Annotated in this window: 54 protein-coding genes (1 of these 54 cut by a window edge); 28 read left to right on the top strand and 26 right to left on the bottom strand. The window is 70.9% G+C overall.

The features are described 5' to 3' along the window. The 5 genes in view from AB0P08_RS09815 to AB0P08_RS09795 are tightly spaced (at most 9 nt apart) and all read left to right on the top strand, a layout consistent with a single transcriptional unit that may run on beyond the window. A protein-coding gene (locus AB0P08_RS09815) for an ADP-dependent NAD(P)H-hydrate dehydratase (protein WP_363589645.1) crosses the window boundary here: on the top strand, positions 1–168 show its 3' end. Its footprint begins 663 nt before the window's first position; 168 of the gene's 831 nt are visible here — the last part of the coding sequence; its start codon lies off the left edge, out of view; the stop codon is at positions 166–168. Next, on the top strand, positions 165–1,403 hold the full coding sequence (locus AB0P08_RS09810) for a phosphatidylglycerol lysyltransferase domain-containing protein (protein ID WP_363589643.1): 1,239 nt from the start codon (positions 165–167) through the stop codon (positions 1,401–1,403). Before AB0P08_RS09815 ends, AB0P08_RS09810 begins: the two co-directional genes overlap by 4 nt. Positions 1,404–1,407: 4 nt before the next feature. Beyond that, on the top strand, positions 1,408–1,740 hold the full coding sequence (locus tag AB0P08_RS09805; RefSeq protein ID WP_363589641.1) for a thiamine-binding protein: 333 nt from the start codon (positions 1,408–1,410) through the stop codon (positions 1,738–1,740). A 9-nt stretch (positions 1,741–1,749) separates the two neighbouring features. Beyond that, positions 1,750–2,979, top strand: a complete 1,230-nt coding sequence (locus AB0P08_RS09800; protein ID WP_315637094.1) for an MFS transporter — start codon at positions 1,750–1,752, stop codon at positions 2,977–2,979. 9 nt (positions 2,980–2,988) lie between these two features. Then, positions 2,989–3,594, top strand: coding sequence for an NUDIX hydrolase (locus AB0P08_RS09795; RefSeq protein WP_363589639.1), 606 nt, complete (start codon positions 2,989–2,991; stop codon positions 3,592–3,594). Between the two features lie 6 nt (positions 3,595–3,600). On the opposite strand, the gene metX is transcribed toward AB0P08_RS09795, so the two are convergent. Both metX and AB0P08_RS09785 read right to left on the bottom strand, forming a co-directional pair. Continuing rightward, positions 3,601–4,806, bottom strand: a complete 1,206-nt coding sequence (gene metX, locus AB0P08_RS09790) for a homoserine O-acetyltransferase MetX (protein ID WP_363589637.1) — start codon at positions 4,804–4,806, stop codon at positions 3,601–3,603. A 106-nt stretch (positions 4,807–4,912) separates the two neighbouring features. Further along, a complete protein-coding gene (locus tag AB0P08_RS09785; RefSeq protein ID WP_363589635.1) occupies positions 4,913–6,235 on the bottom strand; it encodes a bifunctional o-acetylhomoserine/o-acetylserine sulfhydrylase in 1,323 nt (440 codons plus the stop codon). A 159-nt stretch (positions 6,236–6,394) separates the two neighbouring features. Here AB0P08_RS09785 and AB0P08_RS09780 point away from each other — a divergent pair, with 159 nt between their 5' ends. From AB0P08_RS09780 to AB0P08_RS09770, 3 genes are read left to right on the top strand one after another with little or no spacing between them, the layout of a single operon-like run. Next, positions 6,395–7,177 (top strand): SDR family oxidoreductase, encoded by a 783-nt coding sequence (locus AB0P08_RS09780; RefSeq protein ID WP_363589633.1) that lies wholly within the window; start codon positions 6,395–6,397, stop codon positions 7,175–7,177. Continuing rightward, positions 7,174–7,893, top strand: a complete 720-nt coding sequence (locus tag AB0P08_RS09775) for a uracil-DNA glycosylase (RefSeq protein WP_363589631.1) — start codon at positions 7,174–7,176, stop codon at positions 7,891–7,893. The genes AB0P08_RS09780 and AB0P08_RS09775 overlap by 4 nt, the downstream gene beginning before the upstream one ends. A 4-nt stretch (positions 7,894–7,897) precedes the next feature. Then, a complete protein-coding gene (locus tag AB0P08_RS09770; protein WP_187663757.1) occupies positions 7,898–8,512 on the top strand; it encodes a GNAT family N-acetyltransferase in 615 nt (204 codons plus the stop codon). 79 nt (positions 8,513–8,591) lie between these two features. Here AB0P08_RS09770 and AB0P08_RS09765 read toward each other — a convergent pair whose 3' ends face one another. The 6 genes from AB0P08_RS09765 to AB0P08_RS09740 form a co-directional block, all read right to left on the bottom strand. Next, complete coding sequence (locus tag AB0P08_RS09765) at positions 8,592–9,380, bottom strand: ABC transporter ATP-binding protein (RefSeq protein WP_259955123.1); 789 nt, start codon at positions 9,378–9,380, stop codon at positions 8,592–8,594. Continuing rightward, complete coding sequence (locus tag AB0P08_RS09760; RefSeq protein ID WP_187663759.1) at positions 9,377–10,168, bottom strand: ATP-binding cassette domain-containing protein; 792 nt, start codon at positions 10,166–10,168, stop codon at positions 9,377–9,379. The genes AB0P08_RS09765 and AB0P08_RS09760 overlap by 4 nt, the downstream gene beginning before the upstream one ends. Then, positions 10,165–11,034: an ABC transporter permease gene (locus AB0P08_RS09755; protein ID WP_363444540.1), complete on the bottom strand. Its 870-nt coding sequence runs from the start codon at positions 11,032–11,034 to the stop codon at positions 10,165–10,167. The genes AB0P08_RS09760 and AB0P08_RS09755 overlap by 4 nt, the downstream gene beginning before the upstream one ends. Next, positions 11,031–11,981 (bottom strand): ABC transporter permease, encoded by a 951-nt coding sequence (locus AB0P08_RS09750; protein ID WP_259955117.1) that lies wholly within the window; start codon positions 11,979–11,981, stop codon positions 11,031–11,033. The genes AB0P08_RS09755 and AB0P08_RS09750 overlap by 4 nt, the downstream gene beginning before the upstream one ends. A 16-nt stretch (positions 11,982–11,997) precedes the next feature. Continuing rightward, a complete protein-coding gene (locus tag AB0P08_RS09745; RefSeq protein ID WP_187663762.1) occupies positions 11,998–13,515 on the bottom strand; it encodes an ABC transporter substrate-binding protein in 1,518 nt (505 codons plus the stop codon). A 92-nt stretch (positions 13,516–13,607) separates the two neighbouring features. After that, positions 13,608–14,525, bottom strand: a complete 918-nt coding sequence (locus AB0P08_RS09740; protein ID WP_363589627.1) for an alpha/beta fold hydrolase — start codon at positions 14,523–14,525, stop codon at positions 13,608–13,610. Positions 14,526–14,702: 177 nt separating this feature from the next. Between AB0P08_RS09740 and AB0P08_RS09735 the strand changes: the two genes are divergently transcribed. The 3 genes from AB0P08_RS09735 to AB0P08_RS09725 are packed head-to-tail and all read left to right on the top strand — an operon-like array spanning position 14,703 to position 16,414. Next, a complete protein-coding gene (locus AB0P08_RS09735) occupies positions 14,703–15,179 on the top strand; it encodes a carboxymuconolactone decarboxylase family protein (protein ID WP_363589625.1) in 477 nt (158 codons plus the stop codon). Continuing rightward, the gene (locus tag AB0P08_RS09730) at positions 15,176–15,910 is read left to right on the top strand and encodes a tyrosine-protein phosphatase (protein ID WP_363589623.1); all 735 of its coding nucleotides are present in this window, start codon (positions 15,176–15,178) and stop codon (positions 15,908–15,910) included. Before AB0P08_RS09735 ends, AB0P08_RS09730 begins: the two co-directional genes overlap by 4 nt. Positions 15,911–15,943: 33 nt before the next feature. Then, the gene (locus AB0P08_RS09725; RefSeq protein WP_259955111.1) at positions 15,944–16,414 is read left to right on the top strand and encodes an SIP domain-containing protein; all 471 of its coding nucleotides are present in this window, start codon (positions 15,944–15,946) and stop codon (positions 16,412–16,414) included. A 1-nt stretch (position 16,415) separates the two neighbouring features. On the opposite strand, the gene AB0P08_RS09720 is transcribed toward AB0P08_RS09725, so the two are convergent. From AB0P08_RS09720 to AB0P08_RS09705, 4 genes are all read right to left on the bottom strand, one after another. Next, positions 16,416–16,859 (bottom strand): Fe-S oxidoreductase, encoded by a 444-nt coding sequence (locus tag AB0P08_RS09720; RefSeq protein ID WP_315637081.1) that lies wholly within the window; start codon positions 16,857–16,859, stop codon positions 16,416–16,418. Continuing rightward, entirely contained in the window at positions 16,856–17,659 is an 804-nt protein-coding gene (locus AB0P08_RS09715; protein WP_363589621.1) for an arginase family protein, read from the bottom strand. Before AB0P08_RS09715 ends, AB0P08_RS09720 begins: the two co-directional genes overlap by 4 nt. 62 nt (positions 17,660–17,721) lie before the next feature. Further along, complete coding sequence (locus tag AB0P08_RS09710; protein WP_187663768.1) at positions 17,722–18,465, bottom strand: PspA/IM30 family protein; 744 nt, start codon at positions 18,463–18,465, stop codon at positions 17,722–17,724. A 59-nt stretch (positions 18,466–18,524) separates the two neighbouring features. Then, complete coding sequence (locus AB0P08_RS09705; protein WP_363589619.1) at positions 18,525–20,555, bottom strand: TPM domain-containing protein; 2,031 nt, start codon at positions 20,553–20,555, stop codon at positions 18,525–18,527. A gap of 122 nt (positions 20,556–20,677) precedes the next feature. Here AB0P08_RS09705 and AB0P08_RS09700 point away from each other — a divergent pair, with 122 nt between their 5' ends. From AB0P08_RS09700 to AB0P08_RS09685, 4 genes are read left to right on the top strand one after another with little or no spacing between them, the layout of a single operon-like run. Beyond that, a complete protein-coding gene (locus AB0P08_RS09700) occupies positions 20,678–21,517 on the top strand; it encodes a DUF3097 domain-containing protein (RefSeq protein ID WP_363589617.1) in 840 nt (279 codons plus the stop codon). A 41-nt stretch (positions 21,518–21,558) separates the two neighbouring features. After that, positions 21,559–22,284, top strand: coding sequence for a tRNA (guanosine(46)-N7)-methyltransferase TrmB (gene trmB, locus AB0P08_RS09695; RefSeq protein WP_187663771.1), 726 nt, complete (start codon positions 21,559–21,561; stop codon positions 22,282–22,284). After that, complete coding sequence (locus AB0P08_RS09690; protein ID WP_363589615.1) at positions 22,281–23,132, top strand: CPBP family intramembrane glutamic endopeptidase; 852 nt, start codon at positions 22,281–22,283, stop codon at positions 23,130–23,132. Before trmB ends, AB0P08_RS09690 begins: the two co-directional genes overlap by 4 nt. 39 nt (positions 23,133–23,171) lie before the next feature. After that, positions 23,172–24,248 carry a DNA polymerase IV gene (locus AB0P08_RS09685; RefSeq protein WP_363589613.1) on the top strand — a complete coding sequence of 359 codons (1,077 nt, stop codon included), beginning with the start codon at positions 23,172–23,174 and terminating at the stop codon, positions 24,246–24,248. A gap of 1 nt (position 24,249) precedes the next feature. Here the strand turns inward: AB0P08_RS09685 and AB0P08_RS09680 are convergent, their stop codons facing one another. Genes AB0P08_RS09680 through AB0P08_RS09665 form a run of 4 tightly spaced genes read right to left on the bottom strand, consistent with a single transcriptional unit; the run spans position 24,250 to position 25,953 of the window. After that, complete coding sequence (locus AB0P08_RS09680; RefSeq protein WP_363589611.1) at positions 24,250–24,651, bottom strand: RidA family protein; 402 nt, start codon at positions 24,649–24,651, stop codon at positions 24,250–24,252. 44 nt (positions 24,652–24,695) lie between these two features. Then, complete coding sequence (locus AB0P08_RS09675; RefSeq protein WP_363589609.1) at positions 24,696–24,872, bottom strand: hypothetical protein; 177 nt, start codon at positions 24,870–24,872, stop codon at positions 24,696–24,698. Further along, on the bottom strand, positions 24,869–25,528 hold the full coding sequence (locus tag AB0P08_RS09670) for a mechanosensitive ion channel domain-containing protein (RefSeq protein ID WP_363589607.1): 660 nt from the start codon (positions 25,526–25,528) through the stop codon (positions 24,869–24,871). The genes AB0P08_RS09675 and AB0P08_RS09670 overlap by 4 nt, the downstream gene beginning before the upstream one ends. 38 nt (positions 25,529–25,566) lie before the next feature. Further along, positions 25,567–25,953: an SHOCT domain-containing protein gene (locus tag AB0P08_RS09665; RefSeq protein WP_025103101.1), complete on the bottom strand. Its 387-nt coding sequence runs from the start codon at positions 25,951–25,953 to the stop codon at positions 25,567–25,569. Between the two features lie 210 nt (positions 25,954–26,163). Between AB0P08_RS09665 and AB0P08_RS09660 the strand changes: the two genes are divergently transcribed. From AB0P08_RS09660 to AB0P08_RS09650, 3 genes are all read left to right on the top strand, one after another. Beyond that, the gene (locus AB0P08_RS09660; RefSeq protein WP_363589605.1) at positions 26,164–27,804 is read left to right on the top strand and encodes a SulP family inorganic anion transporter; all 1,641 of its coding nucleotides are present in this window, start codon (positions 26,164–26,166) and stop codon (positions 27,802–27,804) included. A gap of 104 nt (positions 27,805–27,908) precedes the next feature. Continuing rightward, complete coding sequence (locus tag AB0P08_RS09655) at positions 27,909–28,892, top strand: FUSC family protein (RefSeq protein ID WP_363589603.1); 984 nt, start codon at positions 27,909–27,911, stop codon at positions 28,890–28,892. 90 nt (positions 28,893–28,982) lie between these two features. After that, positions 28,983–31,568 (top strand): winged helix-turn-helix domain-containing protein, encoded by a 2,586-nt coding sequence (locus tag AB0P08_RS09650; protein ID WP_363589601.1) that lies wholly within the window; start codon positions 28,983–28,985, stop codon positions 31,566–31,568. A 24-nt stretch (positions 31,569–31,592) separates the two neighbouring features. On the opposite strand, the gene AB0P08_RS09645 is transcribed toward AB0P08_RS09650, so the two are convergent. The 4 genes from AB0P08_RS09645 to AB0P08_RS09630 all read right to left on the bottom strand — a co-directional run bounded on the left by AB0P08_RS09645 (position 31,593) and on the right by AB0P08_RS09630 (position 37,669). Further along, on the bottom strand, positions 31,593–33,935 hold the full coding sequence (locus tag AB0P08_RS09645; RefSeq protein WP_363589599.1) for an arylsulfatase: 2,343 nt from the start codon (positions 33,933–33,935) through the stop codon (positions 31,593–31,595). 122 nt (positions 33,936–34,057) lie between these two features. Continuing rightward, on the bottom strand, positions 34,058–34,729 hold the full coding sequence (locus AB0P08_RS09640; protein ID WP_363589597.1) for a GAP family protein: 672 nt from the start codon (positions 34,727–34,729) through the stop codon (positions 34,058–34,060). Then, complete coding sequence (locus tag AB0P08_RS09635; protein WP_363589595.1) at positions 34,730–36,409, bottom strand: SulP family inorganic anion transporter; 1,680 nt, start codon at positions 36,407–36,409, stop codon at positions 34,730–34,732. A 123-nt stretch (positions 36,410–36,532) separates the two neighbouring features. Beyond that, positions 36,533–37,669: an AI-2E family transporter gene (locus AB0P08_RS09630; protein WP_363589593.1), complete on the bottom strand. Its 1,137-nt coding sequence runs from the start codon at positions 37,667–37,669 to the stop codon at positions 36,533–36,535. 127 nt (positions 37,670–37,796) lie between these two features. Between AB0P08_RS09630 and AB0P08_RS09625 the strand changes: the two genes are divergently transcribed. Then, on the top strand, positions 37,797–40,304 hold the full coding sequence (locus AB0P08_RS09625) for a winged helix-turn-helix domain-containing protein (RefSeq protein WP_363589591.1): 2,508 nt from the start codon (positions 37,797–37,799) through the stop codon (positions 40,302–40,304). 13 nt (positions 40,305–40,317) lie between these two features. On the opposite strand, the gene AB0P08_RS09620 is transcribed toward AB0P08_RS09625, so the two are convergent. Next, a complete protein-coding gene (locus AB0P08_RS09620) occupies positions 40,318–40,743 on the bottom strand; it encodes a DUF6325 family protein (protein WP_187663785.1) in 426 nt (141 codons plus the stop codon). Between the two features lie 144 nt (positions 40,744–40,887). On the opposite strand from AB0P08_RS09620, the gene AB0P08_RS09615 reads away from it, so the two are divergent. From AB0P08_RS09615 to AB0P08_RS09595, 5 genes are all read left to right on the top strand, one after another. Further along, positions 40,888–41,322: a DUF6325 family protein gene (locus tag AB0P08_RS09615; protein ID WP_363589589.1), complete on the top strand. Its 435-nt coding sequence runs from the start codon at positions 40,888–40,890 to the stop codon at positions 41,320–41,322. 1 nt (position 41,323) lies between these two features. Further along, positions 41,324–41,674, top strand: a complete 351-nt coding sequence (locus tag AB0P08_RS09610) for an SHOCT domain-containing protein (protein WP_363589587.1) — start codon at positions 41,324–41,326, stop codon at positions 41,672–41,674. 29 nt (positions 41,675–41,703) lie between these two features. Then, the gene (locus AB0P08_RS09605) at positions 41,704–43,038 is read left to right on the top strand and encodes a hypothetical protein (RefSeq protein ID WP_363589585.1); all 1,335 of its coding nucleotides are present in this window, start codon (positions 41,704–41,706) and stop codon (positions 43,036–43,038) included. 78 nt (positions 43,039–43,116) lie between these two features. Beyond that, on the top strand, positions 43,117–45,450 hold the full coding sequence (locus tag AB0P08_RS09600) for an arylsulfatase (protein WP_363589583.1): 2,334 nt from the start codon (positions 43,117–43,119) through the stop codon (positions 45,448–45,450). Positions 45,451–45,484: 34 nt separating this feature from the next. Then, positions 45,485–46,378, top strand: coding sequence for a formylglycine-generating enzyme family protein (locus AB0P08_RS09595; RefSeq protein WP_363444473.1), 894 nt, complete (start codon positions 45,485–45,487; stop codon positions 46,376–46,378). A gap of 19 nt (positions 46,379–46,397) precedes the next feature. Here the strand turns inward: AB0P08_RS09595 and AB0P08_RS09590 are convergent, their stop codons facing one another. Beyond that, entirely contained in the window at positions 46,398–47,330 is a 933-nt protein-coding gene (locus AB0P08_RS09590; protein ID WP_363589581.1) for an HAD family hydrolase, read from the bottom strand. A gap of 159 nt (positions 47,331–47,489) precedes the next feature. Between AB0P08_RS09590 and AB0P08_RS09585 the strand changes: the two genes are divergently transcribed. The 4 genes from AB0P08_RS09585 to AB0P08_RS09570 all read left to right on the top strand — a co-directional run bounded on the left by AB0P08_RS09585 (position 47,490) and on the right by AB0P08_RS09570 (position 52,477). Continuing rightward, positions 47,490–47,699: a heavy-metal-associated domain-containing protein gene (locus AB0P08_RS09585; RefSeq protein ID WP_025103117.1), complete on the top strand. Its 210-nt coding sequence runs from the start codon at positions 47,490–47,492 to the stop codon at positions 47,697–47,699. Then, positions 47,699–49,954: a heavy metal translocating P-type ATPase gene (locus AB0P08_RS09580; RefSeq protein WP_363589579.1), complete on the top strand. Its 2,256-nt coding sequence runs from the start codon at positions 47,699–47,701 to the stop codon at positions 49,952–49,954. The genes AB0P08_RS09585 and AB0P08_RS09580 overlap by 1 nt, the downstream gene beginning before the upstream one ends. A gap of 23 nt (positions 49,955–49,977) precedes the next feature. Next, positions 49,978–50,238, top strand: coding sequence for a YHS domain-containing protein (locus AB0P08_RS09575; protein WP_363589577.1), 261 nt, complete (start codon positions 49,978–49,980; stop codon positions 50,236–50,238). A gap of 67 nt (positions 50,239–50,305) precedes the next feature. Continuing rightward, positions 50,306–52,477, top strand: coding sequence for a heavy metal translocating P-type ATPase (locus AB0P08_RS09570; protein ID WP_363589575.1), 2,172 nt, complete (start codon positions 50,306–50,308; stop codon positions 52,475–52,477). 29 nt (positions 52,478–52,506) lie between these two features. Here AB0P08_RS09570 and AB0P08_RS09565 read toward each other — a convergent pair whose 3' ends face one another. From AB0P08_RS09565 to AB0P08_RS09550, 4 genes are all read right to left on the bottom strand, one after another. Beyond that, entirely contained in the window at positions 52,507–53,073 is a 567-nt protein-coding gene (locus tag AB0P08_RS09565) for a hypothetical protein (protein ID WP_363589573.1), read from the bottom strand. Positions 53,074–53,075: 2 nt separating this feature from the next. Beyond that, positions 53,076–54,224, bottom strand: a complete 1,149-nt coding sequence (locus AB0P08_RS09560) for a zinc-dependent alcohol dehydrogenase (RefSeq protein WP_363589571.1) — start codon at positions 54,222–54,224, stop codon at positions 53,076–53,078. A 100-nt stretch (positions 54,225–54,324) separates the two neighbouring features. Next, positions 54,325–55,611, bottom strand: a complete 1,287-nt coding sequence (gene nhaA, locus AB0P08_RS09555; protein WP_363589569.1) for a Na+/H+ antiporter NhaA — start codon at positions 55,609–55,611, stop codon at positions 54,325–54,327. Positions 55,612–55,672: 61 nt separating this feature from the next. Continuing rightward, positions 55,673–55,846 carry a hypothetical protein gene (locus tag AB0P08_RS09550; protein ID WP_164498170.1) on the bottom strand — a complete coding sequence of 58 codons (174 nt, stop codon included), beginning with the start codon at positions 55,844–55,846 and terminating at the stop codon, positions 55,673–55,675. Positions 55,847–55,872 lie beyond the last annotated feature (26 nt).

The raw sequence follows: 55,872 nt of genomic DNA, 5'->3' as shown, positions 1-55,872 counted from the left end.
GCGAATCCGGACAGCCCGCTCGTCGAGTCCGCTGCGGCGGCCGTCTGGCTGCACCGGCACGCCGCCCGCATCGCCGCCGCGGCGACCGGGGGTGCGAGCGGCCATCCGATCGTCGCGCTCGACGTCGCGGAGGCGCTGCCCCGCGCGGTCGCGGACCTCCTGTCGTGAGGACCACGGCCCGGGGGAGCGCGCTCGCCCTGTGGATCGCCTTCCTCCTCGTCCACCTCGTGACCGCGTCGCTGGGCTGGGTCTACCCGAGCCAGCCCATGGGGGACGTCGTGCTCGTGTACGAGCCCTGGGCCACCGCGGCGTGGAGCGGCGGGGAGGTCGTGGGCGTCACGGAGTCCTGGGTGTATCCGCAGCTCGCGCTCCTGCCGATGATGCTCGCGGCCGGGCTCGCCGCACCGTTCCTCCCGCTGCTCGGCGTCTCCGGCGCCTACCTCATCGGCTGGGCACTGCTGGTGACGGCGCTCGACGCCCTGGCGTTCGCCGTCCTCGTCGGGCGCGGACGCGTACGGGCGCGTCGGACAGCCGCGTGGTTCTGGTGTGCGGCGCTGCTGCTCCTCGGACCCATCGCGCTGTACCGGATCGATGCCGTGACCGTGCCCCTCGCCGTCGTCGCCGGTCTGTGGCTGGTCACCCGCCCCACCATCGCCGCGGCGCTGCTGACCGCCGGGGCCTGGATCAAGATCTGGCCAGGCGCCCTCCTGCTCGCAGCGGTCGTGGCCGGCAGGGCGCGGCTGCGGATGCTGCTGACCGCGGCGGCGGTCACCGCCGGTGTGGTGGTGGCGCTCCTGCTGCTCGGCGCCGACACCGAGATCCTCGGCTTCCTCACCGCACAGACCGGCCGGGGGCTCCAGATCGAGGCGGTCGCCGCGACGCCGTTCCTCTGGATGGCCGTGACGGGGGCCGCCCGCATCGAGTACAGCTACGACATCCTCACATTCCAGTTCGTCGCTCCGGGCGCGGAGGTCGTCTCCACGGTCCTCACCCCGCTCCTCGCGCTCGCCGTGGTCGTCATCGCGCTCGTCGGCGGGGTCAGGGCCGCCCGTGGCGCGTCATTCGCGCGACTCTTCCCGCCGCTGGCCCTGCTCCTGGTGACGGTGCTCATCGCTCTGAACAAGGTCGGCTCGCCGCAGTTCCAGACCTGGCTGCTGGCGCCCGTGATCCTGTGGCTCGTCCTCGACCGCCGCCGCGCGCAGACCGCCGCGGCGCTCGTGCTCGCGCTGTGCCTGCTCACTTGTCTCGTGTATCCCCTGAGCTACGACGGGCTGCTGCGGGCCGAAGCCGCCCCCGTCCTGCTGCTCACGATGCGCAACGCGCTGCTCGTCGTCCTCGCCGTCGTGAGCGCCGTCGCGCTCGCGCGGGTCCCCGTCGTCCGCCGTCCCCGAACCCAGGAGTGAACCCATGTTGATCGCCTTCTCCGTCGCCCCCAGCGGCGCGCCCGTCGATGGCGCCGACCGCCCCGATGCCTCCGTGCACGATGCGGTGGCCGCCGCGGTGCGCGTCGTCCGCGCTTCGGGGCTCCCGCACCGCACGACGAGCATGTTCACCGAGATCGAGGGGCCCGACTGGGACACCGTGATGGACGTGGTCAAGCGGGCGACCGAGGCGGTCATGCCGTACGGATCGCGGGTGTCCCTCGTCCTCAAGGCGGACATCCGTCCCGGCTACACGGGGGAGCTCGACGCCAAGGTCGAGCGCCTGGAGGCGGCGATCGAGGAGTCCGACGACCGGTAAGCTGAACCGGTGAATCCCTCGACACCTTCGAGGGGTGCGGCGAAGTGGGCGCTCCTCTCCCTCGCCATCGGCAGTTTCGGCATCGGCATGACCGAGTTCGTCGTCATGGGCCTGCTGCCGAACATCGCCGCCGACCTCCTCCCGTCCGTCTGGGCGTCGAGCCAGGAGGAGGCGCTGAGCCAGGCCGGCTGGCTGATCTCGCTGTACGCGCTCGGCGTGGTCATCGGCGCCCCGACCATCGCCGGCTTCGTCGCCCGCTATCCGCGGCACCGGGTGATGATCGTTCTCGCCCTGGCGTTGACGGTGTTCAATGCGCTCACCGTGGTGCTGCCGACGTTCGAGCTCGTCGGGGTGTCGCGCTTCCTCGCCGGGCTCCCGCACGGTGCGTATTTCGGCATCGGCGCGCTCGTCGCCGCCGACGTGATGGGACCGGGCAACCGTGCCAAGGGCGTTGCGTTCATCCTCACCGGACTCACGGTCGCCAACGTCATCGGGGTGCCGCTGGGCACCTTCCTCGGTCAGGAATGGGGCTGGCGCGCGGCCTTCGCCGTCGTCGCGCTCGTCTTCGCGCTCGCCACCGTCTTCATCGCGCTGTTCGTGCCCGCGCACCCGGGGAACCCCGGACGCACGATGCGGGCCGAGCTCGGGGTGTTCCGCATCGGTCAGGTGTGGTTCACGCTCGGCGTCGGGGCGATCGGCTTCGGCGGGTTCTTCGCCGTCTACAGCTACATCGCCCCGCTCGTGACGGAAGTCGCCGGATCGCCGGACTGGGTCGTGCCGATCGTGCTCGTGCTCATGGGGCTCGGCATGACCGGCGGGAACCTCGTCGGCGGTCACCTCGCCGACATCGACCTCCGCCGCACGCTGCTGCTCGGTCTCGCCGCGATGGCGGTCGTGTTCGCTCTGCTCGCCGTGCTCTCGTTCTGGATCGTGAGCCTGAGCCTCGTCGTCGTGCTCGTCGGGTTCGTCTCGTCCGTGCTGAGCCCGACGATCCAGACCCGGCTGATGGACGTGGCCGGCGACAACCAGTCCATCGCGGCGGCCATGAACCACTCCGCCCTGAACATCGGCAACAGCCTCGGCGCCTTTCTCGGCGGCATCGTGATCGCGGTCGGCTGGGGCTTCACGGCGCCGGCGTGGACCGGCGCCGTGCTCGCAGTGGCCGGTCTCCTCATCGCACTGGTGTCCTACCGCGTGGAGGCGCGGCGGGTCGCGCAGACGCCGGTCCTCGCATCGTAGAGTGACGGGGTGACCACCCCCGACGAGGACCTCCCGCTCGCCGGCACCGTCGTGCTGCTGCGGCCCGCCGCCGACGGCTTCCAGGTGCTGCTGCTGCGCCGTCCGTCGCGAGGCTCGTTCGCAGACGCCTGGGTCTTCCCCGGCGGGAAGGTCGAGCCGGGGGACCGTCAGCCGGGCGCTGCAGAGGTCGACGACGCGCGTCGCGCCGCCGCCAGGGAGACCGCGGAGGAGGTCGGACTGACGGCGCGCGACCTGGTGCCGCTGTCGGAGTGGCGTCCGCCGGCGGAGGCGCCGGTCCGGATCCGCACCTGGTTCTTCCTCGCCCTCGCGCCGGACGCCGAACCGTCGCCGTCCGCCGACGAGGTCGTCGAGCTCGCCTGGGTGTCACCCGCCGAGGCTCTCGCCCGTCACGCGTCAGGAGAGTGGCGACTCTTCCCGCCGACTTGGCTCACACTGCACCGACTCTCCGCCTTCGCCGATGTCGATGCGGCGCTGGCCTCCGGCGGGGCTGTCGAGCTGTTCCAGACACAGGTGCGCGATGAGGGCCGGGCGTTCGGCTGGGCACAGGGGATCCTCCACGCCCACACCCTGCCGTGGCGGTTCGATCCGGTGTGACGCGGCTCAGGTGTCGAGCAGACGCCGCAGGTGCGCGCCGACGGCCTCGGTCTCGATGAGGAAGCCGTCGTGGCCGAAGTCGCTCGTGAGCACCACCGCTTCGCCGTCGAGCACGTTCGTGATGCTCCGCGCGATCCGCTGCTGCCCGTCGACGGGGAAGAGGCGGTCGCTGTCGATGCCGAGGACGAGGGTCTTCGCGGTCACCGCCTTCAGGGCCTCCTCGACGCCGCCGCGGCCGCGACCGACGTCATGCGAGTTCATCGCCTCGACGAGGGTGACGTAGCTGTTCGCGTCGAAGCGCCGCGTGAACTTGTTGCCATGGAAGTCGAGGTACGACTCCACCGCGAAGCGCCCGCCGTGGCCGAGCGGCGACACGTCGGACTGCCAGGAGCGCTGGAACCGCTGGTTGAGCTCGATCGGGCTGCGGTAGTTCAGCAGAGCCATGCGGCGGGCGAGGGCGAGGCCGCGATGCGGACCGTCGCCGTCCGCGAGGTCGTAGTACTCGCCGCCCTGGTAGCGCGGGTCCATGCGGATGGTCTCCAGCTGCACGGTGTTGAGCGCGATCTGGTCGGCGGTGGTGACCGGGGGAGAGGAGAGCACCGCGAGCCGCTGCACCCGGTCGGGCTGCGACACGGCCCACTCGAGCGCATGCATGCCGCCCATCGAGCCGCCGATCACCGCCGCCCAGCTGTCGATGCCGAGCGCGTCGGCCAGACGCACCTGCGCGGCGACCTGGTCGCGGATGGTGAGGTAGGGGAAGCGCGACGCCCACTCGTAGCCGTCCGGGGCGATGCTCGCCGGCCCCGTCGATCCCTGGCAGCCGCCGAGCATGTTCGGCGCGATCACGAACCACTCGTCGGTGTCGAGCGGCGCACCGGGCCCGACGACGTCCTCCCACCAGCCGGCGGTCGGGTGGCCGGCGCCGGCCTCGCCGCGCACATGGCTGTCGCCGGTGAGGGCGTGCAGGACGAGCACCGCGTTGTCGCGGGCGGCGTTCAACTCGCCCCAGCTCTCGTAGGCGAGGCGGATGCCGGGAAGCTGTGCTCCGCTCTCCGCGGTGAAGGCGCCGAACGCGGCGAAGCGGCGGCCGCCGACGGGATCGCCGTCCCGCCAGGCGCCGGTGGCCGGCGGGCGGGCACGGAGCAGCCGGACGTCGGCCTCCGTCACCGGTGCCGACGGCACCGTGTCCTCGGAGGTCGTCTGCCAGTCCATGTCTCCATTCTCGCCTGGCCGGTGGGTCTCGGCCCGCAGGTTACGACACGGGCACGACGAAGGCCCCGAGCCGTGCGGTCCGGGGCCTTCGTGGAGGGCGTGCGGGTCAGGCGCGCGCGGCCTCCGAGACGGCACGCGCGGCGGCGAGCGCCTGGTCCAGATCCGCCTTGAGGTCCTCGATGTTCTCGAGGCCCACGGACAGGCGCACGAGGCCGGGGGTCACACCCGCGGTGAGCTGCTGCTCAGGCGTGAGCTGGGCGTGCGTCGTGGAGGCCGGGTGGATGACGAGCGAGCGCACGTCGCCGATGTTGGCGAGGTGGCTGAACAGGGAGAGGCTGTTGACGAACTCCCGTCCGGCCTCGACACCGCCCTTGAGCTCGAACGACAGCACGGCGCCGACACCCTTCGGTGCGTACTCGTTCGCCTTGGCGTACCAGGGCGAGGAGGGCAGGCCGGAGTAGTTGACCCCGGCCACGTCGTCGCGGCTGTCCAGCCACTCGGCGATCTCCTGGGCGTTCTGCACGTGGCGCTCGATGCGCAGCGACAGCGTCTCGACACCCTGGATGAGGTTCCACGCGCTCTGCGGGGCGATGGCCGAGCCGAGGTCGCGGAGCAGCTGCACGCGGGCCTTGATGATGTAGGCGAGCGGGTCGCCGACCGCGGCGGTGTAGCTGGCGCCGTGGTACGACGGGTCCGGCTCGGTGAGCCCGGGGAACTTCTCGACGTTCTCCGACCACGCGAACGAGCCGCCGTCGATCACGACGCCGCCGATGGTGGTGCCGTGGCCGCCGAGGAACTTCGTGATCGAGTGGACGACGATGTCGGCGCCGTGCTCGAACGGACGGATCAGGTACGGCGTCGCGATGGTGTTGTCGACGATCAGCGGGACGCCGTTCTCGTGGGCGATGTCGGCGACCGTGCGGATGTCGAGCACGTTGATCTGCGGGTTGCCGATCGTCTCCGCGAAGAAGAGCTTCGTGTTCGGACGGACGGCGCGGCGCCACTCCTCCGGGTCGTCCTGGTTCTCGACGAAGGTGACCTCGATGCCGAGCTTGGCCAGGGTGTACTTGAACAGGTTGTAGGTGCCGCCGTAGATCGAGCTCGACGCGACGAAGTGGTCGCCGGCCTGCGCGATGTTGAGGATCGCGAAGGTCGAGGCGGCCTGGCCGCTGGAGAGGACGAGGGCGCCGGTGCCCCCTTCGAGCGCGGCGAGGCGCTGCTCCAGGACGTCCTGGGTCGGGTTCTGGATGCGGGTGTAGATGTTGCCGAACTCGGCGAGCGCGAAGAGGTTCGCGGCGTGGTCGGCGCTGTCGAACACGTAGGACGTGGTCTGGTAGATCGGCGTCGCCCTGGCCTTGGTGACGGGGTCGGGGGCGGCGCCCGAGTGGATCTGCTTGGTCTCGAAACGCCAGGTCTCGGGTGCGGACATGTGTTCCCCCTGGAACGGTCGGAAGGTCGGATGGGCTGGTGCCCTTGCAGCGAGAGTACGGAATATCGCGCCGTGTCAACAGTGACCGGGAAATGTGACGTAACACGGCGTGCGGCGCGGAACGGGCGGAACCCGCGCGGACATCGTACGGTGGAGGACATGGCCAACAGACGTGCAGTGGTGACAGGTGCGAGTTCCGGGATCGGTCAGGCGACGGTACGGGTGCTGCGGGCGCGGGGGTGGGACGTCGTCGGCGTCGCCCGCCGTGCGGACCGCCTCGCCGCGCTCTCCGCCGAGACGGGGGCATCGACCATCGCCTGCGACCTGACCGACGATGCGGCGGTGGCGGCGCTCGTCGGAGAGCTGGAGCGCACGGGCCCGGTCCACGCCCTCGTCCAGGTCGCCGGCGGCGCGCGGGGGACCGACCGCGTCGAGGACGCCGCGCTCGCCGACTGGCAGTGGATGTACGACGCGAACGTGCTCGCCACGCAGCGCCTCGTGGCGGGGCTGCTGCCGCTGCTGCGTCGCACCGCGGACGCGGACGGTCACGCCGACCTCCTCTTCGTGACCTCGACGGCTGCGCAGACCGCCTACCCGGGTGGTGCAGGGTACAACGCGGCGAAGGCCGCCGAGGCGATGCTCGTCCGAGCGCTGCGCCAGGAGCTGAACGGCGAGCCCCTCCGGGTGGCCGAGGTCGCTCCGGGCATGGTACACACGGAGGAATTCACGCTGAACAGGCTCGGGGGCGACGCCGTCGCCGCAGAGGCCGTGTACTCCGGGGTCGAGGCGCCGCTCCTGGCCGAGGATGTGGCGGACGTGATCGCCTATGCTCTGGACGCTCCGGCCCACGTGAACCTCGACCTCGTCACGATGCGGCCGGTCGCCCAGTCGGCGCAGCACCTGCTCGCGCGGGGTCCGCTGCGGGTCCGGCCCGTCGAGTGAGCGGAGGACGCACCCTCGCGGAGCTCGCCGACGAGGGACTGATCGATGCGGGGTGGGCGGAGGCGCTGGCGCCCGTGCAGGACACCATCACGGCGCTCGGGGAGCGGCTCCGTGCCGAGCAGGCCGCGGGTCACGGGTACCTTCCCGCGGGGCCGAACGTGCTGCGCGCCTTCCAGCAACCGCTCGCCGACGTGCGTGTGCTCATCACGGGTCAGGACCCCTATCCGACCCCCGGGCACCCGATCGGACTGTCGTTCGCCGTCGACCGCGACGTGCGCCCCTTGCCGCGGAGCCTGATGAACATCTACAAGGAGCGCGAAGCGGACCTCGGGCTTTCGCCCGCGCCGCACGGCGACCTCACGGCGTGGAGCGATCAGGGCGTGCTGCTGCTGAACCGCGTCCTGACGGTGCGCCCCGGAGCCGCGGCCTCCCACCGCGGCTGGGGGTGGGAGCAGGTGACGGAGCTCGCGATCCGCACCCTCGTCGCCCGGGAGCAGCCGCTCGTGGCGATCCTCTGGGGACGTGACGCGGCGAATCTCCAGCCCCTTCTCGGTGACACCCCCGTGATCGCCTCCGCGCATCCGTCCCCTCTCTCCGCGAGCCGCGGCTTCTTCGGCTCCCGGCCCTTCTCCCGTGCGAACGCGCTCCTGGAGGGCCTCGGCGCGGAACCGGTGGACTGGAGGGTGGAGGGTGAGGGGCCCGGCTCCCTAAGCTGAGCCCATGCAGTTCGAGCCCGGGGACCGTCGTCGCGTTCTCCCGCGTCATCTGCGACCGGCCTCCGCACCGGACACGTTCTCGTACGCGATCCGCCCCGCCAGGGCCGCAGACCTCCCGCACGTGCGCGAGATCTACAACCACTTCGTCAGCAACTCGGCCGTCACTCTGGACGAGCGCCGCAGCAGCATCCCATACTGGAGAGACAAGTTCGCGCTCCTGGAGCGGCTCGGGCTGCCTTTCCTCGTGGCGGTGTCGCCCTCCGGCGCGATCCTCGGCTATGCCCTCGCGCAGCCATGGGCCGGGAAGAACGCCTACCGGTACACGGTGGAGGACTCCATCTACCTCGGGCCGGGCGCGGCGGGGAAGGGACTCGGCTCCGCTCTCCTGCAGGCCCTGATCGACGCCTGCGAACAGCGCGGGCTCCGCGAGATGGTCGCCGTCGTCAGCGATCAAGGGGCGGACGCCTCGATCCGGCTGCACGAGAAGCTCGGCTTCGTGGAGGCCGGGCGCATGGGGCGGGTCGGCCGGAAGTTCGGTCGTGACCTGGGCACCGTCTACCTGCGCCGAGCCCTGCGCCCGTCCCGCCCCCGCCGTCGCCTCTCGCTCTTCCCGCGCTGACCCACCCCTGTGTGTGCGCCCCGGCCCCTTGCGGACGCGCGCAACGGGGTGGGAGGCACGCAAGGGGGTGGGTCGACGATCAGGCGTCGGGGATGACGGGGATCGCGGAGAGCAGCGTGCGGGTGTAGTCCGCCGACGGGTGGAGAAGGACGTCACGGGTCGGACCGCGCTCGACGATGCGGCCGTCCTTCATGACGACGACCGTGTCGCAGAGGTTCTGCACCACGCCGATGTCATGGGACACGAGCAGCAGCGTGAACTCGTCCGCGACCCGCAGCTCCGCGAGGAGCTCGAGGATCTGCGCGCGCACCGTGACGTCCAGCGCCGACAGCGGTTCGTCGCCGACGAGGATCCGCGGACGATGGACGAGCGCGCGGGCGAGGGCGATCCGCTGCCGCTGCCCGCCGGAGAACTCGTGCGGGTAGCGGTCGCCCATCTCGGGGTCGAGGCCGACCTGGGCGATGACCTCTCGTACCCTGGCGCGATGATCTCCGTCGATGCCGAGTGCCCACAGCGGCTCCCGCACGATCTGCCCCGCCGTCATCCGGGGGTCGAGCGAGGCGTACGGGTCCTGGAAGACGAGTCCGGTCTGCCGACGCAGCCAGTGCAGCGACCGCGCGGAGGCAGTGGCATCGACGGTCCGGCCGTCCACCGACACGCTCCCCGCGGTCGGACGGTCGAGCCCGAGCAGGAGCCGCACGAGGGTCGACTTCCCGGATCCGGACTCGCCGATGATCCCGACGGAGGCGCCCTCGGGGACGTCGAGGTCGGTCGGCTCCAGCGCCGTCTGCCGCCGCGTGCGCTCGAACGCCGTCCGCTTCGGCAGGACGAAGTCCCGCCGCAGCCCTCGTGCTTCGATCAGGCTCATGCCGTGCCTCCGTCGGGACGCCAGAGAGTCGCGGTCGCGTCCCGCAGCAGGCCCTGCGTGACCGGTGAGGAGGGCGCGGTCAGCAGCCGCGACACCGGGGCGCTCTCGACGACGCGACCGTGCTCCAGCACCACGCCCGCGGTCGCCACCTGGGACAGCACCGCGAGGTCGTGCGTGATGAACAGCAGCGACATGCCCTCGTCGGCCACGAGCCGGAGCAGCAGCGACAGGATCTCCGCCTGGATCGTCACGTCCAGGGCGGTCGTGGGTTCGTCCGCGATCAGCAGCCGCGGACGGCAGGCGAGGGCCATCGCGATCGCCACGCGCTGCCGCTGACCCCCGGAGAGCTGGTGCGGGTACCGGTCGACGATGGTCTCCGGGTCGGGAAGCCGCACGCGGGCGGCTTCGGCGATCGCCCGGTCGCGCGCCTCGCGCCGCCCGAGGCCCTCGTGGATGCGGATGGATTCCGCGATCTGGCGGCCGACGGTGCGGATCGGGTTGAGCGCGGTCCGCGGCTCCTGGAAGACGATGCCGATGTCGTCGCCGCGCAGCCGGGCGAGATCGCGGTCCGGCATCCCGATCAGCTCGGTGTCGTCCCAGCGGATGCTGCCGTGCGCTGTCGCCCCGTCCGGCAGGAGCCCGAGGACGGCGAGCGCGGTGAGGGACTTGCCGGAGCCCGACTCGCCGATCACGCCGAGGCGCGCGCCGTCGGGCACCTGGAACGACACGCCGTCGACGACGCGCCGTCCGTCGATCTCGATGACGAGATCCTCGACCGTCAGACTCATGCGACCACCGCCGGTGTGTGCGTCTCGGCGGCGCGGTGCCGCAGTGTGGGATCCGTGGCCTCGCGGAGCCCGTCGCCGAGCAGGTTGAGGGCGAGCACGGTGAGGGTGATGGTGAGTCCGGGCCAGATCACCGTGAGGGGGTGCACACCGATGTAACGCTGCAGATCGGCGAGCAGCAGCCCCCAGCTGGGCTCCACGACCGAAGCGCCGAACCCGAGGTAGGACAGGCCGGCCTCCGCGAGGACGGCCACGGCCATCGACCACGACAGCTGCACGATGAACACCGGCGCCACGTTCGGGAGGAGGTGACGGACGAGGTTCTGCGCCGGGGTGAGGCCGGACGCGCGCGCCGCGAGCACGAAGTCGCTCTGCTGTACGCGGCGCAGCTCCGGACGCGTGACCCGCGCGATGTTCACGCCGAACCCGATCCCCACCGCCCAGATCACGACCCAGAGCGAACCGCCCCACACCGACGAGATCATCATCGCGATCAGCAGCACGGGGAAGGCGATGAGGATGTCGACGAGCACGGCCACCGTCTCCCGGACGAGGCGGGTGGTCAGGGCGCCGAGGGCGGCGAGGGCGATGCCCACGAGCGTCGCGACGAGTCCGGCACCCACGCTGACGAACACAGTCGTCCGCGCCCCGGCCATGAGCAGGCTCAGGATGTCGCGACCGGTGTCGTCCGTGCCGAGCAGGTGCGGCCAGCTCGGCGGCAGCCAGCGGTCGCCGATGTTCGAGGCCCGCGGGTCGAACGGCGTCCAGAAGAGCGACACGACGGCCGCCAGCGCGACGACGGCGATGACGATCAGCCCGAAGCGACCGGTCGAGGTCCGCCACAGCCGGGGGAACCAGCGCGCGCTCATGCGGCCTCCCGCTGTCGAGGATCGATCGCCCGGTGCAGCAGATCCACGAGGAAGCCGACCACCAGCACGAAGCCGGTCAGCACGAGCAGCTCGCTCTGCACCTTGACGAGATCCCGGGTGCCGACGTCGGTCACGAGCATGCGGCCGATGCCCGGAAGCGTGAACAGCTGCTCGATCACGACCGAGCCGACGATGATCCCGGCGACCTGGAGGCCGAGGACCGTGATGATGGAGAGCCCGACCGCGGGGATGCCGTGCTGGATGAGGGCGCGGGTCTTGGTCAGTCCCTTGGCGGCCGCGGTGCGGACGAAGTCCTGCCCGGCCGCCTGCAGGGTCGCGCTGCGCACGAAGCGCATGAGCATGGCCCCCTCGACGATGCCGATGGTGAGGGCGGGCAGCAGCAGCGCCTCGATCGCCCTGCCCGGCGTGGACCATCCGGTGCGGGGGAAGCCCTGGGGCGGCAGCCAGCCGAGCCACACGGAGAACACCACGATCAGCATCATGCCCGCCCAGACGACGGGCACCGCCGCGAGCGCCTGCGCGCCGACGCTGAGCGCGGTACCGTCGCGATGGCCGCGCCGCAGGGCGGCGAGGATCCCGAAGGGGACGGCGATCAGCACGGCGATCGCCAGCGACATGATCCCGAGCGGGACGGTCACCTGCGCCTTCAGCAGGAGCTCCTCGCCGACGGATGCGCCGGACAGCAACGACGTGCCGAGGTCGCCGCGGAGGATGCCGGCGATCCAGTCGGTGTACTGCACGAGCAGGGGCTGGTTCAGGCCCAGTGACTCCCGCAGGGCCTCGACCTCGGCGGGCGAGGCCTGCGTGCCGGCGATCAGCTGCGCGACGTCGCCGGGGAAGACGCGCAGCGTGAGGAAGATGAGCGCGCTCGACACGAGGAGCCCCGCGATCAGCAGGGCCCCTCGGACGAGCGCGTAACGCAGCACGGGGAGTCGGCCGTCGTCAGCTCGCCGCGGAGACGGTCACACCCGCGAGGTCGATGCGCGAGTTGATCGAGTCCTCAGGGAATCCGCTGACGAGCGGGCTCACGGCGGTGATCGTCTGGCCGTTGTAGAGCCAGTCGGCCGCGTGGTCCTCGGAGACGATGCGGGCCGCCTCGGCGAGGAGCTTCGCGGAGGCGTCCGCGTCGACCTCCGCCATCGCCTGCGCGTAGAGGTCCTGCACCTCGGCGTTGTCGTAGCCGAAGTAGTAGTCCGGATTGGCGAAGTTGCCGAAGTCCCGCGGCTCGACGTGCAGGACGAAGCTGAGGTCGTAGTCCTTGTTGGTGTAGACGTCCTCGAGCCAGGTCGGGAACTCCACGGAGTCGACCTCGAGGTTCACACCGACCTTGTCGAAGTCCGAGATGAGGACCTTCGGCACGGTGGTGCCGTAGAACGACGGGATCGTCAGGGTGAGGTCGAGATCCTCCTGGCCGGCCTCGGCGAGCAGCTCCTTCGCCCGGTCGGGGTCGTAGGAGATGACGTCGGAGAGGTCCTCGTAGCCGGGGTCGAGCTCGGGGATCGGACCGTACAGCGGAGTGCCGGCGCCGACGGCCTCGATGAGCGCGTCGTGGTCGATCGCCAGGCGCAGAGCCTCTCGCACCCGGACGTCGTCCAGCGGGGCCTTCTTGTTGTTGAAGGCGAGCGTGGCCTTGTCGGTCGTGCGGCCCGTCGTGAGTGTGAAGTCGCCCGAGTCCTCGAGCTGGGGAGCAAGGTTGGGGTCCACCGCGGTGAGCACGTCGACGTCGCCGGCGAGAGCGGCGTTCACTCCGGCCGTGAAGTCGGGGATGTACTGGAACTCGACCTCGGCGACGCCGGCCGGCTCGCCCCAGTACTCGTCGTTGCGGGCGAAGGTGATCGTGCTGCCCTTGTTCCAGCGCGTGAGCGTGAAGGGCCCGGTGCCGTTCTCCGCGGTCTTGAGGTCGGTGGTGTCGCCCTTCTTGAAGACGAGGCCGGCCGGGCCGGTGAGCGAGAAGAGGAAGTTCTGGTTCGGCTCCGACAGCACGATCTGGACGGTCGTGGCGTCCGGGGCCGAGATCGAGGCGACGGACGCGAACTCCGCGTTGCCCTGCACCGTCGTGTCGGTGCGGACGGTCTCGTACGACGCCACGACGTCGGCGGAGGTGAGGGGCGAGCCGTCGTGGAAGGTGATGCCGTCGTTGAGGGTGAACGTGTAGGTGAGGCCGTCGTCGGACACCTCGTAGTCCGAGGCGAGCCGCTCGACGATCTCGTTCTCCTGCGTGCGGCTGACCAGTCCTTCGTAGATGTTGTCGATGAGGACCTGCTCGAGAGCGGCGCCGCTGGTGTGCCGGATGTCGAGGTTCGTGGGTTCGAGCACGAGACCGACGTGCAGGGTGGCGTCGGGGTCGGGCTCGCCGCCCGCGGACGGGGCGGGCTCGGCGGAGCCGGAGCAGGCGCTGAGGATCACGGCGGTGGCCGCGAGCGCGGAGATCAGCGCGAGGCGTCGATGACGTCGGAACATGGGTGTTTCCTCTCGGTGCGGCAGGTGCTGTGTGCCGGTGGGACGAGCCTAGGGTCGGGCAGAGGGATGCGGCGCGGGTGCGGAACGGAACGTCATATTCCGGCCGTGACCGCGGAGGCGACGAGTGCCGCGAGGTCACGAGGTGCCGTCTCCTGCACGTTGTGCGTGGCGTCCAGTGCCACGACGCGGGCGTCGGGGAGCCGCTGCTGGAACTGCTCCGCATCGGCAGCGCTGACGAAGCCGCGCTCGGCGCGGACGAGCGTGACGGGCGCTGCCACGGCCGCCAGATCATCCCAGCCGGTCTCGTGCAGCACCGAGGGGGCCGCCGCGGTGCCGGGGTCGTGAGCGGCCAGCGCGGCCGCCGCGAGGTGCGCGAAATGGTGCTTCCACTCCACGCGCCCGTCTGCACGCACGCGCGTGTTGAGGAAGACGCCGCGCTCCGTCTCGGGGCGGGTGCCGCCGAATCCGAGGGCCATCGCCTTGTCGACGAGCTCCGCACGGCTGGCGAAGTCCGTCGGGCCGGCGTAGAACTCGCGCAGGGCGGCGGGGCCGGCGGAGACGTCGATGCCGGGGGTGATGTCCACGACGACCAGCGCGGCCACCAGGTCGGGTCGGGCCGCGGCGACAGCGGCGCCGGTGAGACCGCCGAGAGACTGTCCGACGAGCACCTGCGGCCGGGACGTCCATGCGTCCAGCGCGGCGACCACGTCCGCGGCGAGTGTGCGGGGGGAGTAGTCCGCATCGTCACGCCAGGCGGAGTCGCCGTGGCCGGCGAGGTCGATCGCGAGGAGCGGCTGTCCGAGCGCCAGCGCCGTCGTGTCCCACGTGTGGGCGTTCAGCCCCGCGCCGTGCAGGAGCGTGATGCGCGGGGCCTCGGTGCCGAAGCGCAGCGCGCTCACGGACCGGCCGTCGGGAAGGGGGAGGGTCAGTCGCTCCACCGTCGGGAGCGGGACGCCGAGAGCATCGGCCTGTGCGGGAAGATAGGAGAACTCGCTGCTGTCGATCGCCACGCGGCTATTCTGCGCCCCGAATCGCCACCACGGGAAATGCGAGAGCACATCGACAATCCAGAACCGGCATTTGGCGTGCGTTCAGATTAGATTTTGCGCAACATGCTTGTCGATCTGCATTTCGACCTCCCCTCGGGGTGCCGCTCTCCCGCGCACTCGCCGGAATATCATGGAGGTATGACCGAACAGCGCGTGCACCTGTCCAAGACGGAGCCTGCGGCCTATCAGGCCCTCGACGCCTTCTCGAAGACGGTCGGCACGATCTGTGCCGAGAACGGGATCGACGATCGGCTGAAGGAGATCGTCATGATCCACTGCTCGCAGCTGAACGGGTGCAGCTACTGCACGCGGATCCACGTGGACCGCGCGGTCGCCGCCGGGCTGGATGTCGACACGATCAGCCAGATCGCCGTGTGGCGTGAGAGCGGTGTGTTCAGCGATCGCGAGCGTGCCGCGCTCGAGCTGGCCGAGGCCTTCACCTTCATCGCGGAGGATGGCATCTCGGACGAGGTCTACGACCTGGTGGGGAGCGTCTTCACCGAGAAGGAGTACGCCGCGCTGAGCTGGGCGTGCGTGTCGATCAACGCCTTCAACCGCATCGTCATCGCCGGGCGCTACCCGGTGCCCCCGCGCGGCTCTCAGGCGGGCGCGTGACGGTCCTCGACGTCGAGGGCGTGACCAACGTCCGGGACGTCGGCGGGATCCCCGCGGCGGGTGGACGCATCCGCCACGGCGTTCTGCTGCGGTCCGGTCAGCTCTCCACGGCGACGACGAAGGGCGCCGCGCGCCTGCGGTCGGCGGTGCGCCACATCGTCGACCTCCGCGACGGCGAGGAGGTCGCCGCGGAACCGAGCGAGATCGAGGGCCCGGAGACGACCCACCTTCCGCTGTTCCTCGGGTCGGTGCGCTCCTTCTTCGAGTCCGACACGAGTCTCGACGACCTGTACCTGCATCTTCTGGAGCAGAGCGGCGAGCGGCTGGTCGCCGCCGTCCGGGTGATCGCCGCGGGGGAGCCGACGCTGGTCCACTGCACCGTGGGCAAGGACCGCACGGGGGTGACTGTCGCGCTGGCGCTCTCGGCGGTCGGCGCCGACAGGGAAGGCGTCATCGCCGATTACGCTCTCACCGAGTCGCAGCTGCCGGCCGAACGGTCACGGCGCATCGCCGCGTACCTGCGGTCGCAGCATCCCGAGGCGGTGCACGCCGTGGATCTCGCCACCCGCTCACCGGCCGAGGTGATGCGTCGGCTGCTCGCGGAAGTGGACGAACGGTGGGGGTCGGCCGCCGGCTATCTGCACGCGAACGGCATGTCGGATGACGAGCTCGCCGCTCTGCGCGATGCGCTCGTCGAGCCCGTGTCGGAGGATGCCGCCGCCGAAGGTTAGGCAAGCCTTCGCTTGGTGTACGATGGGATCACCATGGACACCACGCTCGACACCCGGGGCACGCGTGCGGCACGCCGCGCGGCGCGCCGTCGCGCACACCACCTGGTCACCGCCGACGAGCATTCGCTGCTCGACCTCGAGGCGTTCCTCGCGACTCTCCCGCTCTGTGCGTCCGGTCGCATCTTCATCGAGGTTCCCGATGCCTCCGACATCGGCGTGATCCATGCGCCGGGCCGCATGACGGTCACCTGGCTCGCGCGTTCGGCGCGCTCCGGAGCCCCGGGCAGTGGGCGCGGCTGCACCCCGGGTCAGGCGCTGGCCCGAGCCACGTGCGCATGGGCTGACGAGATGCTGCTGGATGACGAGGTCGAGACGCACGTCACACTGCTCGGCGGCTACCTCGGCACGGCCGACATCGTCGAGCACCTCACCGACCGCCTCGGCGTCGCCGCGCACCGCATCCGCGTGCCGGAGCGCTTCGGTCTGCTTCCTGTCGAGAACTGAGTCAGCGGGTGGGGCGCACGTAGTTGCCGTCTTCCAGTCCTGCTTCGATCTCGAAGCGGTTGCGCAGCGGGTCCCGTCCCGCGAACAGGTAGAGCACCGGCATCAGGAAGCCGTAGCGCAACCACTGCTGCTTGTGGACGGCCTCGTGGCGCAGCACCGCGTCCGTCGGCCGCGCGTCGCCGGTGAGGAAGCACCCGCCGACGCAGACGCCGCCGCGGTGGAAGGTCCACCGCGGCATGCCGCGGAAGACCCAGAGTCCGCCGCGCCGTTCGATCGGACCGGTGCTCCACAGCGTGCCCCAGATCCAGCCGACGGCCGTTCCCCAGAGGTAGCCCAGTCGGCTGATCGGCGAGCGCAGCAGGAACGAGGGGATGCGACGATCCGCCCGGCGCCCGCGGGCGAGGCGTTCCGCCGCGATCGTCTCCCAGCCCGCCCTGGGACTCATGCGACGGCTCCGACGAGGCGCAGGATCGCGCCGAGATCGTCGACCGCGTCGGCGGGCGTACGGGGCGCGAAGCCCGCGATGGTCGCCCCCGCCAAGGGGACGCGGGCCCGCAGTTCTCTGATCGCCGTGCTCAGAGACGTCGGGGTGACGCCGAAGGGGACGGCAGCGGAGACCCCGGTGAAGGTCGCGGGATCGAGGACGTCGACGTCGATGTGCACCCAGACGCGCTGGGCGCCCGTGTCCTGCACGGCATCGGCGAGCGCGCCCGGATCGTCCATATCGGTCACCGCGAGGTTCCGGAGGCGGCCCCAGTCGTCGGTCTCGGCATCGTCCACGTTCCGGACGCCCACGGTGACGACACGGTCTCGGGGGATGCCGGGGGAGAGGGCGAGCTGCGGTTCTCCCTCACCGACGACGGCGCGCAGCGCCATGCCGGAGAACGCGCCGGAGGGCGATGTGTCCGGAGTGTGCAGGTCGGCGTGCGCATCGCACCAGACCACCGCGAGGTCGTCGGTGCCTCCGGGGAGCGTGTCGAGTGCGGCGACGGTGATGCTGCAGTCGCCGCCGATCAGCACGGTCCCGGCTTCGAGATGCCCGGCCACGAGCTCTCGGGTCCGCGCGAGCGCGCTGAGTCGTCGGACGCCCGTGCCCAGCGATTCCCCCGCCTCGACGGGGACGTCGAGGACGGTCGTCGCCGCACGCGGCAGATCGCCCGCGATGGCCGACGCGCCGTCGACGAGGAGCATCGCGCGGGCGGCGGGTGAACCCTGCCACTGCGGCACGACGAGGAAACGCACCATGGAGACCTCCCGGAGACGGAACGGCGGATGCCCGGGCGTGCGCCCGGGCATCCGCGACGGTGTCAGTTGCCTTCGAGCGCCTGCCGCGGCGCGCTGCCGCCGGCCTTCAGCTCGGCGAGGCGCGCCTCGACCTCGGTGAGCTCCCCGAGGTCCTCGAGGCTCTCGAACTGGGCGTCGAGGCTCGAGGCGGCCAGCTCCGCCTTGCCCTGGGCGAGAGCCTCCTGGCGGCGGACCTTGTCCTCGAACCGTCCCAGCTCGCTGGTGGGGTCGAGCACGTTGATCGAGCTGACCGCGTCCTGCACCTTGGTCTGCGCCTCGGCGACCTTGGCGCGGGCGAGGAGCTCGCTGCGCTTGTTCTTCAGCTCGTTGAGCTTGTCCTTCATGCCGTTCAGGCCGCTCTTGAGCTTGTCGACGATCTCGGTCTGAGCCGCGATCTGCGGCTCGGCGCTCGTCGCCTCCCGCTCGGCGCTGATCTGGCGCTGCAGGGCGATCTTCGCGAGGTTGTCGAACTTGTCGGCGTCAGCGCTGTTGCCCGAGCCGCGCATCTCGTCGGCCTTGCGGCTGGCGGCGAGGGCCTTGTTGCCCCACTCGGTGGCCGCCTGCACGTCTTCCTCGTGGTCGCGCTCCAGCAGCCGCAGGTTGCCGATGGTCTCCGCGATGGCGGACTCGGCGTCGGCGATGCTGTTGGTGTAGTCGCGGACGAGCTGGTCGAGCATCTTCTGCGGGTCTTCCGCAGAGTCCAGGAGGGCGTTGATGTTCGCGCGGACGAGGGTGGAGATCCGTCCGAAGATGGACTGCTTGGTCATGCGTGGTTCCTTTCAGAGGGGCGTCTTCGAGAGCTTGGCGTATGTGTCTGTGCGAGGGATCAGAAGCGTCGACCTCCGGACCGTCCTCGTCCGCCACCGCGGGATCCGCCGCCGCCGAACCCGGAGCTGCGGAAGCCGCCCGAGGAGCGCCAGCCGCTGCTGCGCCGCGAGGAGCCGCCGCCCCCGCCGCCGGCGAGCAGTCCGCCGATGATCCCGCCGAGGATGTCCCCGCCGATGCCGGAGCCGGTGGAGCGGGACGCGGAGCCGCCGAAGACTCCGCCCCAGCCGTCGTCCGCGTAGGCGCCGGGGGAGTACGCGCGCAGGTCGGCCTCCGCCGCGGATGTGGCCTCGCGCGCGAGACCGAGGGCGCGCTGCGCCTCGGAGAGGGCGCGCTCCACCTCGGTCGTGCGCAGGGTGAGCGCCTGGGTGAGGGCGGCGTCCGCCGCAGCGAGCCGGGTGCGGGCGGTGGAACCCACCGTCCCCCGACGCGTCTCGATGAAGTCGCGCGCAGCGCGGATCTCCGACCCGGCCTGGGCGAGCGTCTGCTCGAGAAGCTGCTGTGCGCGGCGCGCGCGGTCCACGGCTTCCCGCCCCTGGGCGATCGCGCCGTCGATCTGGGCGTTCGCAGCAGTAAGGGCGTCCAGTGCCCGCTGCGGGTTCCGCGGCGTGCCGAGGAGATCCTGGTGCGCCGCCCGCAACTGCGCGGTGACAGCGCCGGACGCGGCGGCCAGAGCGCCGGCCGGATCGGGGAGCTGCGATGCTGCGGTGACACCGGCCTCCAGCTCCGCCACGAGGGCCTGCGCCTGCGCTTCGATGGCGGACAGCTCGGCGCCGAGGGCGGTGATCGCCTGGACGAGCTGCGCGGCCTGTGCGACCGCCTGTTCGGCGGTGCGGATCGCGAAGGCGGCCTCTCCGCTGCGGCCGGCGGCCAGGGCCTGAGCCGCCGCATCGATCGAGCGATCCGCCAGTGCCGCACGTTCCTGAGCCTGCGCGGGGTTGTCCGCCACAGTGGCCAGCGCGCTCTGGTCGTACGTTCCGGAGAGAGCAGCGAGCGCGGGTGCGGCGGAGGCGAGGAGCGGCATCAGCTGGTCGCGCTCCCGACGCACGCGCTCCAGCTCCTGCGGCGCGTTCTCTTGCAGCTTGCGCAGTTCATCGAAGGCCTCGGTGTTGTCGTCGAGGATGTCGTCGATCTCGTCCGCCAGCCGGATGATGCGGATGTGCCACGCGCGCCGGTCGTGGATGGAGTCCTCGATCTCGTCGTCGAGCTTCTGCCGGAGGTCGAACGCCTCGGCGATCTTCGCCTTCGCCTCGTCGACGGCGCGGGAGAACTCCGCGGTCGCGCCCTCGCCGTACTGCGCCACGGCGAATCCCAGCTCCTCCCGGCTCGAGGTGATGGCGTCGTCGGCGCGGACGAGCGCGGCGCCGGCCTGCTGCTCCACCTGCGCATCGGTGAGCGTGGAGAACGGATCGGCGGGGTCCGGGGTCTCCGGCATGGCGCCCCGCTCGCGGATGGCCGCGTTGCGGCGCGAGCGACGGACCAGGGCCACGACGAGCCAGATCAGCAGGGCGGCCGCGACCACCCCGACGATGATCAGCGTGACGCGGAGCGCTCCGGCGCCGCCGTCCCCCTGGAACTCGTCCGCGGCCAGTGTGATGGCGCCCACCCAGTCGCCGCTGCCGGCGAGCGGGGCGATGGCGTCCTCGATGGCGGCGAGCTGCCCGTCGCTCAACGGTCCGGAGGAGTCCGCGGAGATGTAGAGGCTGCGGCCCTCGACGGCGATCGCGAGCAGGTACTGATCGGGGCCGAGCCGGTTGTCGTTCGCGACCTGGTCGGCCCAGGCGACGCTGTCGCTCGGGCTGGTGAAGTCGTCGACGAGGACGACGAACAGGTCGGCGGAGGAGTTGTCGGTGAGCTCCTGCAGGCGCGACTCGACCTGTTCCTCCTCGGCGGGGGAGAGGACGTCGGCCTGGTCGGTGACGTACCCGGAGTCGAGCGTGAGCGGATCGGTCGCGGACGCCGCCGAGGCGGACAGCGCCCCCGTCGCGACCGCGAGGGCCAGAGCACCCAGCGTCAGCCACCGTTTCGTCATCGTGTTCCCTCCGACCGGCAGCCGAGCCCCATGTGTCGAGTCTATGCACTGGGTACGACACGCGACAGCACTCGCGCGCGTCTCGGCGTTCGCCCTCAGCGGAGGCACATACGCTGGAAGGCATGGACGACAGGTACGGATCGGACGTGCTGGCGGCGGGCTGGCGCGAGCGCGGCGCGAAGCCGGTGCCGCAGGTGCCCGCGGAGGTCGATCTCGTGGTCGAGGTCGCGGCGGACGGGTTCTGCGGCGCCGTGACGAAGGTGCAGGGCGGCACCGTGGAGCTCGAGGACCGGCTCGGGCGGCGGCGCCTGTTCCCCCTCGGCGGCGGCTTCCTCATCGACGGAGCTCCGGTCCGCCTCGCCGCCCCGGCGGCGTCCGCACAGGGACCCCGTCGCACGGCCTCCGGATCTTTCGCGGTGGCGGATCAGCGGGCGCGGACGGCGCTGCCCAGCCGCATCCTCGTCGAGGGGCTGCACGACGCCGAGCTCGTCGAGAAGGTGTGGGGCGCCGACCTGCGCGTCGAGGGCGTCGTCGTCGAGTACCTGCAGGGCGTGGATCTGCTCGACGAGCTCCTCGCCGCTGAGCCCCCGAGTGCGCGACGGCGGTACGGAGTCCTCGTCGACCACCTCGTGCCGGGGTCGAAGGAGTCCCGCATCGCCGAGGCGGTCGCCCGCGGCCCGCACGGCCGGCACGTCCGCATCGTGGGCCACCCGTTCGTGGACGTCTGGCAGTGCGTCACCCCTCGGGCACTCGGCATCGCGGCATGGCCAGAGATCCCGCGCGGCGTCGACTGGAAGACCGGCATCTGCCGAGCGTTCGGCTGGCCGCACGAGACCCAGGCCGACACGGCGAGGGCCTGGCAGCACATCCTGTCGAAGGTCACGACCTACCGCGACCTCGAGCCCGCGCTCCTCGGGCGGGTGGAGGAGTTGATCGACTTCGTCACCGCGCCCGCGGGGTGACCGCGTCCGGCCGCGGGACCGCCGGCGACTACCCTGGATCCATGCCCGAACCGCGTACCTTCCGCGACGAACCGGTGTCCTTCGTGCGTCGGAGCGGCCGGATGTCCGAGGCGCAGGAGCGCGCCTTCACCGATCTCGCCCCGCACTATCTGCTGGATGTCCCGCGCGCGGTGGCATGGACCTCCGTGCACCCCGAGGCGCGGCTGGACGTCGCCGCCGAGTACGGCCGGGAGGCCGATCTCTTCGTCGAGATCGGGTCAGGCCAGGGGCATGCCATCGTCGCCGCCGCGTCGAGCCGTCCGCACGACGACTTCCTCGCGGTGGAGGTCTTCCGTGCGGGGCTCGCCCGGACCATGCTCGACGCCGACCGCGCGGGTGCACAGAACCTCCGCGTCGTGGAGGCCAATGCGCCGGAGGTGCTCTCCTCGTACCTGCCGGAGGCAGCGGCGGCCGAGGTGTGGATCTTCTTCCCCGATCCCTGGCACAAGAAGCGCCACACCAAGCGTCGCCTGGTGCGCCCGGGATTCGGGGACACGGCCGCCAGGGCGCTGCGCGACGGCGGCCTCCTCCGGCTCGCGACCGACTGGGAGGACTACGCACTGCAGATGCGGGAGGTGCTCGACGCCGAGCCTCTGTTCGAGCGGGCTTTCGAGGGCGACTGGGCCGAGCGGTTCGACGGCCGCGTCATGACCGCGTTCGAGCGGAAGGGCCGTGCGAAGGGCCGCGACATCCGCGATCTCGTGTACCGCCGACGGGATCGTGCATGACGGAGGCCTCTCCGAGTGCGCCCATGGGGGTGCGCCTCGTCCCCGCGGCGCTGGTGTGCGCGGCCGCCCCGGCCTTCTTCGTCGTGGCGCTGCCCTGGCTCGGCTGGCTGCTGCTGGCGCTGGGCGTCGGTGCCGCCCTGCTCGTGGAGCGCCACGGCGAGCCGCTGACCGGGGCCGACGGATCCCGGCGGCCCTCGCTCACCCGTGACCTCTCGCTGATCGCGCTCGGCATGCTCATCGTGAGCGTCATCCCGCTCGCGGCAGAGCTCGACAACCTGGCCATGCTGCGCTTCACCCTCGCGCTCGGCGGTGCGGTGCTCGCGCCGTATCTGCTCTCGCGGTTCGTCTTCCGCGACCGGGCGATCCGGTTCCCCTGGCGGACCGGGCAGCGCTGGGGACTGCTCCACTGGGGCTGGCTCGTCGCGGTGCTGGTGCTCGGCTGGCTGATCCTGCCCTTCTACTTCATCACCAGCGGCGTCTATCAGAACTGGCCCGTGGTGGACACGCCCGACCTCATCGCGCGGCTGTTCGTCGGCGTCGGCGCCGTCGGCATCTGGGATGAGCTGTTCTTCATCTGCACCGTCTTCGCGCTGCTGCGGCGCCATTTCCCCGATGCGCTGGCGAACGTGCTGCAGGCCGTCGTCTTCGTCTCCTTCCTCTGGGAGCTCGGCTACCGGGAGTGGGGCCCGCTGTTGACCATCCCGTTCGCGCTGCTGCAGGGGTTCATCTTCCTCCGCACCCATTCGCTGGCCTACGTCGTCACGGTGCACCTCCTCTTCGATGCGGTGGTCTTCGCCGTCCTCGTCCACGCCCATAACCCCGGGCTCCTGCCGATCTTCCTGGTGTGACGGGGTGACTTCGCGGTCGTCAGCGGTCACACTCGATGCATGACCGAGTGGGTGCTGCACGTCGACATGGATCAGTTCATCGCGGCAGTCGAGGTGCGGCGCCGTCCGGAACTGGCCGGCCGTCCGGTCATCGTCGGGGGACGCGGTGATCCGACCGAGCGGGCCGTCGTCTCGACGGCGTCGTACGAGGCCCGCGCGTTCGGCATCGGGTCAGGCATGCCCCTGAAGATCGCGGCGCGGAAGGCGCCGGAGGACGCGGTGTTCCTGCCCGTCGATCACGCGGAGTACGAGCGGGCATCGGACGAGGTGATGGCCGCGCTGCGGGCACTGCCGGACGTGGTGCTCGAGGTGGTGGGGTGGGACGAGTGCTTCCTCGGAGTCGCGACCGATGATCCGGAGGGCGTCGCGCGGGCCGCTCAGCGGGCGGTGGAGGAGGCCACCGGCCTGCACTGCTCGGTGGGCATCGGCGACAACAGGGTGCGGGCGAAGATCGCGACCGAGTTCGGCAAACCGCAGGGTGTCTTCCGGCTGACCGCCGACAACTGGTTCGCGGTGATGGGCGACCGGCCGACGCGTGACCTGTGGGGCGTGGGACCGAAGGTGCAGAAGCGGCTGGCGACCCACGGTATCGCGACGGTGCGCGAGCTCGCGGCGGCGGACGAGGAGACGCTGGTCGCGGAGTTCGGTCCGAAGATGGGGCGGTGGTATCTGGGTCTGGGCTCGGGGCTGGGGCCACGGATCGTCGACGACACCCCGTGGGTGGCCCGGAGCCACAGTCGAGAGACCACGTATCAGCAGAACCTCACGACACGCGACGCGGTACAGGATGCGCTGCGCGAACTCGCGGGGCACGCCTTCGACGACTGCGCCGTCGAAGGGCGTCCGGTCACCCGGGTGCACCTCAAGGTGCGGTATGCGCCGTTCGAGACGAAGACCTTCGGCCGGAAGCTCCCGGACCCCACGACGGAACGAGAGGACGTGGTCGCGATGGCACTCGCTCTCGGCGAGACCCTCGACGCCGACCGGGAAGTGCGGCTGCTCGGTGTCCGTGCCGAGATGACCATGCCCGACGAGCCGGACGGCGCGGAACGCACCCCCGTGCGCGGTCGCATCTGACTCAGTCGCGGACCATCGCGGCGATCGCGCTCACCTCGATGAACGCTCCGGGCACGCCGAGGCCCGCCACCCGGGCGGCGGTCACCAGGGGCGGGGCGCCCTCTCTGGCGAGCGTGGCGGCCACGGCGCCATACGCTGCTCGCAGATCTGCCTCCTGATCGATGAGGATGGTCCAGCTCACGACGTCGTCGAGCGTCGCCCCCGCGGACTCCAGTGCGACTCGGGCGTTGTCGAGAGCGCGAAGGGACTGCGCGGCCACGTCGGGGGAGACGACGGCACCGGAGGCATCGACGCCGTTCTGCCCTCCGATGTAGACGGTGGTCGCCCCGGGCGGGACGACAGCGGCGTGACTGAAGGCAGGGCTGCGGACGAGGCCGTCCGGTTGCAGGAAGGTGATGTCCATGCGCAGATCATGCCCGAGGGCACCGACATCGCGCACCCCTGGTCTCACACGGGGTCGGACGGGACGAGCGGTGGTGGGGCCGGGACGCTGGTCACCGTGCCGGTCGTGCGAAGGCCGCCGAGGGCATCGAAGACCGCGATCACGACCGCGGCACTCACCACGGCACCGTGCAGCGGGTGGTGCCAGAACTGCAGCCGCGCGGTCAGCCGGTCTGCGCTCACGCTGACACGAGTGCCCGCACACCCTCGTGCCGGTGCACGCCCTCCGCCGTCCTGGCCGCGTCGACGAGCGGCGCGAGCAGATCGTCGATCCTGGTCGTCCCGTCCCGCCGGACCCGCACCTCCACCTCGCTGCGCCGGGCGCCATGGGTGGAGTCGTTGACGACGGGATCCGAGAGCAGGCGTGCATTGGGGATGTGGAGGGTGCGCCCGTCGACGGTGCGCAGGATCACCGCGCGGGCGTTGAGCTCGGTCACGGTCCCGGCGATGACCGAATCCAGGGCCTCCACGACGATCTCGTCGCCGATGCGGACCGTCTGCCGTGCCTGCAGCAGCACACCGGCCGCGAAGTTGTCGGCGACGCCGCGGAGGACGAGGATCGCCACGATGCCGAGGATGACGACGATCGCGAGCAGAGGCTGGACGTTGGCGCCGAGCATCGCGAGCGCGATGCCGAAGCCCAGCAGGAGGATGGCGTAGGCGACGAACTGCGTGATCGCCGTCCCGACGGCGGCGGAGATCCCGGGGGCACGCCGGAGCAGGGCTGTGGTGCCCCGGCGTGCGAACCGCGAGATGATCCAGGTCGCGAGGGCGACGAGCAGGGCGAGCAGCAGCTGCCACCAGTCGATGTCGGTGGGCAGCAGATCCTGCAGGTCCATGCCGCGGGCTCCTCGCGATGGTGGGGGCCGGCCGCGGCCTACTGCAGCGCCTTCGCCTTGATGAGGGAGTACTCGTCCGGCGTGATGGTGCCCGCGTCGAGGAGTGCCTTGGCCTTCGCGATCTCCTCGCTCGGACTGCTGCCGGCGACCTGCTGGATGTAGGCGTTCGCGGCCTCCTGCGCCCGACGCGCCTCGGCGCTGCTGCGTTCGGCCATGCCGTTGCCGCGGGCGATGAGGTAGACGAGGGCGGTGAGGAACGGCACGAAGATCAGGAAGAAGATCCACACGGCCTTCCACCAGCCGCTCAGCTTGTGATCGCGGAACAGGTCTCCGATGATCGCGAACAGAGCGAAGAGGTACGCGGTGAAGGCGAAGATCCACAGGAACCACCAGATGATGTCCCAGAACGATGCCCAAAATCCCATGACTGCTCCTTTCTCGGTGCCGCCGTCGCCGGGGCACGCTCGGAACATACCGGCGGCCGTGATCCTCCGCACCGGTTCCGTGGGGAGTTCACCCGGGTGACTCGGGTCCGCGACGCGTCCTCGGCCGGACGCCGCCGGAGCGTCGGCAGTACGCTTCCCTCGACGGCGGAGGGAGCCCAGATGAGCGCAGTGCGCAGACCGTCCTGGCTGATGAGCACTCTGGACGGCTACCAGCGCCGGTGGATCGTGCGGGACGTCCTCGCCGGCCTCTCCGCGGGTGCGGTGGTGGTGCCGCAGGCCATGGCCTACGCGACGATCGCCGACCTCCCGGTGCAGGTCGGCCTCTACACGTGCATCGTGCCGATGCTCGTCTACGCTCTTCTGGGCGGCAGCAGGGCGATGAGCGTCTCGACGACCTCGACCATCGCCACCCTCACCGCGACGACGCTGGTCTCGGCGGGCGTCGCTGCGGGGTCGGACGACGCTCTCGGCGCGCTCATGATGCTCACCCTCCTGGTGGGGGCGGTGCTGCTGCTGGCGCGGGCGTGCCGCCTGGGCTCGCTCGTCGAGAACATCAGCGGAGCCACCGTGCTCGGACTGAAGATCGGGGTCGGGGCGACGGTGGCCGTGGGCCAGCTGCCGAAACTCCTCGGGGAGTCGTTCGACTTCTCCGGCCACGGCTTCCTCCGGTCCCTGGTCGCCGTGGGAGGGGCGTTCGACAGCGTCAACGTCCCCACGCTGCTCCTCTCGACCGGATCCATCGCCACCCTCCTGCTCCTCAAGCGCTTCGCTCCGCGGGTGCCGGGCACCCTCGTCGTCGTCGCGGCAGGCATGCTGCTCGTCGGGGTCGGCGGGATCGATGAACTCGGGGTCGATCTCATCGCCCCTGTGGCCGGTGGTCTGCCCGTTCCGGGCATCCCTGACCTGTCCGAGGCCGCGGCCCTCGTGCCGGGAGCGCTCGCCATCGCCGTCATGGCCTTCCTCGAGTCCGCTGCCGTCGCGCGCAGCCTGCGCCAGGCGACGGAGCCGCAGATCGACAGCGACCAGGAGCTCTTCGCGACCGGGGCGGCGAACACCGTCGGCGCATTCTTCGCGGCCATGCCCGCAGCAGGCGGATTCTCGCAGAGCGCGGTCAACCAGGGAGCCGGCGCCCGCTCCCAGCTGGCGACGCTGACCACGGTCGCGCTGGCCGTCCTGGTCGCGCTCTTCCTCGCTCCTGTGCTCAGCCTGCTGCCGGAGGCGACGCTGGCCGCCATGGTCTTCACGGCGGTGGCCGGACTCATCAACATCCCCGAGCTCGTGCGGTGGGCGCGCATCAGCGGAGTGGACTTCTGGGTCGCGACCGCGGTCGCGGCGATCGGCCTCACGGCGGGACTCTTTCCTGCGGTGGCCGTCGGGGTCGTGGTGACCCTCGTCCTCGTCTTGCGGGAGCTCAACATCCCCCGGGTCCGGGTCGTGGGGCGGAGGGGGAGTGCTCTCGGTCTGGAACCGGAACGGGGGCTGTACACCGCGAACGCGCTCGCCAACCAGCGGCTCATCGTCCAGACGGTCGCGGCTCAGGCCGAGCCGGTGCGGACGCTCGTGCTCGGGCTGCCGCAGCAGGTGGTGATGTCCATCACCGTGCTCGACACCCTGGAGGCGCTCGACCGGGAGCTGGCTCAACTCGGTGTGCAGCTCCACCTCGCGGCTCTGCCGGAGGAGGCGGCCGTCGTCGCGGCGCGGACCCCTTGGTACGCCGGGCTGGTGGAGGCGGGCCGCGTGCACCCTGCCGTCGATGTCGGGCTCCGGGCCGCGGCGGATCGGGAGGAGCGCGGGGGCGTTCACCCGGGTGAAGTGCCCGACGAGCGGTGACGCGCGGCCACCGCCTGCCTAGGCTGACGGCACGAGGGATCCGTGGGGCGATCGATACCGGGGGATAGCATGCCCGACCGCAGGCGGAACCGGAGAGCGAGACGATGATGGCGGCGCGCGGGGGACTGACGTGGCGGTGGTCGCGGTTCGGTCTCGGCGTCCTGTACGCCGTGCCTCCGATCGCGGTCGCACCGTTCGACCCCGCTCTCGCGCTGGCGCTGAGCATCGGGGTCCTGCCCGCGGCCGTCATCGGACTGCCCCCGCGGCGGCGGGCCCGCTCGGCGATCCCGGTGCTGGGGGCGCTGGTGGCGCTGGGGCTCCTGCTCGGCGCCACCCTCTCCCTCGTACCGATCTTCGCCGTGCTCGCCCTGGCCGTGCTGGCGGTGCTGGCCAGCATGCTCGCCGCGCGGGAGCGCGCCGGACAGCTCGCTCTGACCCTTGTCCTGCCCATGGTCGGGATCGGTCTGAGCTTCCCCCCGTCTTCGACGACGCTCCTTCTGGCGGGCGCGATCGTCACGGGTTCGATCTACGCGTGGCTCATCGCGCTGCTGTGGCCGGAGCACGGGGCGGGTGCGCGGGCCCCGGCGGCCATGCCCAAGGGGCGAGCCCTGCTGATCTACGGGATTCTCCTGGGCGCCGCCGCGGGGACGGCGGCCGCCATCGGCTTCGCGACCGGGGCCGAGCACGTGGGCTGGGCGACGGGCGCCGTGCTGCTCGTGATGCGTCCCGTGCGCGGGCAGCTCGTCCTCCGCAGCGTCGGTCGGGCGGCGTCGGTGCTCATCGGAGCGCTGGCGGCCGCCGGTTTCTCGTTGCTGTCTCCGAGTGGTGCGGTGATCGGCCTCGCGATCGGCGTCGTGCTGGGGTGTCTCGGCGCGGTCCAGGAGAGCCGGTGGTATGTCGCCCCCGCCTTCACGACCTTCCTCGTCCTCACCCTGCTGCTGTCGACATCGGCCGAATCGCCGACCGCGCGCTTCCTGGAGCGGACCCTCGAGACGTTCCTGGGCGTGGCCCTCGCGCTGTTCTTCGGGGCGTTGGTGCCGGCGTTGTTGGCGATCCGACGGCCGGTGCGCGCCGGCGTCACCGAGTGAGCCCGGTCCGCGATACCTCTTGCGGGACCGCTCCCACCATGCAATAGACTGCCCGCGAGGGGGAGCAAGATCGAAATCGGGGGGTTTCGAGTGCTGCACAGTGTACGGAGGGCGGGAACGGACGAGAGTCCCCGACCCGCTGCGGTGAAGGGCGAGGTCCGTCGAGAGCGCCTGCTCTCGCGATTGACGGCCGCGATGGACGGGCCGTGGACGCTCACGCTCGTGAGCGCGCCGGCAGGATCAGGGAAGACCAGGCTGCTGTTGCAGTGGGCGCAGGATCTCCGCGCCGATGCGGAGATCGCGCTCGTGTGGGTGGCGCTGGAGCGCGGGGAGGCGGACCTGCCGCTCGTGCGTGCGGCCCTCGAGCGGATCGACGATCCCGGCTTGCAGGACGCGCTGTCCCAGGTGTCCTCCCTGCGGTCCGCGGCCACGGCGCGGGCGCTCGCCCGGGCCCTCAGCGAGGCGAGGGGGCGCATCGTCATCGTCGTCGACGACGTGCACCGTGTGGAGGACGAGGAGACCGCGCAGCTGATCTCGACGTTCGTGCAGAACGCCCCGGGCAACGTGCACGTGGTGCTCTCCGGCAGAGGGACGAGAGCCATCCCTCTGGCGCGTCGACGCATCGCGGGGGTGGCACTCGAACTGGACGCCCGCGCGCTCGCGTTCGACCCGACCGAGGTCAGGGCGTTCTTCCGCACGCGGGGTATCCGGCTCTCCCAGGGGGAGATCAGCTCCGTGCTCTCCCGAACCGAGGGATGGGCGACCGGCCTGCAGCTCATGATGCTCGACGCCGCGGGGGCGCAGACCGTGCTCTCCCGTCCGCTCCGCGGAGACGCCCCCGAAGTCGCGGACTACTTCGTCGAGGAGGTCCTCGGCGACCTGGACGGCGAGCTCCGGTCATTCCTGGAGGCGACGGCGGTCGTGGAGACCTTCACCGCCGAACTCGCCGCAGTGCTCTCGGAAGCCGGGGCCGTGACGGCCCTGATCGACCGGTTGCTCCGCCTCACCGTTCTCGCGGGACCCGACGCCGCGGACCCGCCCCGCTACCACTATCCGCCACTGCTGCGGGAGTTCCTCCTCGGCCGGCTGCGGGAAGGCGGCCCCGACCGAGAGGAGCAGCTCCACCGTCGGGCGGCGGACTGGTTCGCCGCGCGACAGGAGCCTCTCCTCGCGTTGCGGCACGCGGTCCGCGGTGGGGAGACGGCCTGCACGACCGGCGTCCTGCGGCGCTGTGGGATGCAGCTCGTGCTGGACGGCCGCGCGGACGCGGTGCGGCAGGTGATGGCGGAGCTGCCGGCTGCCCTGCGATCGGTGCCGACGGTGCGGATGCTGATCGCCGCGGCGGAGTTGTCCTGCGGGGACCCGTCGGCCGCCGTGATCGTTCCGTCCGTCGACGCGGGGGAGTCCGACGTCGACCGTCGGTGGCGGCACGGGATCGAACTCCACACTGCGCTGCGACGGGGCGGGATCGCCGAGGCGCTCGACGGGGCGGGCGCCGCCCTCCGCGGCCTCAGCGGAGAGGAGCAGCTCGACACCTACGCCCTCCTGGAGGCCGCGACGGCGGAGCTCTACATCGGACGGCTGGATCAGGCGGAGGCGACCGCGCGACTCGCGGGAGATCTCGCGCGAGCGATCGGGGCGCGCGCGGCGGAGCTGCAGGCCGAAGCTGTCCTCGCCACCAGCGTGCTGTTCCGCGGGAGGCTCCGCGACGCCATCGTCGCGGGAGCCGCTCTCGAGCACCGCTGGCACGAGTTCGACGAGCCGGACAATCCCTTCTTCGAGGTGACGCGGGTCTGGCGCTTCTGGGCACCCTACGAGGGCATGCAGACCATCGACGAGGCGCAGACCCTGCACACGGCGGCGCGGGTGATCGCCGACGGCGGAGAGACCGCGATCGCGCGGGGCCTGCAGGGGATGCGCGGGCTGCTCGAGGCGGACCGGTCCGCGGATCCCTGCGAGGCGGCCGTGCGGCTCCTGGACACCCTGACCCCCCGTGATGATCTGCCGCTTCCGCCGCACTGGTACGCCATGATGGGGCCCTTCGCCGTCCATGCCTTCGACCGGCTGGGGGAGCCGACGCTCCGCGACCGTTTCATTGCGGACATGGAGGACGCGCTCGGGGATACGGGGGATGTGCTCGTGCTCCGCGCTATCGCCGCCGCGCACGACCGCCGGGACGGCATCGCCCGGGGTGCGCTGGCGTCGGTGCTGGAGGGGGCGACCCCGTGTCTGCTTCCTGCTTCGATGATCGACGCGTGGCTGGTGGAAGCCGAGCTCGACGTGCACGACGGGGAGCCGGATCGGGCGCAGTTGGCGCTCGCGACTGCCCTCGCCCTCGCGGAGCCGGAGGACCACGTGCGCCGCATCGCAGAAGCAGGACCCGTCGTGTCGCGGCTGCTCGCGGCCCGGGCGACGGCCGGGGCGCGCACGCACTTCGCGCATCGGGTGCGGGAGCGGCTCGCCGCCGCCGGTGTCCTCGTCGAGGAGGAGCTGACGCAGCGGGAGCGCATCGTGCTGAGCGCGCTGAGCCGGAACGCCACGCTGCGGCAGATCGCCCAGCAGGAGTACATCTCCCCGAACACGGTGAAGACGCACGTGCGGAACATCTACCGCAAGCTCGGTGTCTCGGATCGCGATGGCGTGACAGCGGCCGCCCAGGCCCTCGGATTGCTCTGAGGGCGAGGGCGGCCGCCGGGGTCCTCAGTCGCGGGCCATGGCCGCCGCCAGGTGCGCCTCCAGGTCGAGGTAGGCGTCGTCGGCGATGTCGAACACGACCTGGGCGATGCTCCCGCCGCGGAAGTCGAACCCGTACCCGTACAGGGACGACACGGGGTCGGCGCTGTCCCGCCCGATCGTCAGACCCTCGCCGCAGAGCGAGAAGTGGCCGAGGACGGTGCGGATCTGCTTCTCGTCGACCTTCTCCTCGTCGATGTAGAGGCGCGCGGGTCCGACGCCTTCGCGGTACTCGCCCATGCGCTCCTTGACGAACTCGACCCCGACGATGTGCTTCCCGGAGGTCGGGGCGGGTCCCGAGATGCGGTCCTCCGGCGGGATCCCGAGGAAGTTGTAGACGTAGTGCACCTGGCCGTCCTTGACCACCAGAGCGTGGCCGCCGAACCGGGAGCCGTGCGCGAAGATGACGCCCTCGGTGTCGGGCGTGAACTCGACCTCCGCCGCGATCTTGAAGGAGACGCCGTGGGTGTTCGCCGCCGACCGCTCCGGCACCTCGCTGGTCCCCGGATAGTAGACGAACCGGCCGGAGGGCGGCGCGGGCTGATGGAACTCCATCGCCACGAAGGTCTCGAAGTCCTTCGGGTTTCCGATGATCTGGAGGTCGTTCAGCGGGAGCACCGCGTTGGCCTTCGCCTCTTCCATCCAGAGCGCCTTGAGCTCCTCGAGCTTGTCCGGGTGCTCCGCGGCGAGGTTGACGGCCTCGGCGCGGTCGACGTCGCTGTGATACAGCTCCCACTCGTCCTCGTCGAAGTGCCCCGTGCCGCTGACCGGACCGTGCACCGTGACGGCCTTCCAGCCCTCGTGCCAGATGCCGCGCTGCCCGAACATCTCGTAGTACTGCGTCTCCTTCTCCGTCGGCGCCTCCGGGGTCGTGTCGAAGGAGTAGGCCATCGAGACACCGGAGAGCGGCGTCTGCTCGATGCCGTTGTAGACCTCCGGGAACTCGACGCCGCAGGCCTCGAGGATCGTGGGCACGATGTCGGTGGAGTGGTGGTACTGATGGCGGACCTCGCCGCGCGCCCTGATGCCGGCCGGCCAGTGGATCACCAGTGGGTCGCAGACGCCGCCCTGGTAGGTGTAGCGCTTGAACATCTTGTACGGCGTCGAGAAGGCCGCGGCCCACCCCGTCGGGTAGTGGTTGTAGGTGTCGGGGGAGCCGAGCTTGTCGACCAGGCGGAGGTTCTCGGCCTCGTCGTCCGGGTACCCGCCGAAGACCTTGCCCTCGTTGACGGAGCCGTTCGGGCTGCCCTCGCCGGACGCGCCGTTGTCGGCGCAGTAGATGATGAGGGTGTTGTCGAGCTGCCCCGACTCCTCCAGGTAGTCGACGATGCGGCCGACCTGGGCGTCGGTGTACTCGCTGAAACCGGCGTAGACCTCCGCCATGCGCGAGAACATGGCCTTCTCGTCGTCATTCAGGGTGTCCCAGGGGCGCACCTCGTCGGTCTGGGTGAAGGTGCCCTCGGGCATCGGGTTCAGCGCGGTGAGCTCGGTGCCCTCCGGGAGGATGCCCTTCTCGATCATCCGGGCGAGGACCCACTCGCGGTACGCCTCGTAGCCGTCGTCGAACACGCCCTTGTACTTGTCGATGTACTCCTGCGGCGCGTGGTGCGGGGCGTGGTTCGCGCCCGGGCAGAACCAGAGGTACCAGGGCTTGTCCGGCTCGGTCTGCTTGACGTCGCGGATCATCGACAGCGCCTGGTCGGCGAGGTCCTTCGAGAGGTGGTAGCCGTCTTCGGGGAGATAGGGCTGATCGATGTAGTGGTTGTCCTCGGCCAGGGAGGGGTACCAGTTGTTGGTCTCCCCGCCGATGAAGCCGTAGAAGCGGTCGTAGCCCTGCGCCAGCGGCCAGTGCTTCTTCGAGGCGCCGGCCGTCCATTCGTCGATCGGGACGTTGTGGTTCTTGCCCACCCAGAACGTCGACCAGCCGGCGTCGCGGAGGACGTGGGCCATGGTCGTGTTCGAGTCGGGGATGTGGGAGTTGTAGCCGGGGAATCCCGTCGACGACTCCGAGATCGTCGCGAACCCGTTGAGGTGGTGGTTGCGTCCGGTGAGGAACGTCGAGCGGGTGGGCGAGCACAGCGCCGTCGTGTGCCACTGGGAGTACGTCAGACCGTTCTGCGCCAGGCGGTCCATGGTCGGCATGTTGATCCGTCCGCCGTAGGGGGACCAGGCCGCCATGCCGGTGTCGTCGTAGAGGACGACGAGCACGTTGGGTGCTCCCTCACGGGGCTTCGCCGGGAGGAAGGCCTCCCAGTCCGCCTCCGAATCGCGGACGTCGAGTTCGATCCTGCCCTGGAAGTCACGGGCCATGTCCATCTCCTTCATCTCTGCCGAACCGCCTTTCCCCGCACAGTACTGCCGCGCGGGCGCCGTGGTCACGGATGCGAGCGGCGTTCATCCGGGTGATCTCCTCGGCCAGCCGGACGCTGTGCTCAGAAGCTGCCGATGCCCTTGCCGATCATGGACACGCCGATGACGAGCAGCAGCACGGCCATGATGACCGCGTTCTCGGCGGCGAGCCAACCGCGCAGGGCGTCGAGCGGCGCGCGAAGTCGTGCGGCGGCGACGAGATAGCCGATGACGGGAACGAGGACCGTCGATGCCCCGATCAGGGTGAAGACGGAGATCACGAGGATCGTGGAGCCCGCGTCCAGCGACGCGCTGCCGATGTCGACGCCGGCGCCGGCCGCCAGGAGGAGGTTCTTCGGGTTCACCGCCGACAGCAGGAGCCCGAGACCGAGGGCGGTGCCGAACGACATCGTGTCGATCGCCTTCATCCATGACGGCAGGACCGCGGGCTGCCCCGCTTTCGGGCGTTTGCGCCACTGACCGACGGCCAGGACCAGCAGCAGGAGGCCGAGGATGAGCTGGATGACGCCGCGGATCGGCCGGGAGGCGTCGGGATCCTCCTCCGGAAGCACGGCGGAGAGCAGGGTGAAGACGGTGACCGCGGCGACGATGCCCACGATCCATCCCAGGAGGAACCCGATGCTCGTGACCCGCGCCTTCGGGGACAGGAGCATGAGGATCGCGGCGATGATCGGCACGGGGCTGATCGCGACACCCACGGCGAGGGGGAGGATCTCCCCGATGACGGCACCCATTCAGCTGCCCTTCCTGTTCGGAGCCGGCGAGGCGGCATCGGTCGGCGAGAGGTCGGTGATCGCCGCGCGGTTGGTCGCGTAGACGGTCTCCCGGTCGAGGAGGCCCAGGGTGCGGAGGCGGCGGAGAGTGTTCGGACGGACGCGGCTGAAGGCCAGCGAGATCGACTGGGTGTCGAGCCACTCCCGGAGCGCCTGGAAGGCCTCGGCTCCGGTGACGTCGACGTCCGTGACGGCTTCCATGTCGATCACGACATGCTGGACGGCGGAGGGGCCCGCGGTGCGGACCGCGTCCTTCACGGCCGCGGAGAACACAGCGCCGTTCGCGAAGAACAGCGGGGCCGCGAGCCGGACGACGATGACCCCCGGTGCGGTGGTCGTGCCGGCGCGAGCATCCTCCAACAGGGATTCCCCGGGGTCGCCCGAGGTCTCCAGCACGTCGATCGCCGGATGGGAGGCGCGTTGCGCGAGATTGATGAGGGCGAGCACGAAGGCCACGACGATTCCCGCGATCGACCCGACGAACAGTGTCACGAGGAAGCAGACGGCACCGATGACGAACTCGAACCGATCCAGCCGCCACAGCCGGATGAAGTCGCGGATGCCGAGGAGCGGGATGATCGCCACGCCGACGATGGCGCCGATCGCCGGGGAGGGGATGTCGGCGAGGAGCGCGGTGCCGAAGAGCAGCAGCAGGAGCGTCCCGACCGCGAGCACGAGCGCGGGGAGCTGCGTGCGCGAGCCCGCCTGGTCCATCGCGGCGGTGCGCGAGGTCGAGGACCCGACCGCGAAGCCGCCCTGAGCGCCGGCCGCGACGTTCGCGACGCCGAACGCCAGCAGATCGCGGTTGGCGTGGAACGGGTAGCGGTGCTTCTCGGAGTACGAGCGCGACACGAGCAGGCCCTCCGCCGTGGTCACGAGGGTCAGGGCGATCGCGGAGGGGGTGAGGGCGAGCCACAGCGACCAGTCGATGACCGGCCAGGTGAGCGCGGGAGGGCCGGCGGGGACCTCGCCGAGCACATCCACGCCCCGTCCGTCGAGGCCGGTGAGGACGACCACGACGGTCGTCGCGACGAGCACGATCAGCGCCCAGGGGACGGCGCGGAGGTAGCGCTGTCCGACGAGCAGCACCGCGACGGAGACGGCGGCGAGGAGCACGGACCAGCCGTTGAGCGAGGGGAGACCGGTGACCAGCGCGACGACCTTGTCCACGAACTCCGCACCGGAGTCGATCTTCACGCCGAGCATCTTCGCGATCTGGCTGACCATGATGTCCAGCGCCAGGCCTCCGACGAAGCCGACGAGGATCGGTTTGGACAGGAAATTCGCGAGGAACCCGAGCTTGAAGACGGCGAGCAGCAGGAACATCCCGCCGCAGAGGATCGCCTGGGCGAGGGCGAGGGTGGCGTAGTCGGCGCTCCCGGCGACCGCGAGCCCGCCGATGGAGGAGGCCACCAGCGCGGCGGCGGCGGCATCGGGGGAAGCGACCAGCTGACGCGACGACACCACGAGCGTATAGACGACGGTCGGGATGATCAGCGCGTACAGTCCGGCGGTGGCGGGGAGCCCCGCGATCTGCGCGTATCCGATGTTGAGGGGGATGGCGATCGCCAGAAGGGTGACTCCCGCGGTGAGCTCGGTCGCGAGGTTGCGTCGGGTCAGCCCCGCGAGCGGACGCGGCATCCGGTCTCCCTTCCCGCCCGATGGATGGTTCCGGCTTCAATATGGCATCGACGGCAGCCGACGACCAGAGGGTCGAAGAGCCTCGCCCTGGTGATTTCGGATGAACGTGTCGCCCGCGCCGCGTCAGCGTCGTCGGAATCGGCGTCGGGTGGGCACCGCGGAGGGCTCAGGGGTCGGAGCCGGCGCCGGGAGGGCGGTGCGGTCGCCGCTCACCCAGCGCACCCACGTGGAGCCCGGGTCGCCCTCCAGGACGAGGGCGCGCACGAGCAGGGTGAGCGGGATGGAGAGGATGGCGCCGAGCGGCCCGATCACGAAGGTCCAGAAGATCACGGAGAAGAAGCTCAGCGTGAGGCTCAGGTCGACGGCGTCGCTGACGAACTTGGGCTGGACGAGCACCTGGAGCACGACGTTGACCACGCAGTACACGGCGATGACGCCGAGCAGCAGCGGCCAGCCGCCCACCACGAAGGCGAGGATCGCGGGCGGGATGAGTCCCAGCACGAAGCCGATGTTCGGGATGAAGTTCGTCACGAAAGCGAGGATCGCCCAGACGACCGGGGCGGGAACGCCCATCCACCAGAGCGCGAGGCCGTCGACGATCGCCACCACGGCGCCGAACGCGGCATTGACGACGTAGTACCGGCGGACCCCCGTCTGCAGGCGGGCGATGCGCTGCAGCGCCGGGCCGTGCGTGGCGCCGAAGAGTGCAGGTGCCGTCCGGTAGCGAGCGGCATCCGCCGCGAGGAAGATGATGTAGGCGCAGACGAAGAACAGGGCGGTGGTGACTCCGAGCACCGCGCTGCCCAGGCTCCCCGCCACACCGAGCAGGGTCTCGGGGTCGAGGACCGAGGCTGCGGCATCCGCCGCCTCCTGATCGAGTCCGAGGGACTGCAGCCAGGCGACGATCTGATCGGCGGCGCGCACCAGCCCGTCCTGAGACGCGAGGTCGCCGACCAGACGGGCGAACTGGGTGCCGGCGAGCCACAGCAGCGCCGCCATCGCCAGAAGGATCACGTAGGCGAGCACGATCACGGCGGTCGTCCCCACCCAGGCGGGCCGACCGGGGCGCTGGAAGGGACGGCGGATCGGTTCGCAGATCACCACGATGACGATCGCGAGGGCCAAGGGACCGAAGACCTCACGCGCCAGCGAGACGCCGGCGAGGACGATCGCGCTCGCCGCCAGGATCAGCAGGGTCCGCAAGGCGGGCGAGGACGCGCGGTCTGCCGCGGGGCCGGAAGGAGTCGGGAGCGAGGTCACGCGGCCAGCGTAGTCCCCGGCACTTTCATCCGGGTGATTGCGGGCCCACCCCCTGGAAGGGCGCTCGGGCCCGTGGTTTCGTGTTGCCATGCCGCCTCCCGTACGTTCCACGAGGCCGGGACCGGCGATGCGTTTCCGGCCGCCCGCCCCGCCCGTCGGCGTCCTGCCGCGGGAGCGCGTGACCGCAGCGATCACGGCGGCCGTGGAGGCCGACGGGGTGACGGTTCTCAGCGCGCCCAGCGGCTACGGCAAGACGACGGCGGTCATGGCCTGGGCGGTGGCGCGCGACGACGTCGCCTGGCTCACGCTGAGCGCCTCGGACGACGATCCCGCGCTGCTGACGTCCGGGGTGGTGAATGCGCTGGCGCTCGCCGCCGAGCGCATGGGGCGCGCGTTCGCCGTCCGCCGCGATATCGAGGATCCGGTGCGCGCCTACCGGCAGATCTGCGCGGCGCTTCAGGACGCCGAGCATCCGATGCACCTCATCGTGGACGACGCACACCGTGCCGGCGAGTCCTGGCGGGAGGGACTTCTCGGCCTCCTCGCCGATCAGCCTCCGGACGGACTGCACCTCGTCCTCGTCGGGACCACGTTGATCGAGGTCACCCTGTCCCGCCATCGACTCATGCATCCCGGATCGTTCGTCGGCGTGGAGACGCTCCGGTTCTCGACGGACGAGATCCGTCGTCTGCTGCGGTCGGTGCCCCGAGGTCTCGATGCGACCGCCGTGCGAGAGGAGACCGGCGGGTGGCCCATTGCGGTCCGGCTCGTCCTCGTGGGAGGTGCGCTGCCGTCGACGGCCGCGTCCACGGCCGCGTCGTTCCTCGGCGAGTACGTCCGCGAGCACGTGCTGGACGCGTTGCCGCCCGCGCTCGCCGACTTCGTGCTCGACGGCACCGCCTGCGCGGAGCTCACCCCGGAGACCGCCGCACTCGTGACGGCGAGGGAGGACGCCGCCGACCTCCTGGAGAGCTGCGTCCGACTCGGCCTCTTCCTGGACCGGTTCGACGGCCCGAACGGCCCGACGTACCGGTGGCACCCCGCGTTCGCGCGTCGGTGCGCCGACCTCGCGCGGACGGATGCCGCCCGTTTCGCCACCGTGCACCGCCGGGCCGCCCGTGCTCTGGAGCACACGGATCCGATCGCCGCCGTGACGCACGCGCGGCGCGCCGGGGATCGCGCCGGTGCCAGGGCCATCCTCCTCCGGCACTGGTTGGGCCTCGTGGTCGGCTCCTCGGCCGGCGACGTGGAGCGGACGGCGACGACTCTCCTGCGCGACAACCCGGACGATCCGCACCTGCTGCTCGTGCGAGCCGGGGCCAGCGATGTCCTCGGGGACCATCGCGTCGCCCGGGAGCTGTGCCGACGGGCCGAGGCCATCCTCGACCGCACGCCGGGGGAGGCCGCCCCTGCCGTCCTCCTCATCGTCCGCCTGCTGCTCGCAGAGTCGTCCGTCGAGGTGGCGGTGTCCGGTCCCGAGATCCGCGCGCTGCTCGATGCCGAGGACGACAGGATGTACGGCGGTCGGGTGGCGCTCAACCACCTGCTGGGGTGGACCGCGCTGCGCAGTCGCGAATCGCCGGACCTCGCGATCGAGTACTTCTCTGCGGCGGCGCGCGAGGCGCAGGAAGCGGGCGACCGGGAGCTCACGTCCCGCGCTGTCGGACATCTCGCCTATGGCCTCGCCACCTCCGGCCGGCTCACGGAGGCCGCGACCGTGCTCGCCGAGACTGAGAGCACCCGCGAGACTCTTCTTCCGCGGAACACCTTCGCGCGCGGCAGCGCCATGGCCGCCGCGGGGTGGGTCGCGTACTGGTCCGGCGAGGCGGAGGAGGCGGTCCGGATCTTCGACGCGGCACGGGAGGAAGCCGCATCCGGCCGCGACCTCGCCGGGCATGCACGCATGATGGGCGCCTATTCGGCCGCGCTCACAGGAGACCCCGCGATATGTCGCCGGGCGGCCATCGGCGTGCAGGAACTCCCCATCGACGTCGTGCAGGGGGTGGCGTGGCCGGCGTTCCGAGAGTCGTCGGTGGCCCTGCTCGAAGAGGCGGTGGGGCGGAGGGAGCGCGCACTGCGCATCGCGAAGAAGTACGCGAGCGGTACCGACCTCCCGCTCGTGGGCGTCGCCCTGTCCGGAATCCTGCGTCGCGCCGAGGATCACGCTGCGGCGCTGGAGATGCTGCGATCGTTGCGGGGCGCCTCCGAGCTGTCGTACGTCAAGGCCGCCACCTTGATCACCGCGGCTGCGCTCCGGAGGGCGACCGGCCACCAGGAGGACGCGCATGACCTGTGCGAGGCCGCACTCGCCGTCGCGTCCGCGGAGAACCTCGTCGTGCTCTTCGGTCCGCGGGAGGCCGCGGTGCGCCGGCTGCTGCAGGCGCATGTGCATCACGGCACGCAGTTCGAGGAATTCATCGAGACATGCCTCGCCGTCGACGCGGTCGGATCCGTGACCGATCGGCTGTCGGAGCGGGAACGCGACGTCTTCCACCAGATGCAGACGGCGCGCACGCTGCCGGAGATCGCGCAGGAACTCTCCGTGTCGGTCAACACGGTGAAGACGCATCAACGCGCGATCTACCGCAAGCTCGGGGTGTCGTCCCGGCGGGAGGCCGTCCACGCCATGGTGTGAGCGGTGAGCCGTCTCACGACGCTGCGCCCAGGGTCGCCGCCAGGGCGGCGTTCGCGACCGCGGAGGGTATCGCCTGCGTCGCCAGGATCCGGTCGCCGCCGTCCTCGACCTCGCGGACGAACCGGACGTCCCAGCACTGTTCGACGAGGATCACGGCGGCGACCGAGCCGACGGGGACCCAGGGGAGGAAGTGTCCGACGTCTTCGACGCAGATGAGTCCGGGCGCATACAGGCGGAGACCGGCGAGCGCGAAGTCGTCGCCGTCGATCTCCGTGATGCGGTGTGCGTCGGCGTCCCGCCGCACCACGAGGAAGTCCAGCACGCGCAGGGTGCCTGCTTCGACCTGCCGCAGGAGTGGCTCGAGAACCGGTGGTCCCGGGTGCTCGCGGCGGAGTTCGATCACGACGAACGCGACGTCGCCCAGCACCCGGCTTCTCATGACCGCCCTCGATCCTCCATCGCTCCGTCCTTGATGGTGACAGCCGCGCGAGAGCCCGAGTACCGCCTCTCACCCGGATCGGGTGAGAGGGGTTACGCGCCGCACGCCGCGGTGCCATCCTGTTGCCGGACGAAGGGTGGCGACATGAAGGAGTTCCGATTCGGGCCCGTCGAGTTCTACCTCGTGGGCTTCGACGGCGACCGGCCGGACCCGGCGACGTTCGGGGCGCTGACCGACCTCGTGTCGAGCGGCGTCGTGCGCGTGCTGGACTTCGTGCTGGTGACGAGGACGGCGGACGGGGAGCTCGACATCCTCGAACTGGACGAGGGCGACGGGTCCCTGGCGCTCGGCGGGCTCGAGCCGATCGTCGCCGGACTCGCGAGTGAGGACGACGTCCTCGCTCTGGCGGAGGTCGTGCCACCGGGACGATCCGCGGCCGTCGTGGCCCTGGAGCTCCTGTTCGCCCGGACCCTGGCCCAGGATGTCGCCGCCGCGGGAGGCCAGGTGCTGCGCACCGAGCGCATTCCGGCTCCCGTCGTGAACGCGGTGATGGACATCCTCGAACAGGAAGGTGAATGACATGCCCTTGCGGAGATTCGGCCGGCCGGGGCTCATCGGTCTCGCCGCGCGGACCGCGGTGGTCGCCGGAACGGCGACCGCGGTGCAGGGAGCCGCCATGCGGCACCAGGAGCGCCGCGCACAGAGCGAGTACGAGCAGCAGCAGTATGAGGCCGCCCAGCAACAGGCCCAGATGGACGATGCGGCCCGCACCGCGGCTGCGCAGTATGCGCCGCCGACGAGCCCGCCGGCCGCGCCGCCCGCAGCGGCGGACGACCTGATCGCCAAGCTGCAGGAGCTCGGATCGCTGAAGGCCTCCGGCGTGCTGACGGATGAGGAGTTCGCCGCCGCGAAGCAGAAGCTGCTGGGCTGAGCGCCCGCGACGATCGAGACGAGGCGCCCATGAGCGAGATCGACGATCTGCGGGAACGACTGCGCGCGCTGGAGCAGGAGAACGAGGAGCTGCGTCGCCCTCGACGCCGGGTCTCGGCCCGGAGCATCATCGCCGGGATCGTGCTCGTCGTCGCAGTGCTCCTCGCACCGATCGCGGCGATGGGGACGTGGGCGCGGCTGCAGCTCGTCGATGCGGATCGGTTCGTCGCGACGTTCGCTCCACTGGCCCAGGACCCGGACGTCCAGGACTTCGTCGCCGATCAGGTGACGACCGCCATCGATGAGCAGGTCGACCTGGATGCGGTGGTCGGAGAGCTCTTCGATGGGCTGCGCGCCCTCGATCTGCCGCCCCGTGCCACAGCCGCCCTCGGGCTCCTGGAAGCACCGGCCGCGTCCGGGCTGTCGTCGCTGATCGACGGTGTCGTGCACGAGGTGGTGTCGTCGCAGCAGTTCGCCGACATCTGGGCGGAGTCGCTGCGCTTCACGCATGAGCGTGCCGTCGCGATCCTCCAGGACGACCCGGGCACCGCACTGCAGCTGAGCGACGACGGCGTGCTCTCGGTGGACGTGGGGGCGGTCGTGGAACGCGTCAAGGAAGCTCTCGCCGAGCGTGGGGCCGGCGTGGCCGACCTCATCCCCGTGATCGATCGCACCATCCCGGTGGTGCAGGCGGACGCCCTCGCGTTGGTGCGCACGGTCTACCAGATCGCGGTGGCCGCAGGGTTCTGGTTGCCCTGGGTCGTGCTCGGCCTCGTCGTGCTCGGCGTGCTGCTGGCGGTGGACCGGCCGAGGGCGCTGTTCTGGACGAGCGCGGGCTTCGCCGTCGTCTTCCTGCTCCTCGCCGCGGGGATGGGGATCGGACGCGGGTTCTTCGTCAGCGCCGTCAGTCCGTCCATCATGACGGCGGCTGCGGCCGAATCCCTCTTCGATCAGCTCACGGCGCTCCTCGGGTCCACCATCGTCGCCCTCGCTCTCGTCGGCGTGCTCATCGCGCTCTGGGCCTGGCTGGCCGGATCGAGCCGCAGCGCCTCGACGGTGCGCGGTGCGACCGAGAGCGGCGTCGGGGCGCTGCGCGAGGCGGCGGAGGCTCGGGGGATATCCACGGGACGATTCGGGCGGGCGGTCGACCGCTATCGGGGCGCGATCCTCATCGCGGGGATGGCGATCGGTGTGCTCATCCTCGTGGCGATGCGCCCTGTGACCTTCGGTGCCGTCGTCGGCGTGGCGATCGGCGTCCTCGTGCTGACGGTCCTCGTGGAACTGCTGCGCCGCCCGGACTCCGCGGCGGATGAGACGGAGGAGCCGGTCGAGGACGACCCCGCTGAGATCACCCTTCCCGGGTGAGGACCGTTGTCCACACGGACGCCGGCTCGGAAGACTCGTGCCGAGGAGCGCGGACGCGCCCTGAACGAAGGAGAGACGATGTCGGAATTCAACGCAGACTTCTCGGGCGAGATCACGCTGGACGTCCGCGACTCCCGTCCCGACTGGTCGCCGTATGAGCTGCGGAAGGCGCCGGACGGAGCACCGAACGTCCTCGTCGTGCTCTACGACGACACCGGGCTCGCCTCCTGGTCGCCGTACGGCGGTCGCATCGCGATGCCGACCATGGATCGTCTGGCCGCCGGGGGCCTCACCTACACGCAGTGGCACACCACGGCGCTGTGCTCGCCGACGCGGTCCACCATGCTCACGGGGCGCAACCACCACGTCAATCGCGCCGGCGTGATCATGGAGGGAACCAACGGCTTCCCGGGCTTCGCGGGACGGCTCCCGGCGGAGTGCGCGACGATCGGGCAGGTGCTGCAGGAGAACGGCTACAGCACGTTCTGGCTCGGCAAAGACCACAACGTCCCGGAGGAGGACATCGCGCCGGGAGGCAGCCGCTCGATGTGGCCGCTGCAGCTCGGGTTCGACCGGTTCTACGGCTTCCTCGGTGGCGAGACGAACAACTGGTACCCCGATCTCGTCGAGGACAACCACTTCATCGAGCAGCCGTACAGTCCGGAGGACGGGTATCACCTGTCGAAGGATCTCGCCGACAAGGCGCTCGCGATGATCCGCAATCAGCAGGCCTCGAACCCCTCGAAGCCCTGGTACATGTGGTTCTGTCCCGGCGCGAACCACGCTCCGCACCACGCGCCGCAGGAGTACATCGACAAGTACAAGGGTGCTTTCGACGACGGCTACGACGCCTATCGCGAGTGGGTGCTCGCCCGCATGATCGAGAAGGGCGTGCTGCCGGAAGGCACGCGGCTGACGCCGTTCAACCCGCTGCCGGAGGACGCGGCGAACCCGGCCGACCACGTGCGCCCGTGGGCGGAGCTGAACGACGACGAGCGGAGGCTGTTCGCCCGCATGGCGGAGGTGTTCGCGGGCTTCTCCGAGTACACGGATGCCCAGGTCGGTCGGATCGTGGACTACCTGGAGGAGACGGGGCAGCTGGACAACACGATCATCTTCTACTGCGCCGACAACGGCGCCTCGGGGGAGGGATCACCGGACGGCTCCGTGAACGAGAACAAGTTCTTCAACGGCTACCCCGACGATCTCGCCGAGAACCTCGCGATGATCGACACCCTCGGCTCCGCGGACACCTACAACCACTATCCGACCGGGTGGGCGGCCGCGTTCTCCACGCCGTTCCAGATGTTCAAGCGCTATTCCCAGTACTCCGGCGGCACCTGCGACCCGATGGTCGTGCACTGGCCGAAGGGGATCGCGGCGAAGGGGGAGCTGCGCCACCAGTACCACCACTCGGTGGACGTCGTGGCGACAGTGCTCGACGTCATCGGCATCGAGATGCCGGAGTCCTACCGTGGGGTGCCGCAGAGACCGCTCGACGGCGTCTCGATGAAGTCGTCCTTCGACGCGGCGCCGGACGGTCCGACGCAGAAGACGGTGCAGTACTACTCGATGCTCGGCACGAGGGGCATCTGGAAGGACGGCTGGAAGGCCGCCGCCGTACATGCGCCGCTGAGCGGCAAGGGCCACTTCGACGACGACGTGTGGGAGCTGTACCACGTGGACGAGGACCGCTCCGAGTCGAACGACCTCGCCGCGACCCACCCGGAGAAGCTGCAGGAGCTCATCACCGCATGGTTCGCCGAGGCGGAGGCGAACTTCGCCCTTCCGCTCGACGACCGCTCCGCCCGCGAGATCCTGACGGTCCCGCGGCCCCAGGCCGAGGCGCCCCGGGATCGGTATGTGTACTTCCCCGGCACCGCGGCGGTACCGGAGAGCGTCGCGGTGAACGTCCGAGGGCGCTCCTACAAGATCATCGCCGACGTCGTGCTCGACGAGGGTGCCGAGGGCGTGCTCTTCGCGCACGGCTCGCGCTTCGGCGGGCACTCGCTGTTCCTCAAGGACGACAGGCTCGTCTACGTGTACAACTTCCTCGGCATCCCGCCGGAGCAGTCGTTCACCTCGGACGAGCTCACCCCCGGCCCGTATACCCTCGGCGTGGAGTTCGTCCGCGAGGGGGCGGGGGAGCACGGCGAGTCCGTCGGCACGACCACGCTGTACGTCGACGATCGCGCGGTGGCGTCAGGTCCGATGCGGGCGCAGGTCGGGAAGTTCACGCTCTGCGGCGACGGACTCTGCGTCGGGTGGGACAGCGCCGACCCGGTGAGCGCGCAGTACCGCAACCCGTTCCCGTTCACCGGCGGCAAGCTCCTGGGCGTGGCGGTGGACGTGAGCACGGAGCAGTATCTCGATATGGAACTCGAGGCAGCGGCGATGCTGTCGCGCGAGTGATCGACCGGAGCGGGCCGAGGCCTAGCATGAGGGCATGACGGCGATGATCGAGGTCCCCGGCGGCACGCTCCTCATGGGGTCGGACGAGTTCTACCCGGAGGAGGGGCCCGTCCACGAGCGGCGCGTGGAGCCGTTCACGCTGGACGAGCATCCCGTGACCAATCGCCAATACGCGGCCTTCATCGAGGACACCGGCTACGTCACGATCGCCGAGCGGCCGATGGACCCTGCCGACTACCCAGGCGTGCACCCGGACGACCTCGTCCCCGGGGCCATGGTCTTCACGCCGACACGCGGTCCCGTCGACCTTCGCGACTGGCGTCAGTGGTGGCGGTGGGAGCCCGGGGCGTCCTGGCGGCACCCCTTCGGGCCGACCTCGTCGATCGATGACCGTCTCGATCATCCGGTCGTGCAGGTCGCGTACCCCGATGCCGTCGCCTACGCCGCGTGGGCCGGCAGGCGCCTGCCCACCGAGGCGGAGTGGGAATGGGCGGCGCGCGGTGGCCTCGTCGGTGCCCGCTTCGCCTGGGGGGAGGACACGAAGCCGGACGGCACCCTCATGGCGGATACCTGGCAGGGTGCCTTCCCGTACCGGAACGATGGCGCCGACGGGTGGATCGGCACCGCTCCGGTGGCCTCGTTCCCCGCCAACGGCTACGGCCTGCACGACATGATCGGCAACGTGTGGGAATGGACGGCGGACTACTGGACGCACCGACATGTACCGCCGGGAGCCGTGGGCGTCGAGGCGGGACATCGCGCGAGCCTGCTGTCCTCCGAGCCCGGGTCGCCCATCCCGCGCCGCGTGCTCAAGGGCGGTTCGCACCTCTGCGCTCCGGAGTACTGCCTCCGCTACCGCCCTGCCGCGCGATCTGCGCAGGCAGAGGACACCGCCATGACCCACATCGGCTTCCGCTGCGCCCTCTGACCGCCCGGCACCGCCCGACTCAGGCGCGGTCGGGGAACACGGACGCCCAGTCGTCCTTGACGCTGACCACGGTGTAGCCGCGGTCGTCGGCTGCGCGCAGGGCCTTCTCGGCTCCCGTGTCGTAGGGGGCGTCGTCGCGGCCCGCGTCGTCGTGATGGATCAGCAGCGCGAGTCCGCGGCGAGGGCCGCCGTGCGCGAAGTCGAGCATGGGCATGTCCCCGTTGGAGTTGCCGGCGGCGAGCAGCGGACGCCGACCGATCCGGCTCCAGATCCGCACCGGTTTCTCCGGACCGTCGTCGAAGAACGCCAGGGCGGACGAGTAGCGGACGCTGGCATCCTTCTCGTCGTAGGTGAGCCCGAGCGCCGAGCCGATCACGCGCTCAGGAGGGACGCCGTAGTTCGCCTGGGTCATCGGCCGCATGAAGTCGCGCTCGCCGCCGGAGACGATGTAGCAGGTGAAGCCATGGGCTTCGAGGTAGCGCAGCAGCTCCACCATCGGCCTGTACACGGAATCCGCGTACGGGCGACCGAGGATCGGGTGCTGCGCGGAGCGGTAGAACTCCGTGACCGAACGGGCGTAGTCCTCCACGCTGACACCGTCGGTCAGCCCCAGGAGCGCCTGGATGATGACGCCGAGGTCGGAGTCGTCGCCGGCGTAGTGCTTGTCGATCGCGGTGCCGAGCCAGGCGAGGTCACCGGTCACCGCCGCGCGGTACGGCTGGTTCTCGGCGAGGGACGGGTCGCGGGTGGCCGCCTCGCGCCAGCGCTCGACCACGTAGTGCAGCTGGGTGGGCATGGGCTTCTCCGACCACAGTGTGCCGTCGTTGTCGAACACGGCGATCCGTTCTTCGACGGGGACGGCCTCCGGGCCGGTGGTCGCGGCGGCGACGAACGCCTCGATGACGCGGCGCGTGGTGGTGTCCCGCCAGGATGACAGGGGAGTGGAGTCCATGACCGCGATCCTCCCAGGCGCGGCGTCGGATGCCGAGCGTCCCCTCACCCGGAGCGGACGAGTCCCGCTGCCGCCCGGGCGTGCGGGAATACCCGCGGAGGGTATAAGGTTGTGCCGAAGAAGTACCCCAGGGGGGTATACCGAGGAAAGGAAAGCACGATGAGCACGAGCGAGTACCAGGTCACCGGAATGACGTGCGGCCACTGCGAGATGGCGATCCGCGACGAGGTGTCGCGCATCCCCGGTGTCGAGGGTATCGATGTCAGCGCGCAGAGCGGGAGACTCGTGGTGCGCAGCTCCGCCCCCGTCGACGACACGGCCGTGCTGGCCGCCGTGGACGAGGCGGGCTACCAGGCGGTCCGGTCCTGATGGACACCCCATCCGCGACCAGCGTGGAGCTGGAGATCGGCGGCATGACCTGCGCGTCGTGCGCGATGCGGATCGAGAAGAAGCTCAATCGTCTCGACGGCGTCACCGCCACCGTCAACTACGCGACCGAGAAGGCGAGCGTCACGGTGCCGGCGGGCGTCGACACCGCCCTGCTCATCGCCGAGGTCGAGAAGACCGGCTACACCGCCGTCGTCCCCGCGCCTCCCGCGCCGGAGGGTGCGCAGCCCGACGGAGAGCAGCCGGATCCGGAGCTCACCGCGCTGCGGCAGCGGCTGATCGCCGCCGTCGTGCTCACCGTCCCGGTCATCGCGATGGCGATGATCCCGGCGCTCCAGTTCACGTACTGGCAGTGGCTGTCGCTCGCGCTCGCGGGACCCGTGATCGTGTGGGCGGCCTGGCCGTTCCACAAGGCGGCCTGGATCAACCTCCGGCACGGTGCGGCCACGATGGACACGCTCATCTCGATGGGCACGCTCGCCGCGCTGCTGTGGTCGCTGTACGCGCTCTTCTTCGGCACCGCCGGGATGCCCGGTATGACGCACCCGTTCGAGTTGACCGTGGCGCCCAGCGACGGTGCTGCCAACATCTACCTCGAGGTCGGAGCCGGGGTGACCACGTTCATCCTCGCCGGGCGCTACTTCGAGAAGCGCTCGAAGCGGCAGGCCGGTGCGGCGCTCCGCGCGCTGCTGGAACTCGGCGCGAAGGAGGTCGCCGTGCTCCGCGACGGCGTCGAGACGCGGATCCCGACGAGCGAGCTGCGGGTCGGGGACCAGTTCGTCGTGCGTCCAGGGGAGAAGATCGCCACCGACGGTGTGGTGGTCGGCGGCACGTCCGCGGTCGACGCCTCCATGCTCACCGGTGAGTCGGTGCCCGTGGAGGTCGGCGCGGGCGATGCCGTGACCGGAGCCACGGTGAACGCCGGCGGACGGCTGGTCGTCCGCGCGACCCGGGTCGGCTCCGACACGCAGCTCGCGCAGATGGCGCGGCTCGTGGAGGACGCGCAGACCGGGAAGGCCGAGGTCCAGCGGCTCGCGGACAAGGTCTCCGGGATCTTCGTGCCGATCGTGATCGTCATCGCCCTCGGCACGCTGGTGGCCTGGCTGGCGGCCGGATTCCCTGCGTCCGCCGCCTTCACCGCCGCGGTCGCGGTGCTCATCATCGCCTGCCCCTGCGCGCTGGGTCTGGCCACGCCGACCGCCCTTCTCGTCGGCACCGGTCGCGGCGCCCAGATGGGCATCCTCATCAAGGGCCCCGAGGTGCTGGAGTCGACCAGGAAGGTCGACACGATCGTGCTCGACAAGACGGGGACGGTCACCTCCGGTCGCATGACGCTGACCGCGGTGCACACCGACGACGGGGTGGATCGCGAGGAGCTGCTGCGGCTGGCCGGCGCCCTCGAAGACGCCTCCGAGCACCCGATCGCTCAGGCTGTGGCGGCCGCGGCCACCCGCGAACTCGGCGCCCTGCCGGCCGTCGAGGAGTTCGGGAACATCGAGGGCAAGGGTGTCCAGGGCATCGTGGACGGTCACGCCGTCGTCGTGGGACGCACCTCGCTGCTCGCCGACTGGTCGCAGCATCTGTCCGCAGGGCTGAGCGCGGCCACGGCCGAGGCGGAGGCTCAGGGCACGACCGCGATCGCGGTGGGCTGGGATGGCCGGGCCCGCGGAGTGCTCGTCGTCGCCGATACGGTCAAGGCCACGAGTGCGGAGGCGGTGGCGCAGCTCCGCGCACTCGGGCTGACCCCCGTCCTGCTCACCGGTGACAACCGCGCGGTGGCGGAGCAGATCGCACGCGAGGTCGGGATCACCGAGGTGATCGCCGAGGTGCTGCCCCAGGGCAAGGTCGACGTCGTGCGCCGGCTTCAGGATGAGGGCAAGGTCGTCGCGATGGTCGGGGACGGCGTGAACGACGCGGCGGCCCTCGCGCAGGCGGACCTCGGGATGGCGATGGGGACGGGAACCGACGCGGCGATCGAGGCGAGCGACATCACCCTCGTCCGCGGCGACCTCCGCAGTGCCGCCGACGCGATCCGCCTGTCCCGCCGCACGCTCGGCACGATCAAGGGCAACCTGTTCTGGGCCTTCGCCTACAACGTCGCGGCGATCCCGCTCGCGGCGCTCGGCCTGCTCAACCCCATGCTCGCCGGTGCGGCGATGGCGTTCTCCAGCGTCTTCGTCGTCGGCAACAGCCTCCGCCTGCGGTCCTTCCGCAGCAGGGCGGTGGACACCCCGTGAACGAACGACAGAGGAGCACCGACATGTCCGATTCCCCCGCAGGATCCTGCTGCAGCGTCCCGCGCCAGAGCGGCGTCTCCGCCGACGGGCGCACCGACCTGCTCGCCATGCCGGCCGAGGGCATGGCCGAATGCCCGGTGATGGCCGGAACACCCGTGGTGATCGCGACCGCCGAGGCCGCGGGCCTGTACCGCGACCACGAGGGCGCGCGCTACTACTTCTGCTGCGCGGGCTGCGGGCCGGCGTTCGACGCCGATCCCGCGAAGTACACCAGGGCGGCCTGAGCGCCCATCCGTGCGGGGCCGCGACAGAGCCGGCCCCGCACGGCATCATCGACGTTGGAGGGAAGACATGAGCACCTCGCACCACGACCATTCCGCGCACGGACACCCCGCGGCAGCCGGGACCGGGACGCAGACGAGTCACTCCGGACACGCGGACCACACCGCGCACGAAGACCACACGGACCACGCAGGACACACCGGCCACACCGGGCACGAGGGACACGAGGGGCACGGAGGTCACGGGGGCCATGGCGGTCATGGCGACCACGTCGCACAGTTCCGGCGGCTGTTCTGGATCATGCTCGTCCTCGCGGTGCCTACCGTGCTGCTCTCGGGCATGTTCGCGATGATCCTCGGCTACCCGCTCCCCGACATCCCGGGCCTGGCATGGGTGTCGCCGGTCCTCGGCACCGTCATGTACGTGTGGGGAGGGACGCCGTTCCTCACCGGCGCCGTCAGCGAGATCCGTGCGCGCAAGCCCGGGATGATGCTGCTCATCGGTCTCGCGATCACCGTGGCGTTCGTCGCCTCGTGGGGAGCGAGCCTCGGCCTCCTGCACCACGAGCTCGACTTCTGGTGGGAGCTCGCTCTGCTGATCGTCATCATGCTGCTGGGGCACTGGATCGAGATGCGGTCGCTTGCGCAGACCACCTCCGCCCTCGACTCGCTGGCCGCCCTCCTGCCGGACGAGGCGGAGCGCGTCGAGGGCGATCAGGTCGTGCGCGTCTCTCCCTCGGACCTCCGCGTGGGAGACGTCGTGGTGGTGCGCCCCGGCGGCAGCATCCCCGCGGACGGTCGCATCGTCGACGGCCGCGCCTCGATGGACGAGTCCATGGTGACGGGGGAGTCCCGTACGGTCACCCGCGCGACCGGCGACCCCGTGACCGCGGGCACCGTCGCCACCGACTCCGGGCTGCGCGTGGAGATCACCGCGACCGGCGACGACACGACGCTCGCGGGGATCCAGCGGCTCGTCACGGAAGCGCAGAACTCCTCGTCTCGCGCGCAGCGCCTCGCCGACACAGCCGCGGGTTGGCTGTTCTGGTTCGCGTTGGGCGCCGCCGTGATCACCGCCGTCGTGTGGAGCGCCGTCGGTCTGCCGGATGACGCCGTGATCCGCACGATCACCGTCCTCGTGATCGCCTGCCCGCACGCACTGGGACTGGCCATCCCGCTCGTCGTGTCGATCGCGACCGAGCGTGCGGCGCGCGGCGGCGTCCTCGTGAAGGACCGGCTCGCCCTGGAGAGCATGCGCACCGTCGACACCGTGCTGTTCGACAAGACCGGCACCCTGACCAAGGGCGAGCCCGTCGTGTCCGAGGTGTCGGTGGCCGGCGCGGAGACCGCGGACGAGGTGCTGGCGCTCGCCGCGGCCGCCGAGGCCGACAGCGAGCATCCGCTGGCGAAGGCCATCGTGCGCGCTGCGCGCGACAAGGAGCTCCCGGTGCCGGCCAGCCGCGACTTCTCGTCTTCTCCTGCGGTCGGTGTGACCGCGACGGTGGACGGAGCCGTGATCCGGGTCGGCGGCCCGCATCTGCTCACGGAGGAGGACGCCCAGGAGCTCCCCGTCGCGGAGGGCTGGCGTGCAGACGGTGCGATCATCCTGCACGTGCTGCGTGACGGCCGGGTCGTCGGGGCGCTCAAGCTCGCGGACGAGGTGCGTCCGGAGTCGCGGGACGCGGTCGATGCGTTGCATGCGCTCGGCGTCCAGGTCGTGATGATCACCGGTGACGCGGAGGCCGTCGCGCACACCGTCGCGGCGGACCTCGGCATCGATCGCGTGTTCGCCGGCGTCCGGCCGGAGGACAAGGCGGCGAAGGTGCAGGAGTTGCAGCGCGAGGGCCGCAAGGTCGCGATGGTGGGAGACGGCGTGAACGATGCGCCCGCCCTCGCCCAGGCCGACGTGGGTCTCGCGATCGGCGCAGGGACCGACGTGGCGATCGCGTCCGCGGGGGTCATCCTCGCGGGCGACGACCCCCGCGCCGTGCTGTCGGTCATCGAGCTGTCCCGTGCCTCCTACCGGAAGATGAAGCAGAACCTCTGGTGGGCGGCGGGGTACAACCTGCTCTCCGTGCCGCTCGCCGCGGGGGTGCTCGCGCCGATCGGCTTCGTGCTGCCGATGTCCGTGGGTGCGGTGCTGATGTCGCTGTCGACGATCGTGGTGGCCCTCAACGCGCAGCTGCTGCGGCGGCTCGACCTCCGTCCGGAGGTCGTCACCGCAGAGATCCTGCAGCGCTGAGCCTCACACGCCGCCGTCTCGGTCCCGGCTCAGTGCCGGCGGCCGAGGCGGCGGAGAGCGCGGACGCTCAGGACCACCGTCAGCACCCAGGGCCCGACGACGATGATCGGGTCGAGCCACGTGTGCCGGAGATCGATGCGGCCTCGTCCGAACCGTGATGCGAGCGGACGGTGACGGGGCTCCGCGAGGACGCCGGTCTGGGTGATCGGATCGTCCGGTCGCCGGGTCACCAGGGAGCGGGCGTGCGCTGTCACGGCGTCCACACGGTCTCCCAGGACGAGCAGCAGCCAGCGGGTGTTCTTCGTCTCGCTGAACCGATCGTAGGCCACGCGCCGGATGGCTCCGGACACGCCGTGCAGAGGCTGCGCGGTGCCCCAGACCGGGGGCAGCATGCCGTGTTCGATCGAGCGCTCGCGGCCGCGGTCGGGGCCCTGACGCTCCGGGAGGTCCCAATGGGCGCCCGTGTCGCCGACATCGTCCACCTGCTGCCAGGTGCGGCGGTGCTCGGGGGCGAGGTCGGCGCCCCAGCCCGGGATCCGGGCGCGCAGCTCGTCGGGGGTCGGCGCGGGGAGGGGGCGAGATCCTTCGTACGGCATGGTCATTCCTCTCCGACGACGATGAGCGGCTTGATGCAGTCGTCGAGCTTGGACGAGAACACGTGGTAGGCCTCGGCGATGTGCTCCAGGGGGAAGCGATGGGTGAGCAGCTCGGACGGACGGATGTGCCCCGCCTGGATGTGTTCGAGCAGTCGCGGCCACTGCCGCTTCACGGGAGCCTGGTTGCCGCGCACCGTGAGTCCCTTGTTGACGATGTCCCCGAGACGGACGGAGGTGACCAGCGGCCCGTAAGCCCCGAGGATCGAGACCGTCCCTCCCTTGCGTGCGCTGTCGATGGCCCAGTTCAGGGCGACGGGGGAGCCGCCCTGCAGCTTCAGTTTCGCGCCGGTCACGTGCTGGACGACGCTGCCGTCCGCCTCCGCGCCGACCGCGTCGATCACCACGTCGGCGCCGAGGTAGCCGGTCGCCTTCTTCAGGGCGAGGACGATGTCACCGACCTCATGGAGGTGCATCGTCTCGGCGAAGGCGAACTCCCTGGCCTTCTCGAGCCGGTAGTCGAGGTGGTCGACGACGATGACGCGTCCCGCGCCGAGGAACCAGGCCGAGCGCGCGGCGGCCAGGCCGACGGGGCCGGCGCCGAACACGACCACCGTGTCCCCTTCGGCGATGTCACCCTGCTGAGCACCGAAATAGCCCGTGGAGAACGCGTCTGTGAGCAGCAGCGCATCCTCCGAGGCGAGCCATTCCGGGATCACCGACGGGCCGACATCGGCGAACGGCACACGGACGCGCTCGGCCTGCCCGCCGTCGTACCCGCCAGTCGTGTGCGAGTAGCCGTAGATCCCGCCGACGGCGGTCGCGTTCGGGTTCACGTTGTGGCAGTTCGAGAAGAGGCCGCGACGGCAGAAGTAGCAGGAGCCGCAGTAGATGTTGAAGGGCACCATCACCCGGTCGCCAGGGCGCAGCGTCTCGACGGAGGAGCCCACCTCCTCCACCACGCCGACGATCTCGTGACCGAAGGTGTGCCCGATGCGGGTGTCGGGCATCATGCCGTGGAAGAGGTGGAGATCCGACCCGCAGACGGCAGCCCTCGTGACCCGCACGATGGCGTCGTTCGGATGCTGGATCGTCGGATCGGGTTTCTCCTCGACCCGGATCTTGTACGGTCCGCGGTAGGTCATCGCCTTCATCGGGTGCTCCTTCGCTGCGTCGGGGTGACCGACGCTAAGCACCGCCTCGAGGATCACTCAGGGCGTTGACGAACGGCGCAGGAGAGCGTAGAGCGGATGCTCACCTCCCGGGGAGGGCCCCGGTCTCCGCACGCGCACGACGGCTGCGGGCCGCGAGCACCAGGCCACCGAGGACCGCGGCGAGGAGCGAGCCGACGAGGACGCCGATCTTCACGTGATCGTCCGCGACGCTGCTGCTGCCGTACGCGAGTTCGCCCACCAGCAGCGAGACCGTGAACCCGATGCCCGCGAGCAGGGACATGCCCGCGAGATCCGGCCAGCGCAGCGACTCATCGAGGCGCAGGGTCGGCACTCGGCTCAACAGGAAGGTCGTGAGCAGGATGCCGATGGGCTTCCCGAGCACGAGCCCCACGATGATCCCGATCGTGATCGGATCGGTCAGCGCCGAGACGAGGCCGTCCATGCCGCCGATCTCGACCCCGGCCGCGAAGAACGCGAACACCGGCACGGCGACGAGGGTCGCGACGATGCCCCAGCGGTCGGCGAAGTGCGCGGCGAGCCCGTCGTACACCGGGGCACCGTCGCCGTCCGTTCCGGTGCGCACCCGCGCGCGGTCCGTCGGGCGCACCGGCACCATGAAGCCGAGCAGCACGCCGGCGACCGTCGCGTGCACCCCCGAGGCATGCACGAATGCCCACACGGCGAGAGCGAGGGGGAGCAGGATCCACCAGGATCGGATGCCGTTCTGCACGGCGAGCGCGAAGCCTGCGAGGGGGAGGACCGCGAAGATCAGCCAGGGGAAGCTGATGGTCTCGGTGTAGAAGGTGGCGATGATCGTGATGGCGATCAGGTCGTCGATGATCGCGAGGGTCAGCAGGAACACCCGCAGGGCCGGCGGGAGGAAGCGGCCGACCACGGCGAGCACGGCGATCGCGAACGCGATGTCCGTGGCCGTGGGGATCGCCCACCCGCGCAGCACGTCGGCGCCCGAGGCCGCGTTGATCGCGACGAACAGCAGGGCAGGGACGACCACGCCGCCGACCGCGGCGGCGATCGGAAGCGCGGCACGGCGCGGATCGCGCAGGCGCCCGGCGACGAACTCCTCCTTCAGTTCCAGACCGACGACGAAGAAGAACACCGCGAGGAGGCCGTCGGCGGCCCAGGCACCGACACTGAGCTCGAGGTGCCACTCCGGGATACCGAAGCGGAAGTCCCTGATCGCTTCGTACCACGGGGCGGCGGGGGAGTTGGCGAGGATCAGGGCGGCGAGCGTGGCGGTCAGCAGCAGACCGCCGCCGAGCACGTCGCTGCGGGCGGTGGAGCGGATGCCGCGCCAGAGCTCATGCGGCGCGAGACGGAAACGGGCAGGGGACGGCGAAGAAGACACAGGGATACCTCACGGCAAATGGATGGGTGACGCGATGTCGCCGCACCCGTCCGGGTGCGGCCTATCCCTGTGGCGGCGGGCAGCCCGCGATCTCGCCGTGCGAGAGGGTGCCCCAGACGCTCGTCCACCCGTTCGTGCCGGGGTGCAGGACCACGCGCATCCACTCCGTCATCGGCGTCGCGGACGACAGACGGCGCGGAGCGCGCGTCGAACCGGCGATGAGGAGGGAGGGCACGGATCCAGGCTACCGGTCCGTGCGTC

It is taken from the genome of Microbacterium meiriae (genome assembly GCF_040686935.1).
In the GTDB taxonomy this organism is placed as follows: Bacteria; Actinomycetota; Actinomycetes; order Actinomycetales; family Microbacteriaceae; genus Microbacterium; species Microbacterium meiriae.
Note: the sequence above shows the minus strand (reverse complement) of the source record. Positions and strands in the feature narration are given on the sequence as shown.

Excerpts from the sequence above, each read along its gene's own strand:
- AB0P08_RS09560 (WP_363589571.1), bottom strand. The coding sequence starts at position 54,224 with ATGAAGGCGATGACCTACCGCGGACCGTACAAGATCCGGGTCGAGGAG.
- AB0P08_RS09805 (WP_363589641.1), top strand. The coding sequence starts at position 1,408 with ATGTTGATCGCCTTCTCCGTCGCCCCCAGCGGCGCGCCCGTCGATGGC.
- AB0P08_RS09710 (WP_187663768.1), bottom strand. The coding sequence starts at position 18,465 with ATGACCAAGCAGTCCATCTTCGGACGGATCTCCACCCTCGTCCGCGCG.
- AB0P08_RS09785 (WP_363589635.1), bottom strand. The coding sequence starts at position 6,235 with ATGTCCGCACCCGAGACCTGGCGTTTCGAGACCAAGCAGATCCACTCG.
- AB0P08_RS09715 (WP_363589621.1), bottom strand. The coding sequence starts at position 17,659 with ATGGTGCGTTTCCTCGTCGTGCCGCAGTGGCAGGGTTCACCCGCCGCC.
- AB0P08_RS09665 (WP_025103101.1), bottom strand. The coding sequence starts at position 25,953 with ATGGGATTTTGGGCATCGTTCTGGGACATCATCTGGTGGTTCCTGTGG.
- AB0P08_RS09605 (WP_363589585.1), top strand. The coding sequence starts at position 41,704 with ATGAGCGAGATCGACGATCTGCGGGAACGACTGCGCGCGCTGGAGCAG.
- AB0P08_RS09660 (WP_363589605.1), top strand. The coding sequence starts at position 26,164 with ATGAGCACTCTGGACGGCTACCAGCGCCGGTGGATCGTGCGGGACGTC.
- AB0P08_RS09575 (WP_363589577.1), top strand. The coding sequence starts at position 49,978 with ATGTCCGATTCCCCCGCAGGATCCTGCTGCAGCGTCCCGCGCCAGAGC.
- AB0P08_RS09595 (WP_363444473.1), top strand. The coding sequence starts at position 45,485 with ATGACGGCGATGATCGAGGTCCCCGGCGGCACGCTCCTCATGGGGTCG.
- AB0P08_RS09565 (WP_363589573.1), bottom strand. The coding sequence starts at position 53,073 with ATGCCGTACGAAGGATCTCGCCCCCTCCCCGCGCCGACCCCCGACGAG.
- trmB (WP_187663771.1), top strand. The coding sequence starts at position 21,559 with ATGCCCGAACCGCGTACCTTCCGCGACGAACCGGTGTCCTTCGTGCGT.
- AB0P08_RS09610 (WP_363589587.1), top strand. The coding sequence starts at position 41,324 with ATGCCCTTGCGGAGATTCGGCCGGCCGGGGCTCATCGGTCTCGCCGCG.
- AB0P08_RS09655 (WP_363589603.1), top strand. The coding sequence starts at position 27,909 with ATGATGGCGGCGCGCGGGGGACTGACGTGGCGGTGGTCGCGGTTCGGT.
- AB0P08_RS09615 (WP_363589589.1), top strand. The coding sequence starts at position 40,888 with ATGAAGGAGTTCCGATTCGGGCCCGTCGAGTTCTACCTCGTGGGCTTC.
- AB0P08_RS09725 (WP_259955111.1), top strand. The coding sequence starts at position 15,944 with ATGGACACCACGCTCGACACCCGGGGCACGCGTGCGGCACGCCGCGCG.
- AB0P08_RS09760 (WP_187663759.1), bottom strand. The coding sequence starts at position 10,168 with ATGAGTCTGACGGTCGAGGATCTCGTCATCGAGATCGACGGACGGCGC.
- AB0P08_RS09600 (WP_363589583.1), top strand. The coding sequence starts at position 43,117 with ATGTCGGAATTCAACGCAGACTTCTCGGGCGAGATCACGCTGGACGTC.
- AB0P08_RS09620 (WP_187663785.1), bottom strand. The coding sequence starts at position 40,743 with ATGAGAAGCCGGGTGCTGGGCGACGTCGCGTTCGTCGTGATCGAACTC.
- AB0P08_RS09705 (WP_363589619.1), bottom strand. The coding sequence starts at position 20,555 with ATGACGAAACGGTGGCTGACGCTGGGTGCTCTGGCCCTCGCGGTCGCG.
- AB0P08_RS09690 (WP_363589615.1), top strand. The coding sequence starts at position 22,281 with ATGACGGAGGCCTCTCCGAGTGCGCCCATGGGGGTGCGCCTCGTCCCC.
- AB0P08_RS09765 (WP_259955123.1), bottom strand. The coding sequence starts at position 9,380 with ATGAGCCTGATCGAAGCACGAGGGCTGCGGCGGGACTTCGTCCTGCCG.
- AB0P08_RS09685 (WP_363589613.1), top strand. The coding sequence starts at position 23,172 with ATGACCGAGTGGGTGCTGCACGTCGACATGGATCAGTTCATCGCGGCA.
- AB0P08_RS09745 (WP_187663762.1), bottom strand. The coding sequence starts at position 13,515 with ATGTTCCGACGTCATCGACGCCTCGCGCTGATCTCCGCGCTCGCGGCC.
- AB0P08_RS09585 (WP_025103117.1), top strand. The coding sequence starts at position 47,490 with ATGAGCACGAGCGAGTACCAGGTCACCGGAATGACGTGCGGCCACTGC.
- AB0P08_RS09770 (WP_187663757.1), top strand. The coding sequence starts at position 7,898 with ATGCAGTTCGAGCCCGGGGACCGTCGTCGCGTTCTCCCGCGTCATCTG.
- AB0P08_RS09735 (WP_363589625.1), top strand. The coding sequence starts at position 14,703 with ATGACCGAACAGCGCGTGCACCTGTCCAAGACGGAGCCTGCGGCCTAT.
- AB0P08_RS09700 (WP_363589617.1), top strand. The coding sequence starts at position 20,678 with ATGGACGACAGGTACGGATCGGACGTGCTGGCGGCGGGCTGGCGCGAG.
- AB0P08_RS09635 (WP_363589595.1), bottom strand. The coding sequence starts at position 36,409 with ATGCCGCGTCCGCTCGCGGGGCTGACCCGACGCAACCTCGCGACCGAG.
- AB0P08_RS09720 (WP_315637081.1), bottom strand. The coding sequence starts at position 16,859 with ATGAGTCCCAGGGCGGGCTGGGAGACGATCGCGGCGGAACGCCTCGCC.
- AB0P08_RS09580 (WP_363589579.1), top strand. The coding sequence starts at position 47,699 with ATGGACACCCCATCCGCGACCAGCGTGGAGCTGGAGATCGGCGGCATG.
- AB0P08_RS09640 (WP_363589597.1), bottom strand. The coding sequence starts at position 34,729 with ATGGGTGCCGTCATCGGGGAGATCCTCCCCCTCGCCGTGGGTGTCGCG.
- AB0P08_RS09590 (WP_363589581.1), bottom strand. The coding sequence starts at position 47,330 with ATGGACTCCACTCCCCTGTCATCCTGGCGGGACACCACCACGCGCCGC.
- AB0P08_RS09670 (WP_363589607.1), bottom strand. The coding sequence starts at position 25,528 with ATGGACCTGCAGGATCTGCTGCCCACCGACATCGACTGGTGGCAGCTG.
- AB0P08_RS09625 (WP_363589591.1), top strand. The coding sequence starts at position 37,797 with ATGCGTTTCCGGCCGCCCGCCCCGCCCGTCGGCGTCCTGCCGCGGGAG.
- AB0P08_RS09780 (WP_363589633.1), top strand. The coding sequence starts at position 6,395 with ATGGCCAACAGACGTGCAGTGGTGACAGGTGCGAGTTCCGGGATCGGT.
- metX (WP_363589637.1), bottom strand. The coding sequence starts at position 4,806 with ATGGACTGGCAGACGACCTCCGAGGACACGGTGCCGTCGGCACCGGTG.
- AB0P08_RS09645 (WP_363589599.1), bottom strand. The coding sequence starts at position 33,935 with ATGGCCCGTGACTTCCAGGGCAGGATCGAACTCGACGTCCGCGATTCG.
- AB0P08_RS09680 (WP_363589611.1), bottom strand. The coding sequence starts at position 24,651 with ATGGACATCACCTTCCTGCAACCGGACGGCCTCGTCCGCAGCCCTGCC.
- AB0P08_RS09755 (WP_363444540.1), bottom strand. The coding sequence starts at position 11,034 with ATGAGCGCGCGCTGGTTCCCCCGGCTGTGGCGGACCTCGACCGGTCGC.
- AB0P08_RS09570 (WP_363589575.1), top strand. The coding sequence starts at position 50,306 with ATGAGCACCTCGCACCACGACCATTCCGCGCACGGACACCCCGCGGCA.